We start from the raw sequence: 57,671 nt of genomic DNA, 5'->3' as shown, positions 1-57,671 counted from the left end.
TCGCTGTCTGTTACCGCAATTGCTGCCGCCTGCCAGCACCCAGAGCGCGTGATTGGCTTTCACTTTTTCAATCCCGTTCCGCTGATGAAAATCGTGGAAGTAATTCCGGGGTTACGTACCGCTAATGATATCACTCAGCGGGTTAATGCCCTGGGCACCACCATGGGCCACTTTACCGCCCAGGCCACCGATACCCCTGGCTTTCTGGTCAATCACGCCGGGCGCGCTTTTGGCACCGAAGCACTGCGCGTTCTGAGTGAGAGTGTGACCGACCCCGCCACCATTGACCGCATCATGGTGGATCAAGGTGGTTTTCGGATGGGGCCGTTTACCCTGCTGGACCTGACCGGCCTGGATGTTTCCCATGCGGTGATGGAGTCGGTGTACCACCAGTACTATGAAGAGCCGCGCTTTCGCCCTTCACCGCTCACCCGCCAGCGGCTCTCAGCAGGCTTGCTAGGGCGCAAAACCGGTGAGGGCTTTTATCGCTACGTGGATGGCCAGCAGCAGATGCCGGAAGAGCCCGCCATTGCGTCAGCCTCGCCTTGCCCCGTGTGGATCAGCCAAGACGACCCTGGCAGCGCCGCCCAGCTTGCCGAACTGGTCGCCACGGCGGGCTGGCCACTAGAAAGTGCGGATCAGCCCTCCTCAGAGGCGCTGTGCCTACTGACACCGCTGGGCGAAGACACCACGCAGTGCGCCCTGCGCCAAGGCTTGAATGCCGAGCAGTGCGTCGCGGTGGATATGCTGGCGGGGCTGGATAAGCGCCGCAGCCTGATGGCCTCCCCCATTACCCGACCCGACCTGATCAATGCCGCTGCCAGCCTGTTGAATGCTGACGGCACGCCGGTCAGCACCCTACAAGACAGCACCGGCTTTGTGCTGCAGCGCGTGGTGGCCTGCATCGTCAACGTTGGGGCAGATATCGCACAGCAAGGCGTCGCTGCACCCGCCACTATTGATCGTGCGGTGGAACTTGGCCTGGGCTACCCGTTTGGCCCGCTGCGCATGGGCGACCATTACGGCGCTTCGCGCATCCTAACCATTTTGAACAACCTATTAGCCGCTACCGGTGACCCCCGCTATCGCCCTAGCCCTTGGCTGCGCCGTCGCGCTGCGCTGGGTATGCCCCTCACTGACAGGCCAACGGGCTGAAACCCCTCAGTTTCAACTACGGCTCAAGTAAGGCTTACACAAACAAGGAAAATAACCATGCAAGACGCCTATATTTACGACGGATTACGCACCCCTTTTGGTCGCCATGGCGGCAGCCTAGCGGCCATTCGCCCAGATGAGCTGCTGGGCCTAACGCTCAAAGCACTGGTGGCGCGTAATCCGTTTGCCCCAGAAAGCTACGAAGAAGTGTTGGCGGGTTGTACTAACCAAGCGGGGGAAGATTCCCGCAACGTGGCCCGTCACGGTGCGCTGCTGGCGGGCCTGCCGATTGAGGTGGCAGGCCAAACCGTCAATCGCCTGTGCGGCAGTGGCTTAGCCGCCATGATGGATGCCGCCCGTGCCGCTCGCTTAGGCGAGGGTGAGCTATTTTTGGCTGGCGGCGTGGAGTCTATGTCCCGCGCGCCTTACGTGCTGGGCAAAGCCGACTCCCCCTACGCTCGCAATCAGCCGATGTTTGATACCGTGATTGGCTCGCGCTTTCCCAACCCGTGGATTGCCAAAGAGTACGGCAGCCACAGCATGCCGGAAACTGCCGATAACATTGCCCACGACCTGAACATTGGCCGCGAGGCCAGCGACGCCTTTGCCGCCCGCTCCCAAGCGCGCTATGCCAAGGCGCTGGCAAACGGCTTTTATGAAGGCGAAATGTTTGGGGTAGACGTGCCTCAAGGACGCAAACAGCCGCCGCTGTTGGTAGATAAAGACGAGCACCCCCGCGCTGAAAGCACCGAGGAAAAACTAGCCAAACTCGGCGCGCTGTTTGAAGGTGGTGTCGTGACCGCAGGCAACGCGTCTGGATTAAATGACGGGGCTGCCGCGCTGATTGTCGGCACGCGTGCAGCAGGCGAGCGAGCTGGGCTTGCTCCGCGAGCGCGTATCGTTGCCAGCGCCGTGGCGGGCGTTGCTCCCCGCGTCATGGGCTTGGGGCCGGTACCCGCCTCGCAAAAAGCGCTGGCCCGGGCTGGCCTCTCGCTTGAGCAGATGGACGTGATTGAAATCAACGAAGCTTTTGCGGTGCAGGTGTTGGGCTGCGTTCAGCAGTTGGGTCTTTCCGCCGACGACCCGCGCCTTAACGCCAACGGTGGCGCCATTGCCATTGGCCACCCGCTGGGTGCCTCGGGCGCACGTTTGGCACTCACTGCGCTGCGCCAGCTAGAAGCCACCGGCGGGCGCTATGCGCTGGTCACCATGTGTATTGGCGTTGGCCAGGGCATCGCGACCATCATTGAACGCCTGGACAGCTAACCGCCCTCCTGCGGCGCTAGCACAGTATCTAAGGCAGGCGCCGCAGGCCAAGCGTTGACTAAGCTCTCTTATCGCGCTTTGCAACGCCCCAGCGCAGGTATGCGATACTTGCCACTCAATGATTGATTAGCCGAGACGCTTGATGGAACCAACCGACGCCGCTGCTGATGAGCCGCAATCACCCGAAAAAGATCGCAACTTTGTCACCGCGCTTGCGCGGGGGTTAGAACTGCTCCGCGCTTTTGGAACAGGGGAAGAGTACCTGGGCAATGCAGAGCTCTCTAATCGCACCCACATCCCGCGCCCCACGGTGTCCCGGTTAACCTATACGCTGACCCAGTTAGGCTACCTGCAACACAACCGTCACCTGGAGAAGTACCGCCTCGGGCCAGGTGTGCTGGCGCTGGGTTACCGCTTTCTGGCCAATATGGGCATTCGCGAAATTGCTCGCCCCCATTTACAGCACTTTGCCGACGCCACCGACTGCAACGTGAGCCTGGGCGGTGCCGACCGCAGCGACATGGTGTATCTGGAAACCTGCCACGGCCACGGCCCGCTGATTATTCGCTTAGATGTTGGCTCTCGTCTACCGATTGCCACCTCGGCGATTGGTCGTGCCTGGCTGTGCGGATTATCTGACGAGCGCCGCCAACAGGTGATGCAAGAGCTAGCCGCGTTTCACGGCAGCGATTGGCCGCGCCTTCATGCCGGTATTGAACAGAGCCTGCGCGACTATGCCGAGTATGGCTTTTGCCTATCCGAACAGGATTGGCAGCGGGATATCAGCGCCGTGGCCATGCCGCTCATTTTAGAAGATGGTGCCGAAGTGATGGCGATTAACTGCGGTGGCTCTAGCCTGCGTTTAGATCATGATCGATTGGTCAACAACCTTGGCCCCAGACTCAAGGAAGTAGCAGCAAAAATTATGCAGGAGCTGGCCCCCAAGTATCGTGCGTCACGTTAAGAAACGACGGCTTACCTTTCACTAACGCTCGTTTTATTGCATCATAGGCCTTCACTGCATGTGAAGGCACTGAGGAGCAGGGATGCCAAACGAGTGGATCACTCAACAGGGCGAGCATGTCTCGCTGCACGGCGAATGGACACTACGCCACTACGCTGAGCTGAAGCGCGCCCTACAGCAGCAGGGTCGGCTAAGCTCGGCAGCGCTGTCGCTACCCGGCTTTGAGGGGCTGGATACCGCCGGCGCGGCGCTGATCGTTGAGCTAATTGGTGTTGAAAAAACCAAACAAATTGGCGACTGGGCAAGCGATCTTCCCCAGGTGCAGCAGGCCTTGCTAATACGCATTGCCGAGGCTATGGACGCTCCGCTTGAGAGCCCCACACCCCGCCCCAACCGGATTAGCGAAGCCTTAGCGACAGTGGGCCAGCAAATGGTGGCGCTGGGGTCTCAGCAGCGCCAGCTACTGGCTTTCATTGGCTTGGTGCTGGCCACATTTACCTCACTTCTGTTTCGACCCCGCCACTGGCGTATTACCGCCACCGTCGCGCATATTCAGCAAAGTGGCTTGAATGCGGTGCCTATCGTTGCGCTCTTAACCTTTATGGTGGGCGCAGTGGTGGCGTTTTTGGGGGCCACGGTGCTCCAAGACTTCGGTGCAACGGTTTACACCATTGATCTCGTAGCATTTTCATTTTTACGGGAATTTGGCGTGCTCTTGGCCGCGATACTTTTGGCAGGCCGCACTGCCAGCGCCTTTACCGCCCAGCTTGGCGCGATGAAATCCAACGAAGAGATTGATGCCCTTAAAACATTGGGACTCGACCCGATTGAGCTGCTAGTGCTTCCCCGGGTGATGGCGATGTTGATCAGCCTACCGCTGCTGGCGTTTGTGGGCATGCTGAGCGGCCTCGTCGGCGGCGCGGTGGTGGCCACCCTATCGCTGGATATTTCTGTGAGTCAGTTCATCACCACACTGCAAAAAGACGTGTCGGTCACTCATTTTCTGGTCGGCTTGAGCAAAGCGCCGGTATTTGCCTTTGTGATTGCCGTCATTGGCTGCCTAGAAGGGTTTAAAGTTAGCGGCAGTGCCCAATCGGTAGGCGCCCACACCACCTCAAGCGTGGTGCAGTCCATCTTTATGGTGATTCTGATAGATGCGTTAGCGGCGCTATTTTTCATGGAGATGGGCTGGTGACCGAGCGATATTCAGAGATGCCGCAACAGCCCGAGCGCGATGAAGCGGTTATCCGCGTGCAGGGGCTGGTGAATCGATTTGGCGACAACGTCGTTCACGAAGGGCTAGACTTGACCCTCTACCGAGGCGAAATTCTCGGCGTTGTCGGCGGCTCAGGTACCGGTAAATCAGTTCTACTGCGCAGTATTGTGGGCTTAAAGCGGCCAAATGACGGCACAGTAGAAGTGCTGAACCAGCGGTTAAATGAGTTAAGTGAGTCCCAACGCAGCCAGGTCGAGCGGCGCTTTGGGGTGCTCTTTCAACGTGGGGCGCTGTTTAGTTCGCTCAACCTGCAAGAAAACGTTGCGCTGCCGCTTATCGAGCACGCCAAACTCTCTAGGGAAGAGGCCGAGTATCTGGCGCGTATCAAGCTCTCGCTGGTAGGCCTGCCCCCTCATGCCGCCCGACAATTTCCAGAATCGCTCTCTGGGGGCATGGTGAAACGTGCCGCGCTTGCCAGGGCACTGGCCCTGGACCCGGATATTTTGTTTCTCGATGAGCCTACCGCAGGACTCGACCCCATTGGGGCCGCCGCGTTTGACCAACTGCTGGTCACGCTGCGCGATGCAATGGGCTTTAGCGTTTTTTTGGTCACCCACGACCTCGATACCCTCTATGCGGCCTGTGACCGGGTCGCGGTGCTGTCGCAAAAGCGCGTTCTGGTGGTGGATACCCTGGAAAACGTCGCAAAAACGGACGACGAGTGGGTACAGGATTACTTTAATGGACCGCGTGGACGCGCTGCACAGCGCTCTGCTGGCCCAACCTCTTCTCAGGAGTGACGCACATGGAAACCCGAGCGCACCATATTTTGATTGGCCTGTTTACCGTGCTGACGGCCGCTGCCGCCTTGCTGTTTGCGCTCTGGATGAGCTATGCGGCTGGCCAACGCGACTATCAACCCTACCGCATTTTGTTCGAGCGCAGCGTCAGCGGCCTCTCAGTGGGCAGCAAGGTGCAGTACAACGGCATTGAAGTGGGCGATGTTACCGAGCTTTCCCTCAATCCTGACGACCCACGCCAAGTGATCACACTTATTCGCGTGTATGAAGACACTCCGATTAAAGTGGATACCCGCGCAAAGCTAGCCTTTGCCAGCATTACCGGCAGTATGTCCGTGCAGCTCTATGGCGGCACCCCAGAAAGCCAACGCTTGCTAGCGCAGAGCAGCGACGATACGCCTTTCATTCAAGCCGACCCGTCGCCTATTGCTACGCTGTTTGACGAAGGCGAAGAGATGGTCGAAAACCTCAACGCGATTTTGCAGAGTGTGAACGAACTCTTCGATGACAATAATCGTGAGCAAGCAGGCAATATCCTGACCAATATTGCCCAAATCACCGAGATGATTGCCTCTCAGCAGTCTGCCCTGGATGAAAACATGGCGCTCTTTGGCGATGTGTCACGCCAAGCCTCCACCACGCTTGAAAGTATCGAATCGCTTAGCCTAGAGGCGAACCGCTTGCTGAGCCAGGAGGGTCAGCAGGTGATGCGCAGCGCAGAGAGCGCCAGCCGCAATGTTGCCAGCGCTGCCCAGCGGATAGAACAGTTGGTGAACGATAACGCGGGTGCTGTCGAAAGCACTCTACAAAGCACTCGCGACATTGCCCCGGCCCTAGCGGCGTTACGCTCGACACTCGCCACCCTCGACCGCATTACACGGGAGCTTGAGGAGAGCCCCACGGACTTTTTCCTAGGCCGCGACCAAGTAGAGGAGTTCCACCCATGAACATGCACGCTTTACGTAACGGCTTTTTTCTAAGTGCCTTACTTACCCTTTCGGGCTGCTCTATTTTACCGGAGAAAGCGCCATCGACGCTGTATCGCTTGCCTGCTACCACGATGCAGAGCGCCCCTGCCACCATCACGCAGCCAGAGCGACTGGGTATCGCTACACCAGAAGCGGGCCACCTGCTCAGCAGCAATCGTATCGTGGTGTTTCCCGAAGGCAATGTGGTCAATGTGTATGAGGGTGCTCGCTGGCATGAAGATACACCGGACATGCTGCAAGCCCAGCTGATTGCAGGGCTGCAGCAGCAAGAGCTGTTCGCCAACGTGAGCAGCGATCGGCTCCCTCACGACTTGCTGCTATTAAGCGAGCTGCGCCACTTTCAGAGCGAGTATGACACCTCTCCGCCAAGCGTTAACCTGCAGTTAGACGTTCAATTACTCGGCGCGGACCAACAGCCCGTGGCCTCCACCAGCTTTGCGATTCGGGAGCGCGCCACAAGCACTGGGATACCCGATGTGGTGAGCGCCTTTGGTAGCGCCACCGACCGTTTAACCGAACAGTTGGCGAGCTGGTTAATCACAAACGCGCCGAATTAACAGTGCCGCCTAACGCGGCGGCGCGGGCAAGGCACTTTTTCTTATATACTCTTTTGGGTCTTTGGGGTAGAAGTGCTCTGGTTGTCGTTCTAAGTGGGTAAAAAAGCGCGTGTCTTTGTAGGGCATCTTCATAAACCCCGACACGCCCAGCCCCTCGATTTGACTGACAGCAGCCAGCATTCGGCTCAGTAGGCTGCGAAACTCCTGCTCGCGTTGAGGGTCGAGCAGCCGATAGTAGCTATGGATTTTGAGATGTTTGGGCAGCGCTTCAAAGATGATCATGCCGGTATGGTGAATCTCATTGAGCCGCTGAAGCAGTTGCATAATGGTATCCGGCAGCACCAATAGCTCTTCTGGGTCAGGGCCATCTTCAAAGTAGCTGTGCTGCCGAGTGCGATTCTCCATTTCCGGCACGGCGCTTACTTCGTAATTAATCGCCATCTCTGGCTGGCAGTAAAACGCCTCCTCAGGGCTAGCACGCTCTAAGTGCAGCGTTTGGCGGGCATTGAACAGGCAGCTTTTAAATACTCCCTGGCGATGAATGGCCCGTGCTAAGTGCACCATGTTATTCACCGCCTCGATAAACGCGGGCTTTAGCGCTGGGTCATGCAGGTTGAGCGACGAATCGATATAAACACCCTCCCGCTCCCAGCGCACCGCTAAACCACCTACGACCGGGTATTTGCCCAACCGACTCACCGAAGCCAAAAAGGCTTTTTCGGTTTCTCCCATCCCCTGCATAAACTGTTTGTAATAGCGATCAAGCTGCACATCATTGACGTCGTTTAACGTCTCTTCAGCGCTTGCCTCGCGTAAAAACGCCTTTCGTGAGCTGTACACCACGGTATCGATCTCTTGGCTAGCCGGGCGACGCAGGCCTTTTCCCCATACGGGCACTAGCGGCGTTTGGGGAGCGATGGGCAGGTCAACCATAACAAGCTTCACCATGCGCGGCATTTCACGAATAAAGTAATCCCCCGCTTTACGCCGCACCTGTGGGTCGGGGTCGAGCATGCCATCCAGCGTGCGTGCAAACTCAATGGGCAATCCCAATGAGCTGGCCGGAATTGCTCGATGGCCAAAACGGCAGGACTGCGCCGAGGCCAGCGCATAGAGCGTACCGGCCGCCCCCTGCTCATCGAACCGTGGCGACGAGAGCGCTCCGTTCAACTGCTCTTCACCGATAAAATAGACATCCCCCAGCCGTGCATTGGTTTGCTGCAGATTGTCCGACATCAACTCCATTACGTTGGCACCCACGAACTGAAGCGATTCATCCAACTGTGCGAACACCGATGAGCCCCAGTCGATCAGCGCGATGGATTCACTGACCGTATCGAAAACGAGATTGGAAGGCTTGATATCGCCATGTACCACCGGCCGTACATGTGGGCCCGTTTCACGACGCAGCGCTTTGAGAATATCCGCCAGCTGCGCGGCAATGCGCACGATCAATCGTGGTGGGAGCTTTCCCTGCTTGAGCGACACTTGCTCCAGATTCCAGCCAGGGGCACGCTCCATGACCAAAATCGACTGGCCGCGTGCGCGCTGGTAGGTAATGAGCTTGGGAATTCGAGGGTGCGATACCTGATCGAGCATGAACGCCTCCTCTTCGAGGCGTTCTTGTAAATGAGTGGGCAGCGTAATGCGTGAAAACTTGAACACGTAGTGCGCCTTGACGCCTTGCTGCCAAGCGCTACCCGCAAACACAAACCCGTAAGCCCCCTTACCAATCAGCTCGATATTCGAATAGCCCAACTGGGCAAGCTGTGCTTGGCACAGCGCTACCCAGTCTTTTAGCTTTCGCGCATCGTGATGGCTTAGCAGGTAGACCGACTGCTCTTCGGGTATGTAAAACTGCTGCAGCGGTGCCTGGCTCATAGCAAGGTGCCTACACGGTTAGGCCAGATGAAGCAGCATGCTTTCCGGCGCCTCGAGAAAGCCTTTCCAGGCGTTGCAGAAGCGAGCAATGGTACCGCCATCAATAAAGCGATGATCGCCTGCCCAGGTGACCGTCAAAATAGCCCGGCGCTGCACAGCCCCGTGCTCATCAAAGCGCGGCAGCCACTGGGTTTTGCCAATGGCCACAATGGCGGCTTCCGGCGCATTAATAATCGGCGCCGCGTAGGTGCCCCCGAGGGCACCAATGTTGGAGATGCTGATGGTGCCGCCCTTTAGATCCGCCTGCTCCACGCGCCCTTCCCGCGCGGCATTGGTTAGCCTGCCGACCTCTTTGGCAATCTCAAACAGCGTTAAGCCCTCGACACCCTTCACGTTAGGGACCAAAAGCCCCGCTTTGCTATCCACCGCCATGCCGATATTGCACTGGTCGTAGTAGCTCAGCTCGTTGGCTTCGCTGTTTAACTGTGCATTGATGATCGGCGTCTCCGCCACGGCCAGCGCCATCGCTTTCATAAAGAACGGCATCAGCGTGAGCCGTTCGCCCTTCGCCTCTACCTGCGGCTTGAGCCGCTCGCGCAGCGCCAACAGCTCCGTGACATCAATCTCTTCACCGTAGTGAAAATGAGGAATGGAGCTAGCGGCCTCTACCATGCGCTTGGCCATCACCGCCCGCACGCCGCGCAGCGGCTCTACTTTTGAGGGTGCTAAGCCTGTGCTTGATGGCATCGAAACACTGGCCGTTTGGTGAGATACCGCTGGCGCGTTGAGGTGCGCTAGCACGTCTTCTTTCAGCACCCGGCCATCTTTACCACTGCCTGAGATCTCCGACAGGGCTAGGCTGTGCTCGCGTACTAAGCGGCGCACCGCAGGGCTAGCGGGCACTTTGCCTGCAGCCGCCGGGGTAACGGCTTGGCTTTTAGGCGGCGGGCTATTTTCATCAGCGGCCACCCCGTGGCTACTGGGCGGCGCTGAAGGTGCCTGCTCGGTAGCAGCAGTATCGCTGTTCATCTGACCGGCGGCTTGGTATGCATAAAGCGGCGCGTGAACCTTGGCAATCTTCCCCTGGGCCACATACAGATTGGTGACCGTCCCGGCTTCTGGCGCGGTGATTTCCACCAGCGCCTTGTCGGTCATCACTTCGACTATCGGCTGATCCTCTTCGATGGTGTCGCCTTCGGCCACGCGCCACTCCACCACTTCACACTCAACGATACCTTCACCGATATCTGGCAGTAAAAAATCACTCATGGCTGTTCTCCCTGGCGCTAAAAGTTCACGCTTTCGCGAATCGCTTCAAAAATTTTCAGGTGGTCGGGCAAGTACTCTTTCTCCAGCACCAGCGGGAAAGGCGTATCCAGCCCGGTAACCCGAGTAATCGGCGATTCCAGATAGAGAAAACAGCGCTCCTGTATCGTCGCGGCAATTTCACCGGCAAAGCCGCCGGTGAGCGGCGCTTCATGACTAACAATCATACGGCCGGTTTTGAATACCGACTCTGCCACGGTATCCACATCCCAGGGCAGCAGCGAGCGCAGGTCGATGACCTCGCAGGCAATGCCCTGCTCTTCGGCAAGCTCGGCGGCTTTGCTGATCACTTCCATCTGCGCGCCCCAGCCCACCAGGGTAATGTCGGTACCCTCTTTGATCACTTCTGCTTCACCAATTGGCAGTTGGTAATCCTCATCAGGCACTTCACCTACTGCGGCGCGGTAGAGCCGTTTTGGCTCTAAAAACAGCACGGGGTCGGGGTCACGAATCGCCGCTAGCAGCAGCCCTTTGGCTTGATAGGGGTTGCGCGGCACCACCACTTTTAAGCCCGGCGTGTGGGTAAAGTACGCCTCAGGAGATTGCGAGTGGTATAAGCCCCCGGAAATGCCGCCGCCATAGGGTGTGCGAATGGTGAGCCCGCCTACGTTGAAGAGATCCCCAGAGCGGTAGCGGAATTTGGCGGTCTCGTTAACGATTTGATCAAATGCGGGGAAGATGTAATCCGCAAACTGGATTTCAGCGACGGGAACAGAGCCTTGTGCGGCCAGTCCGTTAGCAAAGCCAATAATGCCTTGCTCCACCAGCGGCGTATTAAAGCAGCGCGCTTTGCCGTACTTCTCTTGTAAATGGCTGGTGGCTCGGAAAACACCGCCAAAAATACCCACGTCTTCACCAAAGCAGATGACTTTCTCATCTTCCGCCATGGCGATATCCAGCGCGTTATTAATCGCCTGGAGCATGTTCATCGTCGCCATATTACGCCTCTCCCTGAGTATCAGTGGCTGACGAAAGCGTCAGATCTAGCGATTTTGCGCCGCGCGGGTAGGCATCTGGGTAGCGGCGAATATGGCGCTTCAACTGATCCAGCTGGTGCTGTAGCGCAGGTGTCACATCGGCGTAAACATCGCTGATTAACGACTCCAGCGGCGGCGGCGGGCGTTTTTCGGCGCGCTTCATGGTTTCCAGCACTTCACGGCGCAGGCTCTCCTGCTGGGCAGCTTCCTCTTCATCGCTCCACCACCCTTTCTTCGCCAGCCAGCGCTGCATGCGTAGCAAGGGATCTTTGGCGCGCCACGCTTCCTCTTCGCTCTTAGCGCGATAGCCCGAGGGGTCATCCGAAGAGGAGTGGGCAGCCAACCGGTAGGACATGGCTTCAATCAGCACCGGCTGGTTCTGCTCAACGGCGATTTTTCGCGCTTGGCGGGTCGCTTCATATACCGCTAGGGCGTCGTTACCATCCACGCGAATCACGTGCATATGGTAGCCAAAGGCACGGGGAGCAATGCCGTCAGCGGCAAACTGTTCTGTGGAGGGAGTAGAAATAGCGTAGCCGTTGTTGCGGCAGAAAAAGATCACCGGCACCTGATGCACCGAGGCCATATTAAGCGCGGCGTGAAAGTCCCCTTCTGAGGCTGCGCCTTCGCCAAAAAAGGTCAGCGTACAGTGGCCTTCACCGGCCAGCTTTTGGCCATAGGCATACCCGGTGGCTTGAGGAATCTGCGTCGCCAGCGGCGATGAGATGGTCATGTAGTGCAGCTTGCGAGAGCCGTAATGAATCGGCATTTGGCGGCCTTTGCCGTAATCAAGCTCGTTGCCAAATAGCTGATTCATAAACTCGTCGATGGAGAATCCGCGATACATAAGTGCGCCCTGTTCGCGGTACTGCGCCATGATCATGTCGGCATCGTCCAGGGCTGCGGTGGCTCCCACCACCGCGGCCTCCTCACCGGTACACTGCATGTAGAAGCTGAGCCTGCCCTGGCGCTGCGCGGCCATCATGCGCTCATCGAGAATACGCGTGGCCAGCATGGCCTGGTAGAGCCTACGGGCGTGATCGCGGCTCAAGGCGGGCTCGTCGGCACCTTCATAAAGCTCGCCCTCGGGGCTGAGCACGCTGAAGGTGTCTATGGAGAATTCGTCGCCGGTCATGAAGACCGGCTGATGTACGAACTGAGTCATCATTATTGTCCTTGTTTTTACCCCTTTTGAGGGTAGTGTTGTTGGTGATGACCGTTTGTGCCAGTGGATTTATCTGACACATGTCAACGCAACACTTGGACAGTAACGCAGTCTCCCGCCGTTAGGGATTCAACTTAAGACGCAGATCGGCGTACAAGGCGTTGTTGGAGAGCATTGAAGGCGCTATCGACAGTGAGCGCCAGCAGGGCAATCGACAGCGCCCCCTGGGCGATATACGCCATGTTGTCATTGATGATCCCCGCGATGATCGGGTCACCCAGATTACTGGCCCCCACGGTTGCGCCCAGCGCCGCCGTGGCAATGTTGATGGTGACCGAAGTGCGAACGCCCGCCAGAATGACTGGCAAGGCCAGCGGCAGCTCGACATGACGCAGCAGTTGCCAGGGCGTCATGCCCATGGCGATGGCCGCCTGCTTGACCACAGGATCAACCTCGTTGATCCCCGTCAAGGTGTTACGCACGATGGGCAGCAGCCCATACAGCATCAGCGCCACGATGATCGGCAGTGTGCCAAATCCCAGTACCGGCACGGCCAGCGCCAGCACCGCCACTGGCGGGAACGTCTGCCCCAGCGACGACAGCTGAGCGACCAGCGGCAGGAAATCCCGCCCCTTGGCCCGGGTGACGGCAATGCCTGCAGAAACGCCCACCAGAAGCGTGACCAGCGCGGCCACGCTCACCACCAGCAGATGCCGGGCCAGCAAATCGACAAAATCGGCACGCCCGTAGATCACCTGCCGCGCATTGGGCTCTACCCAGCGAAACAGCGGTTCCAGAGTGGGTATGGCCAACACCATCACCAGCAGCAAGGCCGCCCAGGCCAGTGGCCAGCCCCACGCGGCATAGCGCGAAGCGGTGGAACTCGCGGAGACAGCGCTGGAAGTGGCTGAGGTCGAAGACGCAGAGCGAGATGGATCCGGCCTCACGTTGGGGTGCCCCTGTCCAACTGGGCTTCCTTGACGATTCTACGCAGCGACAGCTCGCCTATGGGCACATCGTTTTGGTCCACCACGGTCAAGCGGTCACAGTGGTCACGCAGCATCATGGAAAGCCCCTGCCGCAGCGAAAAGTCAGCGGGAATACGCGACTGGGCTGGCAGCGTGGGGCCCAGAGACGCCATGTGATCCTTGACGCGCGTCAGCCCTGCCTGTTTGAGCCCCCGCTCCAGGCCTCCCAGCAGCGAATCCACGAAAGGGTCGGCGGGATGCTGCAGCAGGGCCAAAGGCGTGCCCTGCTGGACAATACGTCCCTCGCGCATGACGACCAGGTGGTCGGCCAGTTTCAGGGCTTCATCCATGTTATGAGTCACCAGCACCACGGTCTTGTGCAGACTAGCCTGCAGGCGGGCCAGCTCATCCTGCAGCTTGTCCCGGGTGATCGGGTCCAGGGCACCAAACGGCTCGTCCATCAGCAAAATATCCGGGTCTGCGGCCAGCGCGCGGGCGACGCCCACGCGCTGCGCCTGCCCGCCGGAAAGCTGATGCGGGTATTTGTACGCAAACTCGCCCACCGGCAGCCCCAGCAAGCCCATCAGCTCTTCGACACGGCGGTTGACCTCGGCAGGTGCCCACTTCAACAGCCGCGGTACCAGGCCAATATTGCGCGCGACGGTCCAGTGCGGGAACAGGCCGGTGCTCTGGATGACGTAGCCGATACGTCGGCGAAGTTTGACCGGGTCGTAGTGCTCTATCGCCTGGCCATCCAGAATGATGTCGCCACGTGTATGTTCGATCAGCCGATTGATCATGCGCAGCGTGGTGGACTTACCGCATCCGGAGGTACCCACCAGGGCACAGAACTTGCCCTTGGCCACCCGCAGTGAAATATCATCCACCGCCGTTTCGTCACCAAACTGCTTGGAGACATGGGAAAGCTCGATCATTGCTGTCCTCCGGGGCGTAGCGCTTCCGCCAGCGCCCCTAATCCTGCATCCACGATCAGCGCCAGCACCAGGATTGGCAGCGCACCCAGCAGCACCATGTCCATGGCCGCCTGCCCCAACCCTTGAAAAATGAAGGTGCCAAGTCCTCCGGCACCAATCAGCGCCGCCACCGCCGTAAGCCCGATGGCCTGTACGGCGGTGACTCTTACCCCTTCCAGCAACACCGGCAGCGCCAGCGGCAGCCGAACCTGCCAGAACCGCTGCGGGCTCCGCATTCCCATGGCCTTGGCCGCTTCCAGGGTCTCTGCACTGACCTCCTCCAGGGCAACGTAAGTATTACGCACCATGGGCAACAGGCTGTAGGCAATCAAGGCGATCAGCGCCGGGGCATTGCCAATTCCACTGACGCCCATGGCTGCCAAGGCAGGCACATTGGCCGCCAGCCAGGCCAAGGGGGCTAGCAGCAAACCGAACAGCGCCAGGCTGGGAATCGTCTGCAGAAAATTGAGTAGCCCAAAGGCGACGATTTGCAGGCGCCGGTAGCGGCGCATCAGCATGGCCAGCAGCATGCCCATCACGACGCTGACGCTCACGGCACTGCTGACCAGCACGATATGTTGACTCAACGCACGATAGAACTGCCGCTCCCGGGCCTGAAACTCCTGCACCAGGGCCAGCGACTGCAATCCGAAGGCAGCGCACAGCCACCACAAGATGCCGATGCCGAGCAGCAGCAGCGCTGTCCACCATCGAGATAGCCCAAGCCGCAGGCGTACTTCCACCAGACACAGCAACAGCACGAACAGCACCGTCCAGTAGGCAGTCCCGATGCCTAGCCTGGCCTGGGGCGTATCCACGGGTATCAGCCAGTGCCCGGCGACCATCAGGCCAAACGGCATCAGCAACAGGGTCAGGGTAATCACCCCCAGCAGCGCCCGATAATGGCGCGTGCTGGGCACCCAGGCCAGGGCGGCCATGGCGATGAACAGAAGCGATACCAGTACGCCACCGGGCCAGCCAATGGCCGCCACCATTCCAAACCCCGTTCCCGTGACGATCCTATTCGGCGCCACGGTCACCAGATGGAAAGACCAGGCTGCCGCCAGCATGGCGGCGCTCAGACACAACAGTACAACATTAGGTTGCCAGCGGCGCCGAATGGTCGCTGGCGATGGCAGTGCGTCGATCAACGGCATTCATCACTCATCCAGGCTATCGAGATATTCGCGAGCCACCTGGTCGGCAGAGCGACCGTTGACGGCCACATCCGCGTTGAGCGTTTGCAGGGTCACCAGATCCAGCGTCGCAAACACGTCATTGAGCAGGCCTTCGATGTCGGGATACTGGGCCAGCACGTCTTCTCGTATCACTGGCGCAGGCTGGTAGACCGGCTGCACGCCCAGCGTATCCTCCAGCACCCGCAGTCCCAGTGCGGTGAGCCCGCCATCGGTACCGTAGGTCATGGCTCCGTTGACGCCGCTGGTTTGCTGGGCGGCTGCGCGCATGGTGGCGGCGGTATTGCCCCCGGAGAGCACCAGCAACTGGTCATCGCTCAACTCGAAGCCGTAGGCGTCCTGAAACGCCGGCAGGGCCTGCTCGGATTCGACGAATTCCGCACTGGCCGCAAACTTGAACTCGCCCCCCTCGGCCAGATAGCTGGCCAGGTCTTCCAGGGTGTCGAGCCCATGGGTCTCGGCCACATCCTGACGAATGCTCATGGCCCAGGTGTTGTTGGCACTGGCCGGCTGCAGCCAGATCAAGCCTTGCTCCGCATCCCGTTCACGAACGGTCTGATAGGCATCATCAGCACTGTTCCACACCGGGCTGTCGGTCATATCGAAAAAGAACGCACCGTTACCGGTATACTCTGGATAGACGTCGATTTCAGCGGCCAGCAGGGCATTCCTCACCACGCTGGTCGCTCCCAGTTGCAGGCGGCCCTGGGTGGCAATCCCATGGCGCTCCAGGGTCTGGATGATCAGTTCTCCCAACACAGAACCTTCCGTGTCGATTTTGGAAGAGACCACCACCGGCTCGCTGGCCTGGGCCGTCGTGAGTACCGTCGAGGTAAGGACCACCGTGGACAAGCAGGCGGTCAGCAGGGGGTTCAGCAGTCGGCGCATAGGGGTCATCCTTTGAGTAAGCATCCTGAGAGTGTCGCTTCAGTATACGAGGCAACTGCGTTGACGTCAGACGCCGCCTCAACGGCATCCGACTTCCTTCGTCATCAAGGCGCTTCGATGACCCAGGTCGTGCCTTCTCGTGAGTCTTTCAACACGATGCCAAGCGCTGCCAGCTCGTCACGAATGGCATCGGCGCGGGCGAAGTCCTTGTTGGCTTTGGCCGCCTGACGCTCGGCAATTCTGGCTTCGATCTCGTCTTCACTCAACGCCATCGAATGCTGCGCCCCTTTCAGGAAGGCCTGCGGCGTCTGCTGCAATAGCCCCAGCACTCCCGCCAGGCGCTGCAGCTCTGCGGCCAGGCGGGGCGCAGCTTCCGGCTGATCGCTCTTGGCACGATTGAGATCTCTTGCCAGGTCGAACAGTACGGCCAGCGCTTCCGGGGTATTGAAATCATCATCCATGGAAGCAGTGAAACGCTCGGCGTAAGCCCCCTGCTCACCCTCAGATGCCACCTCGACACCATCAAGGGCGGTATACAGGCGCGTCAACGACTTGCGCGCCTCGACCAGCGAGTCCACGGAGTAGTTGATCGGGCTGCGATAGTGGCTGGCCACCAACAGGTAGCGCACCACTTCTGGATCGTGCTCGGCTAGCACGTCGCGGATGGTGAAGAAGTTGCCCAGCGACTTGGACATCTTCTCTTGGTTGACGCGAACGGCTCCAGCATGCATCCAGGTGTTGACGTAGGTTTTACCTGTCGCCGCTTCCGATTGAGCAATCTCGTTTTCATGATGGGGAAAGGTCAAATCCGGCCCGCCGCCATGTATATCGAAGGTATCGCCCAAGCAGCAGGTGGACATCGCGGAGCATTCAATGTGCCAACCCGGTCGCCCGTCTCCCCAGGGGGAGTGCCAGTGAGCCTCACCGGGCTTGGCCGCTTTCCAGAGCACGAAATCCAGCGGGTCTTCTTTGTGCACATCCACGTCGACCCGTGCACCAGAGCGCATGTCATCCAACTGACGGTTATTCAATTTGCCGTAGTCGGTGAACTTGCGCACTCGGTAGTAGACATCACCATTGGCCGCGGCATAGGCAAAACCTTTGTCGATGAGCGTTTCGATCATCGCGATAATATCGTCGATGTGCCTCGTTGCCCTGGGCTCCTGACTGGGTGGCAGCACGTTCAGGCGAGCTTCGTCCTCATGCATCGCGACAATCATGCGCTCGGTGAGCGCGTCGATGGGCTCGCCGTTCTCCTCGGCCCGCTTGAGGATTTTATCGTCGATATCGGTGATGTTGCGCACGTAGGTCACGTCATAGCCGCGATGGCGCAGGTAGCGGGTAATCACGTCAAAGGCCACCATCACCCGGGCGTGGCCAAGGTGACAGTAGTCATACACCGTCATACCGCAAACGTACATGCTGACCTTGCCATCGACAAGGGGCTTAAAAGGCTCTTTGCGGCGAGTCAGCGTATTGTAAATATGCATATGACGTTTCCTTATCCCTTCTGTTTGATTTTCGCCCAGCTATCTTTCAAGCCCACGGTGCGGTTGAACACCAGGTGGTCGGCAGTGGAGGCGTGACGATCGGCGCAGAAGTAACCGACTCGCTCGAATTGGAAACGATCTTCCGGCGCGGCGCTGGCCAGGCTTGGCTCGCCAATGGCATGGCACACCACCAGCGACTCGGGATTCAAATGCTCGAGGAAGTCTACGTCCTTATCACGATCGGGCTGCTCGACCATGAACAGGTTGTCGTACAGGCGCACTTCCATCGGCACGCCGTGGGCCGCGCTGACCCAGTGAATTACGCCTTTCACCTTGCGGCCTTCCGGGTTTTTACCCAGGGTGTCGAAATCGACGGAGCAGTGCAGCTCAATAATCTCACCTGCATCGTCTTTAATCACGTCATCACAGCGAATTACGTAGCTGTTGCGCAGGCGCACTTCTTTGCCCGGTGCTAGGCGGAAGAATTTCTTCGGCGCGTCTTCCATAAAATCGTCTTGCTCGATGTAGAGCTCACGACCAAAAGGAACTTTACGCATCGGCATGTCTTCACGCGCCGGGTGGCCTGGCACCTCGTACACTTCCTCGTGATCTTCCGGCACGTTGGTCAGCACCACTTTTAGCGGCTTGAGCACGCACATCGCCCGGGGTGCGTTATCTTCCAGGTCCGAACGAATGGCGTGGGTCAGCATGGCGATATCCACCAAACCACCGTCGGAACGGGTCACGCCGATCATTTCACAGAATTTACGAATCGAAGCGGGCGTATAGCCCCGGCGACGCATACCGGAAATGGTCGGCATTCGCGGGTCATCCCAACCATCGACGATCTGCTCATCCACCAACAGCTTCAGCTTACGTTTGGAGGTCAGCGTGTAGTCGAGGTTCAGTCTGGCAAATTCAATCTGGCGCGGCTTGGCGGGCACCGGCAGATTGTTCAAGAACCACTCGTATAGCGGGCGGTGGTCTTCGAACTCCAGCGTACAGATGGAGTGAGTAATACCCTCGATGGCATCCGACTGACCGTGGGTAAAATCGTACGAGGGGTAGATTTTCCACTTGTCACCTGTTTGGTGGTGATGCGCATGACGAATGCGGTACAAGATCGGATCGCGCAAATTGATGTTGGGCGACGCCATATCGATTTTGGCGCGCAGCACTTTTTCCCCTTCACCAAACTCACCGTTACGCATCCGTTCTAGAAGGTCCAAGCTCTCTTCGGCGCTGCGCTCGCGGTAGGGGCTAGGCTTGCCGGGCTCGGTCAGCGTACCCCGATACTCGCGGATTTCATCCGGAGACAGGTCATCCACATAGGCTTTGCCTTCACGAATCAGATGCTGCGCCCAGGCGTAGAGCTGGTCGAAGTAGTCGGAGGCAAAACGTACCGGGCCTGCCCACTCAAAACCCAACCAGCTAACGTCTTCTTTGATGGCGTCAATGTACGCCTGCTCTTCTTTTGCTGGGTTGGTGTCGTCAAAGCGCAGATGACACTCACCACCAAACTGCTCTGCCAACCCGAAGTTCAGACAAATCGACTTGGCGTGGCCGATGTGCAAAAAGCCGTTGGGCTCCGGAGGAAAGCGCGTCACAATTTTGGTGACCTGGCCGCCCGCTATCTCGTCGCGTACTTGGTTGCGAATGAAGTTCGGCGCTGGGGTGGTCTCGTTGGTCATGGTGGTGTTGATAACCTCATGGTGGATGGCGTGCTGGGCAAACGATGCAAAGGCAATCAGGGTTAGCGCTTCGCGGTGCCGAGCAAAACCGCTATTATAACGTGACGCCGATGCACAGCGCCAAGGCGAACGCTTTTATTGAACAGGAATTTATCCATGATCGTATTACAGACGAACTACGGTGACATCACCATCGCGCTCAATCATGAAAAAGCCCCGGTTACGGCAGCCAATTTCGAGCAGTACGTGCGCGACGGTTTTTACGACGGCACGCTGTTCCACCGGGTCATCGATGGTTTCATGATTCAAGGGGGCGGCTTCGACCAGGAGTTCAACCAGAAGCCGACACGCGACCCCATCGAAAACGAAGCCGACAACGGTCTGCAGAACACCATCGGCACGCTGGCCATGGCCCGTACCCAGGACCCCCACTCTGCCACCGCACAGTTTTTCATCAACGTCGGTAACAACAGCTTCCTGAACCACAGCGGCAAAAGCCTGCAAGGCTGGGGTTACGCGGTATTTGGTGAAGTAGTGGACGGCATGGACGTGGTCAACGCCATCAAGGCCGTGAGCACCACGCGCCGTGGCATGCACGCAGACGTGCCCGCCGAAGACGTGGTCATCGAGCGCGCCTACCTGAAGGATGCGGAATAACCGTCGGGAGTCTTATGCGTACGCTGCTGATCGCTGACATGCATTTGAGTAACGACACCCCTGAGCTCAATCAGGGGTTTTATCGTTACCTGGAGCATACCGCCAAAGGGGCCGAGGATCTTTACATTCTAGGCGACCTGTTCGACGCCTGGATCGGAGACGACTTGCTGGATACGCCTCACCCCCTCAGCGGGGTGGCCCATGAGGTGATCAAGCGCCTGCGGGCACTGAGCGATGCGGGCACGTCCATCTTTTTCATCCACGGCAACCGGGACTTTCTGATCGGCGAACGCTTCATCAACGCCTGTCAGGCCACCCTGCTGCCCGACAGTGAGCAAGTGGAATTGCAGGGCGTAGCCGCCGTCATTCTGCACGGTGACAGCCTGTGCACCAAAGATGAGGCCTACATGGCGTTTCGCGCCCAGTCTCGCCACCCAGAGTGGCAGGCGCAGATCCTGGCCATGCCGCTGGAGCAGCGGCTAGAGTTGGCCAAGAGCCTGCGTATGCAGTCTGGGGATGCCAACGCCAACAAGGCCGAAGCCATCATGGATGTGACCCACGCAGAAGTCGTGACCACGATGCAGCGCCATGGGGTGAACATCATGATCCATGGCCACACCCATCGCCCCAAGGTCCATGACCTCACCGTCGAAGACGTGCCTGCCAAACGCTTTGTGTTAGGCGATTGGGATAGCGAACACGGCTGGGATATTGTCGTGGAGCACTCGAGCGAGCGCCACCCAGAGCCCGTACTGCGCCAGTTCTCGCTGATCCAGCCGCCTGGTAGCGACAGCGAATCGCATTGAGCACAGGCCCCGTCATGAAAAAGCCGATCACATGGATCGGCTTTTTAGTTTTAGCGCTCTATCCTGGCATCACTGCGCAGGTCATCGATCAATCCTTGAATGATCGCCTGAGCCCGCAGTTGTTCGGCCATTTGTGACACGAAAGCATTCATCTGCTCGTCGGCCTGCCCTTCGTTGACACTGTCCAATGCAACGACAGCAACGCCCTGAGGCAAGGTCACGGCACGGTAAACGCTGTCGCCCTCTTCAGGGTGTGGCATGCGGAACACTTCACGGATCAGCACCTGAGGCAGCGTACTGTCAGACTGGCGAGAGACGTTATTGGCTTCCAGCCACTCCAGCTCAACGGCATCGCCCGCACGGAGCAAGGCGATCAATTCTGCTGCCTGCTCCTGAAGTGCTTCTTGGCGCTGCTGAGCAGCAACAGCCTGCTCTACTTCATCGCGCACTTCATCTAGGGGCAGAACAGTCGCATCACGATGCTCGGCGACACGAAGCACTAAGCGGCGGTCGTTGTCGAGCTCAATCACTTCGCTGTTGTAGCCCTCTTCCAGCACGTCAGCGCTGAACGCCTCATCCAGCACGCCCGGCTCGGAAAGCGCTCCTTCACCTTCCCCACGCGCCAACCAGTCGCTCTCGTTGAGCGTCAGGCCGAGGTCATCCGCAACGGACTGCAGATCGTCTGCCGCGAAGCTCTCATCGATCAGACGCTGCACCTGACGATTGAAGTCATCATTGACCTCACGCAACGCCACTTCCTGGGCCAAACGGTCACGCTGCTCTTCGAAAGAAGGCGCATCCAGCTCGGTAACCTGCAGGATATGGAAAGCACCGTCCATTTCGATGACCTGGGACGTCTCACCGACCCCAAGGGCAAACGCTGCGTCATCGAAGGCATCACCAAAGAAGCCGCGACTGATCACGCCCAGATCACCACCCTGCTCGGCACTGGCGGTGTCGTCCGAAAAACGCACGGCGGTGTCGGCGAAACTCTCACCACGGTTCAGGTCAGCCAGTGCCTCATTGGCCAGCTGCTGGGCCTCTTCACGGCCACGTTCGGAACCAAAGGTCACCATGATATGGGAAACACGACGGTTGGCATCGCGATTCTGCTCACTCCAGGCAGCGCGGAGCTCGCTCTCGTCCACAGCAATATCTTCAGCCATGGCCTGGCGGTCAATCACCACGTACTCGACGCGCACCTGTTCCGGGCGCTCGAAGCGTTCCTGGTTGGCGTCATAGTAGGCCTGCATCTGCTCCTCGGTGACCTCTACTTCATAAGCAGCATCATTGGCATCCAGCATCACGTAGCGGAAATCTCGCTGCTGGCCTTGCAGGTCTGCCAGACGCTGCTCTTCATTGGCCAAGCTGAAGTCACTGAAGGCCAAGCCCTGCTGCAGTTGCTGACGCTTGATATCCATCCGCAGCTCTTCACGGAATGACAGCGGCGTGTAACCCGCTCCTGCCAGACGATTCCGGAAAATTTCTGCAGAAAAGCGCCCATCCTGATCATGAAACTCAGGCAGTGTCACGATCATCTGGTCAAGCTGAGCGTCGGAGACGTAAAAACCGCCGTCCTCAGCATACTGACGCAGTAAAGACTGAGTGATGAGCTGGTCGAGCATATCATTGCGCAGTGCCCGCTCCTGCTCAGGAGGCACTTGCCCAGAACGCAGCGCGCGCTGCACTTCTAGCTCAACTTGCTGACGCATAATGGGTTCGCCATTAACGCTCGCCACTTCATTGGGGTCGCTACCAAAGACACTGAACAGCGACTCCACACCAAAAAGCGCCATGGCCGCGACCATGACACCAATGATTATCTTGGCACCCCAGCTTCTGGAGCCATCTCGTATACTTTGCAGCATGCTAGCCTCAGATCATCAAAGCCATCTATTGCCCAAACCATCGGGCCAGAAAAGAACATGGGCGCATCGCGGATGCGATGCGCCCATTAGGTTACAGCAAACGCGAGCCAATTAGTTGACGGCGTCTTTCAGCGCTTTACCGGCTTTAAAGCTGGGCACTTTTGCTGCGCTGATTTCGATTGGCTGACCCGTTTGGGGGTTACGACCAGTACGCGCAGCACGCTCTTTAATAGCGAAGGTACCAAAACCTACCAGAGAAACACTCTCGCCTTTTTTGAGGCTATCGGTGACAGACTCCACCATGGCATCCAATGCGCGGCTTGCCGCTGCTTTAGGAATATCTGCAGATGCGGCAATAGCTTCAATCAGCTCGGACTTATTCACACTTCACCCCTTAACTGTTTCAAAAAATGGCTCTAAACGGCACGGCCACCAAGTGCATCAACCTCAAAGCATAGCTGCGTTTTATAGCAATGCCTTGAAACACCTGTCAAGCGACCGGACCGTGAAATGCCCGCTGCTCAAGGCATTGGGCAAAATTATTAAGTAAAATTAAAGCAAAACTGCTTTAACGCTTAATGGGTACTTGCAACAGCATTTGCATTGAAAGACTTATCTGCGCCCTTTAATGAAGCGCCTTCGGCAACATTCTCTGCCAGCGCCACGGCCAGCACGTCATCTATCCAGCGTACGGGGCGAATATCAAGCGCTCCTTTGATATTCTCCGGTACTTCCTTGAGATCTCGACGATTTTCCTCAGGGATTAAGACGGTCTTTATACCACCCCGCCTAGCCGCCAGCAATTTCTCCTTTAGACCCCCAATCGGTAACACTTCACCACGCAGGTTTACCTCCCCTGTCATGGCCACATCGCACCTTACTGGCCGCTGAGTATAGGCGGAGACAATCGCCGTTACCATGGCAATACCAGCACTGGGCCCGTCTTTAGGTGTGGCACCTTCGGGCACATGGATGTGCAGGTCTTCGTTTTCGAAGCGCTGGGGGTCAATTCCATAGGCCTGAGCACGCGCCTTCACGACGGTTTGTGCTGCACTTACCGACTCTTTCATGACATCACCAAGCGAACCGGTCTTGTTAATACGACCTTTACCTGGCGTCACTACCGACTCAATGTTGAGCAGCTCCCCACCTACGGACGTCCAAGCCAAGCCGGTTACACGACCGACTTGGTCCTCCTGCTCCGCCAAGCCATAGCTATAGCGGCGCACACCGGCATAAGTCTCAATCTGATCAGCGGAGAGCACTTGCTGCGCCTGCAGCTTGTTGCCTGCCTTATCTTTCGAGGTGCGCTCAGCTTCTAAGCGCTCACGCAGCACTTTACGACACACTTTAGCGATCTGACGCTCAAGCTCGCGCACACCCGCCTCACGAGTGTAGTAGCGCACCAACTCAAGCAACGCGTCGTCATTCAGCGCTAGCTCTTCCTCCTTAAGCCCATTAGCTTCTAGCTGCTTGGGTAGCAGGTAGCGCCTAGCGATGGCGAGCTTCTCGTCTTCGGTGTAGCCCGGTAGACGAATAATCTCCATACGGTCCAGCAGCGGGCCTGGGATATTCATTGAGTTCGCGGTACAAATAAACAGCGTCTCAGAGAGGTCGTAATCCAGCTCAAGGTAGTGATCACTAAAGCTGTTGTTCTGCTCGGGGTCCAATACCTCTAGAAGCGCTGACGCCGGATCACCACGGTGGTCCATGCCTAGTTTATCCACCTCATCCAACAGGAAAAGTGGATTTTTCACCCCGGCACGGCTCATACGCTGCATCAGCTTGCCTGGCAGCGAGCCAATATAGGTGCGGCGATGGCCACGGATTTCCGACTCATCGCGCACACCACCCAGCGCCAGGCGGACGTACTTACGATTTGTCGCGCGGGCGATGGATTGACCAAGAGACGTTTTACCTACCCCAGGCGGTCCTACCAAGCAGAGCACCGGCCCTTTCATTTTCCGTACGCGCTTTTGTACGGCTAGGTACTCAAGAATGCGCGCCTTCACTTCTTCCAGGCCGTAATGATCTTCATCCAGCACCTGCTGGGCTTTTACCAGATCGTGCTTAACGCGCGTGCGCTTTTTCCATGGAACGGCAATTAGCCAGTCCAGATATGAGCGCACTACGGTCGCCTCAGCAGAATTGGCAGCCATCATTTTGAGCTTATTAAGCTCTTGAGTCGCTTTATCAGACGCCTCTTTGGGCATCCCAGACTCTTTGATCGCCTGTTCGTACTTTTCGGCTTCGTTGGGTACATTATCCAGCTCACCCATCTCTTTCTGGATGGCCTTCATCTGCTCATTGAGATAGTACTCGCGCTGCGTTTTTTCCATCTGCTCTTTAACACGCGAGCGGATGCGCTTCTCGACCTGGAGCAGATCAATCTCAGACTCAATCAGCGCCATCAGGTGTTCAATACGGTCGCGTACGCGATCCATTTCGAGCAGCTCTTGCTTGTCACCAATCTTCAGTGACAGGTGGGCGCAGATGGTGTCGACCAAACGGCTAGGGTCTTCGATGCCCGACAGCGAGTTAAGCACTTCGTTGGGCACTTTCTTAGACAGCTTGACGTACTGCTCGAACTGATTGAGCAGGACACGCACTAGCGCTTCTTGCTCACGACTGGTAAGCGGCTCGCTTTCACGTGGGGTTAAGTGCGCCTGAGTGTAGCCCGCTTCATTTTCTTCGATATCGATAACATCAGCGCGGAAGCTGCCTTCAATCAACACCTTTACAGTGCCATCAGGCAGCTTAAGCAGCTGCATGATGTCAGCAACGGTCCCCATCGCGTAGAGGTCCGCATTATCAGGATCATCCTGTGAGGCCTCGCGCTGAGCCACCAGCAGTACACGCTTGTCGGCTTCCATCGCTGCCTCTAAGGCTTGAATGGACTTCTCACGGCCAACAAAAAGCGGAATAACCATTTGCGGATACACAACCACATCCCGCAAAGGCAACAGGGGTAGACATTGTGTCTGATCGGCGTTCTGCTGCATCGCAGACGTTCCTCAAATTCGGATGAGTACTTGAAGGGTACTTAGCCAAGTACCTCACAGTATGAAAGGGCATGACACGACACATCACCGTGTGCTGGCCAGCCGTTTCAACAATAACGTAGAACAACAAGGGGCCGCCTAGGCGACCCCTTGGTTTGGCACAAGCGGTGAAAGCTAGGCCGTGGCACGTACCGAAGGGTTAACCGTCAGTACCGTCGACCCGCGCTTCTTCCTGCTGCGAGTAGATCAACAGTGGCTCGCTTTCGCCAGCAATGACGGAACCATCGATGACGACCTTGCTCACCCCTTCCAAGGAAGGAATTTCATACATGGTATCCAGCAGCACAGACTCTAGGATAGAACGCAGCCCACGAGCACCGGTTTTACGTTCCATGGCTTTCACAGCCACAGCCCGTAAGGCGTCGTCTCTAAACTCAAGCGTGACGTCTTCCATCTCGAAGAGCTTGGCATACTGCTTGATCAGCGAGTTTTTCGGCTCAGTCAAAATCTGAATCAGTGCGTCTTCTGTCAGCTCAGTCAGCGTTGCAATCACTGGCAGGCGACCCACAAACTCAGGAATCAAGCCAAACTTGACCAGATCCTCTGGCTCGACATCCGCGAGTAGCTCGCCAACGCCTCGCGAAGACTCTTTGCTTTTCACGCTGGCATTGAAACCAATACCGCCTTTCTCAGCACGGTCGCGAATGACTTTATCCAAGCCAGCAAAAGCACCACCCACAATAAACAGGATATTGGCCGTATTGACCTGAACAAACTCCTGCTGGGGATGCTTACGCCCACCTTGGGGAGGAACGGACGCCGTTGTGCCTTCAATTAGCTTCAGCAGCGCCTGCTGTACGCCTTCGCCAGAAACATCACGGGTAATCGACGGGTTATCCGATTTACGCGAGATTTTGTCGATTTCATCGATATAGACGATGCCGCGCTCGGCTTTCTCAACGTCGTAGTCGCACTTTTGCAGCAGCTTTTGGATGATATTTTCAACATCTTCACCCACATAGCCTGCTTCGGTCAGCGTCGTTGCATCAGCAATAGTAAAAGGTACATTCAATAGCCGCGCCATGGTCTCGGCGAGGAGCGTTTTACCGCTACCCGTCGGGCCAATTAGCAGGATGTTGGACTTACCTAGCTCCACATCGCCTTCACGTACTTCTGACTTCAGACGCTTGTAGTGGTTATAAACCGCTACAGACAGCACCATCTTGGCGCGGTCTTGTCCGATGACGTAGTCGTCCAATGTATGACGTATTTCGCGGGGCGTAGGTAAACGCTCCTCATCGCTCTCGGCATCGGCTTCGAGAACTTCTTCGCGAATGATGTCATTACATAAGTCGACACACTCATCGCAGATATACACGGACGGGCCGGCAATCAGCTTACGAACTTCGTTTTGGTTTTTACCACAAAACGAGCAGTAAAGCAGTTTGCCACCTTCGTCCTTGCCTTTGCCGTCGGCCATTCGCGTACCTCTGTCACTGCGGCGGCTGACGCCGCCTGAAAAGCTCGTTAGAAAAGCAGAATCCTATCACGCTATCAGGATGTAGGTCGCTTATCCAGCACTGCGTCAATCAAGCCATACTCTTTTGCTTTATTGGCGCTCATAAAATTGTCGCGGTCAGTATCCTGAGCCACTTTCTCAACATCCTGGCCAGTGTGGTGAGCCAGAATTTGATTCAGTTTCTCACGAATACCGAGAATTTCACGGGTGTGAATCTCAATATCCGACGCTTGACCTTGGTAGCCACCTAGCGGCTGGTGAATCATCACGCGGGAGTTAGGTAAGCAGTAACGCTTGCCCGCAGCGCCTGCTGTTAGCAGGAGCGCGCCCATGCTGGCAGCCTGACCAATACATACGGTGGAAACATCCGGCTTAATAAACTGCATGGTGTCATAAATTGACATACCCGCCGTTACCGAACCACCGGGTGAATTGATGTAAAGATGAATATCCTTATCGGGGTTTTCAGACTCAAGAAACAACAGTTGCGCCACGACAAGGTTAGCCATGTAATCTTCTACCGGCCCTACCAGGAAAATCACGCGCTCTTTTAAAAGGCGCGAGTAGATGTCGTAGGCTCTTTCCCCTTTGGCGCTCTGCTCAACCACCATGGGCACTAAACCGCCGGCGTTTTGAATATCAAACTCACTCATTCGGGTGATTCCTTGCGTCCGGTAAGGGAAAAGCGCACCCAGATAGGGTGCGCCACGCGATGAGATCAGGCGCCTGCCTGTTCGCCCTCTTCGGCCTTCTCATCTTGCTCAGCCTGCTGCTGAGCAGCAGCCAGCGCTTGCTGGTAAGACATTTCAACGTCTTTGACGTTCGCTTGCTCAAGCAGCTTCTCAACGGCCTTCTCTTCGAGAATGGCAGATTTTACCTGGGTTTTCAGCTGCTCATTACCCATGTAGTACTCAACCACTTCGGATGGATCTTGATACTGCTCAGCCAGCTCTTCTACTTTGGCTTTGATGGCCGCGTCGTCTGCGTCCAGTTCATTGGCTTTGATCACTTCAGCTAGCAATAGACCGACCTGAACACGGCTCTTCGCCTGCTCTTCAAATAGCTCATTCGGCAGCTGGCTAACGTCAAAATCCTCACCCAGGCCAAACTGCTGAGCGGCTTGACGCTTCATGCCGTCCGTTTCTTGCTGAACCAGCGCGGTAGGCACGGGAATGTCGTTCGCTTTTTTCAGCGCATCCAGCACCTGCTGCTTAACACGGTTGTCAACAGCCTGAGCCGCTTCGCGGGTCATGTTCTTTTTAATTTCAGCACGGAATTTGGCTTCATCGCCGTCTTCCACACCGAAACGCTCGATGAACTCAGCATCAACTTCCGGCAGTTTCTGGCTGCTTACTTTGTGAACGGTCACCTTGAAGGTGGCGTCTTGACCGGCCAGATGCTCGGCTTGGTAATCCGCAGGGAAAGTGACGGAGATGGTTTTTTCTTCGCCTGCTTTAGCACCGATCAGTTGCTCTTCAAAACCTGGAATGAAGCTGTTAGAACCGATGACCAACGCGTGGCCTTCTGCACTGCCACCTTCAAACGGCTCGTCGCCCAGGAAGCCTTGGAAATCGATAGTGACTTGGTCACCGTCAGCAGCGGCAGCGTCAACTTCTTCCCATGCGGCGTTTTGCTTACGCAAGGTATCGATCATTTCATCGACATCTGCTTCGCTGACAGACACAACTGGGCGCTCAACGTCTGTACCTTCGATAGAGGTCAGCTCAACCTGCGGGTAAACTTCCATTACCGCAACGAACTCAAGGTCTTTACCCTCTTCATTAACTTTTGGCTCAATCTGCGGGAAACCGGCAGGGTTGAGTTCTTTTTCTGTGATCGCGCGAACGTAGCGTTCACGCATCACTTCGCCTACCACTTCACTGCGCACGCTGTCGCCATAGCGCTGACGCACGACGGCCATTGGCACCCGGCCTTGGCGGAAACCGTTCAAGCGAACGTTTTTCGCGGTGTCTTTCAAGCGAGCGCTGACGGCCTCGTCGATTTCTGCTGCCGGCACTTGAATCGTGATACGGCGTTCGATCTGGGAGGTCGTCTCGACGGAAACTTGCATGAATTGTCCTCTAGCGGCTGGGCGTTGTGTTGATTGCGTAAAATATGTTCAAGGGGGCAATTTTAAGAACCCTGACGCATGGTGGCAAGCGCCATGCTCGCAAGATGGGGGCGCAAGCACCAATTACAAGGGTTTAAAGGTACAAAAATCGTTACTCCCGTGCAGACCACCACAGGGAAACCGCATGCAGCAGCAGACCACACGTCGCCGCGTGAGAGATAAAGACCTGCCAGCTAATCCAATCAGTAAACATGGCGTGCCAAGCCCCCATCACCAGCGCTCCGAGCACTAGCATGATCGCTAGACGCTTTATTAGTGCTGGTAGCGCCTGACGGGCCTCTTGAGACAGCATCCTCCACTGGAACGCGGCTGCGCCAGCCACTAGCACCAAGGCCATCAGCAGAAGGGTTTGACGCGTCTCATGTCCTCCCACCATATAGCGCGGGAGCGCAGCGAGCATCACGATGCATAAGCCAACCGCTACGCTCACTCGCTTGGGAGAGTAAACCGTTTGCTGCATGGCTATGCTACCTTTAGCTTCTGAGCATCAATCCACTCCTCTACCCACGGCACCGCTGCATCATCCGCCATGAAGGTTTCCATCGCGTCGATTTCAAGGCGCTCACCTAAACGGTGGGCGCCTTGATCCTGCAGCAACTCATCTAAGGCTCTCCCCGCGCCACAGAACGTATCACCGTAGGAACTATCGCCAAGCGCGATCAACCCATAACGCAGTCCCGCCAATGAGGGACTTTGATCTTTTAGACTGCGAACAAAGGGCACAAAGTTACCGGGAAAATCACCGCTCCCCGTGGTAGACACACAGAAAAGCGTTAGATCACTGGCTTGGGAAACATCGTCTACAGAGGGCTGCTCTGAAATATCAACGTCATAGCCCGCCTGCTCAAACAGCGGCTTTACCTGCTCTGCAACGTCTAACGCACCACCATACATGGTGCCGACCAGAATGGTTAACTTAGGCATTGGCCTACTCCTCGGCAAAGTTGTCATACTGCGCTTTGTTAAGTCCGCAAAGTTCAGTCGACAAATACCTGATGAATTTGCTCAAATATTAACACGACTGACAAAAATGACGCACGCCCCACCATGGGCTACCGACAATCGTCCAACAGGAGCGCTTATGCAGCAGACCTTTGAGACATGGATCACGCCCATTATGATTGGCGGCCTGATCATTTTTATGTGTTTTATTATTTGGGATCTCGCAAAAAAATCGAACGCAGGTAAATTTGGCACGATTATGTTGTTTGTGGTATTAGGTGCCGGAATGTTGGGCTACGTCATTAAAGTGGTGATCACTTGGCTGATTGAGGGTGGAGGTATTTAGCCAGATAGCGCCCTATTTGTAGCCTATAAAAAAGGAGTGCCATTAGGCACTCCTTTTCGTTGGGCAGCTTGATGTGCTCGCTACTGACCACTTGAGTAGCGTTCTACCTGCTGCTTTAGCTTTTGCCCGGGGCGAAAAGTCACCACACGCCGGGCAGAGATAGGGATTTCTTCGCCAGTTTTAGGGTTTCGCCCAGGCCGCTCGCGCTTATCACGCAGATCAAAGTTACCAAACCCCGACAGTTTCACCTGCTCGTTTTCACGCAAACAGGCGCGGATTTCTTCAAAGAACGCCTCCACCATCGCTTTTGCTTCTCGCTTTGACAGCGCCAGCTCAGTATGCAAATGCTCAGCTAGCTCTGCTTTGGTCAACGCACCCATAGGGCTCCTCCATGTAGCATACGCATTGCCAAGAACGTGATAAGCGTCGTGTCATGGCATAGCTTAGTTAGCCGCGAAGTTCGGCATCTAATTCGGCTCGCACGTTAGTGATGATCGAGTCGACCAACTGGTTGATTTCTTCATCATTTAGCGTGCGCGAAGCGTGCTGCCAGGTCAAGCCCAATGCAATGCTCTTATAGCCCTCGGCTACGCCTTTACCAGCATAGACATCAAATAGCTTAATGTCTTTCAAGTAATCGCCTGCCTGAGCTTTTGCACAATCAAGTAGCGCTTGCACAGGCGTTGCCTCTTTGAGCATAAACGCCAAATCGCGTCGCACTTCTGGGTAGCGTGAAAGCGGCTCAAAGGCGGGAATTTCCCCCTGACTCAATACATCTAGGCGAACTTCAAACAGCACCGCATCAACCTTAAGCCCCAGCTTGGCACGCACTTGCGGGTGCAGTGTGCCAATCCAGCCGGCGGATTCGCCATTGTAAAAGAGCTGGGCGGTTTGCCCAGGATGCAGAGAGGGGTGCTCGCCCGGCTCAAAGCGCCAAGCTTCCCGGGCCCCACCCATTGCCAAAAGACTCTCTAGATCTCCTTTCAGGTCATAAAAATCTACCTGAGCCTTAGTGCTGTTCCACCCCTCCCCTTCACGGCCACCGCACACTAAGGCGCCCATCATCGGCTCTTGGGTTAAGTTATCGAGGTGGCCGTTAAATACCAGCCCTGTCTCGAAAATGCGCACACGGGTTTGCTGGCGATTGAGATTATACTCTAGGGCACGCACTAAGCCTGGGAAAAGGCTGGCGCGCATCACCGAGAGGTCCGACGAAATCGGATTCGCAAGCACGGGGGACACAGCATCTGGCAGCATTGCTGCCTGCAGGTCCGGCGCTACGAAGCTGTATGTCACCGCTTCCTGGAAACCGCGAGCAACCATCTGGTTGCGCAACTGAGCCTGAGTGAGGAGTGCCTCGTTAGCTGGGCGAAGTGCTAGTCGAGCGGCTGGGCGACGAACCGGAAGGTTATTGTAGCCATGGATACGCGCCACTTCCTCGATGAGGTCTTCCTCAATGGCAACGTCAAAACGCCAGCTAGGGGCGACCACTGACCAACCTTCCGCCTGTTTATCAACCTCAAGCCCTAAACGCTGAAGGATATCGGTGACATCATCCGGCTGCAGCCGCTTGGAGAGCGCACTCTCAAGGCGAGCCTCGCGAAGCATAATGATGCGCGGTGCCGGCAAATGTTCATCGCTTACCGCCTCAACCACGGGCCCTGCCTGCCCCCCACAAATCTCCATCAGGAGCTTTGTAGCACGCTCAACCGCCATGGCAGGAAGCTCTGGATCGACGCCACGCTCATAACGATGCGATGCGTCAGTATGCAGACCGTAGGAACGCGCCTGCCCAGCAATGCCAAGCGGAGCAAAAAAGGCCGACTCAAGAAAAATCGTGTGCGTTTTTTCGTTTACCCCTGAATTTTCTCCCCCCATGATGCCAGCCATTGCCAGGGGGCCACGCTCATCGGCAATTACCAGTGTTTCAGGGCGAAGTGCTACCTCTTGGCCATCCAGCAGTTTTAAACGCTCCGCCTCTCGTGCCAAACGGACAGTAATGCCACCCTGCAGGTTGTCCCGATCAAACGCATGCAGCGGTTGACCAAGCTCTAGCATGACGTAGTTGGTGACATCCACCACAGGGTCAATCGAGCGTACGCCGCTGCGACGTAGCCGCTCAACCATCCACAGCGGCGTTTCAGCCTCTACATTCACGCCCTTAATAACGCGCCCTAAGTAGCGAGGGCACTGCTCAGCCGCCTCAATAGTGACGGGGAAAGTATCGTCGATACTCGCTTCAACGACTGTGATCTCAGGGCCACTTACCGGCAGACGGTTAAGCACACCTACCTCTCTCGCAAGGCCTTTTATGCTCAGGCAGTCGCCGCGGTTAGGGGTAAGGTCCACCTCGATGGTCATATCGTCGAGCTGCATATACTCGCGAAAGCTAGTGCCCACGGGGGCCGACGCCGGTAACACCAGGATACCAGGAGAGATTTCTTCCTCTAATCCCAGCTCTGATGCCGAGCAGATCATGCCGCGCGACTCAACGCCACGCAGTTTTGCCTTTTTGATTTTAAAATCGCCCGGCAGCACGCCACCCACTTGGGCGAAGGGAATTTTCTGACCCACATCAACGTTGGGCGCACCGCATACTACTTGCACCGGCTCACCAGTACCGTCGTTCACCGTGCATACGTTGAGCTTATCGGCATCAGGATGCTTCTCTTTGGACAGCACTTCAGCCACGACCACACCGCTAAAGGTAGCGGCGACCGCTTCAACGGCATCCACTTCAAGGCCCGCCATGGTGATCTGATCGGCAATGGCCTGAGTATCAAGCTGCGGGGATACCCATTCACGCAGCCACTGTTCTGAAAATTTCATATTGATTCCCGTCGCTGGCAGCGGTCTTAGGTGAATTGACGAAGAAAGCGCAGGTCGTTCTCAAAGAACAAGCGCAGGTCATTAACGCCGTAGCGCAGCATCGCCAAACGCTCTGCGCCCATACCAAAGGCAAAGCCGGTGTATCGTTCGGTATCAATGCCGGAGTGCCGGAAAACTTCAGGGTGCACCATCCCGCAGCCCATCACTTCCAGCCAGCCGCTATGTGAGCAAACACGACAACCGTTACCACTACACATCACGCACTGAATATCGACCTCAGCAGAGGGTTCAGTGAATGGGAAGTAAGAGGGGCGGAAGCGGACCGATAGATCATCACGCTCAAAAAACGCCTGAAGGAAGTCTTCAATGGTGCCTTTTAGATCAGCAAAGCTCACGCCCTCATCGACCAACAGACCTTCTACCTGATGAAACATCGGCGTATGTGTCAGGTCCGAGTCGCTGCGATAGACGCGCCCCGGGCAGACGATACGGATGGGCGGTTCACTACTCTTCATGGTGCGTACTTGCACAGGAGATGTATGAGTGCGCAGCAAGCGTGTCGCGTCGAAATAAAACGTATCTGCCATCCCCCGCGCCGGGTGATGCGCGGGAATATTGAGCGCCTCGAAGTTATGGTAGTCATCCTCAATCTCAGGACCTACCGCCACATCATAACCAACGCGGGTAAACAAACCCTCTATGCGCTCAAGCGTGCGTGTCACAGGGTGCAAGCCACCACTCTCCTGCCCACGCCCCGGCAATGTTACATCGATCCGCTCAGCTGCCAAGCGGGCATTCAGCGCTTCACTCTCAAGCTGCTGGCGTTTGGCGTCTATCTCGGCTGATAGCGTTTGCTTGGCTTGGTTAATTTGCTCACCAGCCGCAGGACGCTCTTCTGCCGATAGCTTGCCCAGCCCTTTCAATAAGGCCGTCACTTCGCCTTTTTTACCCAAGTAACGTACGCGCAACTCATCTAGCGCTGAGACACTCTGCGCAGCTTGAATAGCATCGCGGGCCTCTAACACCAGAGTAGGAAGGTGGTCCATCCGATTTACTCCGAATTAAGCGGTTCCATCTTTCAAGATGGCTGGCATGTTGAAGGTGACAAAAAAACAGGGGAAGAGCGGCTGCTCTTCCCCTGCATGGGTCACACTGAAATGACCTCGACATTTCACACTGAATTTAGCTCAGTGCAAATTGCCTTATTGGGCAGCCTTGGCTTTTTCCACGATAGCAGCAAATGCCGCTTTTTCGTGTACTGCCAGGTCGGCCAATACTTTACGGTCAATTTCAATACCGGCTTTCTTCAGACCGCCAACAAAGCGGCTGTAAGACATGCCGTTGATACGCGCACCAGCATTGATACGCTGAATCCACAGCGCACGGAATTGGCGCTTGCGGTTGCGGCGGTCACGGTACGCATACTGGCCGGCTTTGATGACAGCCTGTTTGGCTACGCGGAAAACACGCGAACGGGCACCGTAGTAACCTTTGGCCTGCTTCAGTACTTTTTTATGGCGACGACGGGCAACTACGCCACGCTTAACACGGGTCATAACACACTCCTGACTTTATGACTGAGGCTAAATGCACTCAGATAAGAAAATTCGACCTTACAGGTTCGGCAGCATGCGCTGGATCAGCGCTTTGTCGGAAGCATGAATCTGCTTCATGCCACGCAGCTGACGCTTACGCTTGGTCGACTTCTTGGTCAAGATGTGGCTACGGAAAGACTGCTTGTGCTTGAAGCCGTTAGCGGTCTTTTTGAAGCGCTTAGCAGCGCCGCTGTTGCTTTTGATTTTCGGCATGAGAGAACTCCGCTCGATATTTTTTAGAAAACCCAGGGCCGACCAGCGCCTTCGCGCTGGCCCGTTAACTTCGCCGTTGGATCACTTCTTTTTCGGGGCAAGAATCATGATCATTTGGCGGCCTTCCATTTTCGGGAAAGACTCCACCACTCCGATCTCTTCCAGGTCTGCCGCGATCCGTTCCATTAGCTTACGGCCAATGTCCTGGTGCGCCATTTCACGACCACGGAAGCGCAATGTGACCTTACCCTTGTCACCACCTTCCAAGAAGCGGATCAGGTTTTTTAGCTTCACCTGATAATCGCCTTCGTCGGTGCCAGGACGGAATTTAACTTCCTTAACCTGGATTTGCTTCTGCTTTTTCTTTTGAGCCGCTTTCTGCTTTTTGGTCTCAAAAACGAATTTGCCATAATCCATGATTTTACAAACAATCGGATCGGCATTCGAAATTTGCACGAGATCTAAACCGGCAGCTTCCGCACGCTCAAGAGCCTCAGTGGTGGGCACAACACCCAACTGCTCACCTTCGGCATCAATTAGACGTACTTCTTCTTCGGTAATACGCTCGTTCATTGGAGGGCGTTTGTCTTGTGGACGCCCGCGCTGATTGCTTCGCTTGATCGCTCCGTCTCCTTAGGCAATTGACGATGTCGCCAGGGCTGCTCGCTCTGCATTAAAACGTTCGATGAATTCATCGACAGTCATGGTGCCGAGGTTTTCGCCGCTACGAGTTCGCACGGCCACTGAGTCAGCTTCGACTTCCTTATCTCCCACCACAAGGAGATAGGGAACTTTCTGTAACGTATGCTCACGGATTTTAAAGCCGATCTTCTCGTTCCTCAAGTCCGCCTTAACCCGTAAGCCATTTTTTTGCAGCCGCTGCTCCAAATCAAGCGCGTAATCACGCTGCGCGTCGGTAATGGTCATAAGCACAGCTTGCTGCGGGGCCAACCATAGTGGCATAGCACCAGCGTAATGCTCAATTAGTATACCCAGGAATCGTTCAAATGAGCCCAGGATAGCACGATGGAGCATTACAGGGGTTTTACGCGTGCCGTCTTCATCGACGTATTGCGCCCCTAAACGCCCTGGCAAATTAAAATCTAGCTGAAGAGTACCACACTGCCAAACACGATTCAGACAATCTCTTAACGCAAACTCAATTTTCGGCCCATAAAACGCACCTTCACCCGGCTGCAGATCCCAAGCCAAGCCAGTAGCGTTCAGCGCGGCCTCAAGGCCCTGCTCTGCCCGATCCCACATTTCGACTTCACCCAGAAAGTCTTCGGGACGGGTGGAGAGCTTGAGCTCAACGTCTTCAAAACCGAGCGTTTTATAGACTTGCAGCGTTAGAGCAATAAACGCCTCAGCCTCAGCCTGAATCTGACTTTCGGTACAGAAAATATGGGCATCATCTTGCGTAAACCCACGAACCCGCATCAGACCATGCAGCGAGCCTGAAGGCTCATTTCGATGACAGCTACCAAATTCAGCCAAACGTAGCGGAAGGTCACGGTAGCTCTTAAGGCCTTGATTAAAGACCTGCACGTGACATGGGCAGTTCATCGGCTTCACCGCATACTCACGCTTTTCCGACTCTGTGGTGAACATCAATTCACTGTAATGTCCCCAGTGGCCTGATTTCTTCCACAGTGATAAATCCACTACTTGCGGCGTTTTGATTTCCTGGTAGCCATGCTCACGTTGAATTTTACGCATGTACTCTTCTAACGCCTGATACATCGTCCAACCGTTAGGGTGCCAAAAAACCATCCCAGGCGCTTCTTCTTGAAGGTGGAACAAGTCCATCTTCCGCGCTAGCTTACGGTGGTCTCGCTTCTCAGCTTCTTCCAGCCGCTTCAAGTAAGCTTTTAACTGCTTTTTATCGCCCCATGCCGTGCCATAAATGCGCGTCAGCATCGGATTGGAAGAGTCACCACGCCAGTAAGCACCTGCCAGCTTCGTCAGCTTAAATGCCTTTAAGTGTCTTGTGTTAGGCACATGGGGCCCACGGCACATGTCCGTGTACTCTTCGTGGTGGTAAAGGCGGATAGTCGCACCTTCCGGGATATCACGGATGATCTCTTGCTTATACGGCTCATTACGCTTTTCAAACGTTGCCATCGCTTGGTCGCGGCTGACGTATTCACGAATAACATCGTACTCATGATCGATGAGCGACTGCATGCGCTTTTCAATGGCCTCCATATCGTCTGGCGTGACTGATTTGCCAAAGTCAATGTCGTAATAAAAGCCATCATCAATGACCGGACCGATGGCCATTTTGGCATCGGGATATAGCTGTTTCACCGCATGACCAATCAAGTGAGCACACGAGTGACGAATAATTTCCAAACCTTCTTCATCGCGGGCAGTAATAATAGAGACGTCCGCATCCTGCTCAATCATATCGGCAGCATCAACCAGCACCCCGTTAATTTTGCCTGCCACACAGGCCTTGGCCAAACCAGGGCCAATGGACTCTGCCAGCTGCATAATAGAGAGTGGTGCTTCAAACGTTCTTTGGCTGCCATCGGGCAGTGTCACAATAGGCATTCAGGTATTCCTTGAGCGCAGTGGTGATCCATACCAAGGATCACATTTCGCTATCAATGGTCGGGGTATTGGGCACATCTTGAAGGCTGCTCAGCCTACCAGAATTTATGACTGCGTAAAATAAAACGGGAGGCATAAGCCTCCCGTTCTTTGTCAAAGGGTTTAACGAACCAGCATGCTGGCTCTACCCATTGATTAATCAGCTAAGTGGATTACTTCCACTCATCCAGTTCTACACGACGGTTCTGGAAACGACCCTCTTCGGTATCGTTGGTTGCCACGGGACGCTCTTCACCGTAGCCCACAGCACGCATACGGTTAGCTTCGACGCCGCGCTGGTTCAGATAGGTTGCAACGGACTCAGCACGACGCTGAGACAGATCCTTGTTGTACTGGTCAGAACCACGAGAATCGGTGTGACCTTCAATGCTCACACGTACATCTGGGTTGTTAACCAGACGCTCAGCAACGCCGTTAAGAACATTTTGTGCATTCGGTGTTAGCTGGGCGGAATCGAACTCAAAGTTCACATCCTGAAGAACAACGCTTTCCGGGCAACCCAGTGCGTTTACGTCAACGCCTGCCGGGGTATTCGGGCACTGGTCACGGTAATCCGGCACGCCGTCGTTATCGGAGTCCAGCGGGCAACCGTTGGCGTTAACTTCTACACCAGCCGGCGTGCCCGGGCACTGGTCACGGTAGTCCGGCACGCCATCACCGTCGGAGTCCAGCGGGCAGCCTTCGGCATCAACAGCAACGCCAGCTGGCACTTCGCCGTAGCTCGGGCACTGCGGTGCTACCGGCTCAGGTGTACGATCTGCACACAGCAGACCACCGATAGCTGCGCCAGCCGCTGCGCCGGTTGCGGCACCCGCTTCTTCATCTGAGCTGCTGCTGGTGGCATAACCAATGCTACCGCCGATGATACTGCCCGCCAAACCACAAACCGCGGGGTGCTGGTACCAGCTTTGGCCGCTGTTGGCGCCTGCTTGGCCAGAAGACTGAGAGGCTGAGCTAGCGCAACCTGACAGGCCGACGACTAGAGCAGAACCGATTAGCAAGCCAGTCGTTGATTTTTTCATGCAAGACTCCTTCTTGATCCAATGCTGACATGGTCTAGAGACCAAATCTATCCAATGCTTCTTATGGCGAGAGCATCCATTTTTCGCTGTTCTGATCCAGGACGGGGTTCCCCTGCCCCTGAAACTGAACGTGGTGCCTATCATTAACGTTTCAGCGTTAGAAGGCAACAATGCCGAGATATCAACTTCTTGCCAATACCGACCTTACCAGCATAGCAAAGCTCACATCGATGGCATTAAAAATTTTTAATGAAGAGCGGAAGGGCCTTTAGCGCGCCATTTAATTACCTCTGCGGCGGCTGCGAGCACCGCAGGGCGCATCTCATCTTCCACAGCTAGCCTTTCCTTGTCCTCTTGCATTCTTTCCCGTGGGGTCAACTGTTTGCGCGCAGAGTGCGTCTTGAGATGACGCGTACGGCTATAAACCTCGGCGAACGCCTGAAACTCAGGTCGTTCAGAAAGACTTGGATCGACGATTTCAAGCAGCACTTTACAGCGCCAGGAACCCTCGGTGATGTCGACTTGCTCTTGGACGAGAGCGCTCACCACGTAGTCCAGATTTTCTAGGCTGTTTTGCTGAGCGCGCCGCTCTTCGTCAAGTCGAAATTCCTCGCGTCGCTTTACCTCTTTACGCAAGAAGAAAGCATAGCCGCCGAGTGCAGCGATGACCGTAACAGCCAGCGCAAGCAGTATAAGTGCAACCGTAGAACTCATAGAGCTCCTTATACCCAGTAAGTAAATAGCTTAACGAGAATTGTACACCTAATTGCCTCAAGTAGACCAACCTGATTCATGCGCCTTCAGGTTGCTTGCATTTGATGGGCAAAGAACAGTAGCCTGCCCCGCCTTTTGGTACCGCCAGCACCACCACGCCCATCCCATGCTCAGCGCTAGCAATACAGCCCCTGCCGTATGCAACAAGGCTAACCAAAGCGGCAGCCAGAGCAGAACGTTAGCGACCCCAAGCGCCACCTGTAAGCAATAAGCTCCTAATGCGAGACTCAAGGCGGTGCTGACTACTTTGATGCCCCGATAGCGCCACCATAACGCTAGTAAAGCGGCACCCAACAACAGTGCTCCCATACGATGGACCATATGAATAGCGGTGCGAGCATCTGCGTGTAGTTGACCATGGAGATAATTAGGGCCAACGCTTTGGGTTAGGTGGAAGCCTTCGCTTAGGTCCATGCTTGGCCACCATTGTGAATTACAGGTAGGAAATCCCTGGCAAGCAATACCGGCATAGTTGCTTGTGACCCAGCCACCCAGTGCAAGCTGCAACAATAAAACCCCACCTGCCAAGTACCACAGTACGCCACCCTTTTTAGCTTGCCCTATTTGCCCACGCCATGAACGGCGTATGCGAAGATGTAGCCAAAAAAACAGCATTAAAACGCTCAATCCTCCGAGCAAATGCAGCGTGACAACCTGTGGCCACAACTTAAGAGTAACGGTAAACGCACCAAACGCGCCCTGAACGAGAATAACGATCAGTAACGCCAAGCTAAGTCGCCATGGATATTCTGGACGTTTGCGCAGTGACCAGCCCATTGCCACGATGGTGAGCACAATCAAGCCCAATAAACTGGCTACATAGCGGTGAGCCATCTCTACCCAGGCTTTGAAGGGCTCTAAAGGAGCATCAGGATGTCGAAGCGCCGCATGATCACTATCGGGAACAATGAGTTTGCCATAACAGCCAGGCCAATCAGGGCAGCCTAGGCCAGCATCCACTAACCGAGTCCATGCGCCTACCAATATGACGAACGCAGTCAACAGGGTTCCCGCCAGCGTAACCCTCATGAGCCAACGAAGACGGCACTCTCGGTAGGTCTTCATTAAGTTTCCTTACGGCTATTGCTAGCCGAACATAAGCTAAATAGAATTTACTTTGAATAGATGCCGGATGTCATCAAGAATCTCGGCGGTTGCCGCTTCTTGAGTAAACGCGAGTGCTGGCCTTCCCATAGGGTCGAATAACCAAACGCTGTGCGCAATGCTCCAAGAGGGTACGCTTTGCCAAACTGTCACCGCCTCCCCAGGCAGCGTGGCATCGTCACCACCAACTCTTAATCGCTTTAATCGAGTGGCTTCACGCCCTAATGCACGGTGTAACCGCCACAGTTCATCCTGTTGCTGCACACAGTTTGCGCCGCAGTCTAATACCAGCGTCCATTGTTCAGAGGCAGTGATGGAAGCCATCAACGGCCAATCCTCAAGCGGCGGCACATCTATGGTTACTTTTCCGTGGGCAGTATGGCCCTGAGGAATTCCCACATTCCAAGTCACCATTCCCCAGGCCGTCACAATAGGAGCGGCAAAAATGGCAAACAAGAGAACCACCTTAAGCCTTGCGTAACGCACTGGACGACGGTGGTGCATGTTAACGCCCTCCTTCGTAGCTTTCTCGAAAGTCGCTCACTAGACGGTATCCACCCAATAGCATGATCACCAACGCTGCCAGCGCCAGTCCCCACCACTGAAAAGCGTAGCCAAGATGCCGGCTTGGCGGCATCACATTTGCCTCCCACCAAGGGGTAAAAACACCCGCACCCTGCTGGGCATGAAGCCAGCCATTATGGCTGAAGACGCCCAACGCCTCTTCCCAAGGAGCCAAGCTCAGCTGTTGCAGCCTGACGCCTTCTTGGTTGGCTCCATAAAGCGGCCCTTGCGATTGCTCCGCCTGCCACTCGCCAGACACCTCAACCGTGCCATGAGGGGTGAATACCGAAGGAGACGCCCGGCTTGTACCTGTTTCAATAAAACCACGTTGTACTAACCAGAGCTGCCCATGAGAGTCTTTCATCGGTGTCAACACCGCGACGCCTAGGCGACCATTAACGATACGGTTATCTAAGTAAAGCGTGTGCTGCTCAAGATAGTCGCCACGTAGATGCACCTGCGCCCCTCCTTCCGGTGTTTGGATTGGCTCAACCACTGTTGGCGCTGCATCACGAATGGCTAGCAGTTCACGCTTGTCAGCGGCCCTTTCCCACTGCCATAGTCCTAGGAGCAACCCTAAAACCACTACAACACTCCAAAACACACACCATCCGTATAGTCGCGCTGGAAAATAAGAGGGCTTCATCATGTGGTTAAAACTGCTCATTGCATTAGTGTTTATAGGAATAGTGGTCAGCTTAGCCGCAGGTGCAGGCTTTTTACTACATGACGAAAGCACCTCCAGGCGGTTACTCACATCACTTAAATGGCGCATTGCGTTAGCCTGCGTATTGATGGCCCTGCTTCTCTTTGGTTTCTTATCTGGCGAGCTTTGATAACTCACTAAAATACATAAACAAAGATAAAAAGCCCTACCCACACTACATCAACGAAATGCCAATACCAGCAGGATGCCTCAAAACCAAAGTGATGATCGTTAGTAAAGTGACCTTTGATAATTCTTACCAGCATGCTCGCCAAAATGAGCGTACCAATAATGACGTGGAGACCATGAAAGCCTGTCAATATAAAAAAAGTAGCCCCAAAAATACCGGCCTCTAGGGTAATGCCGTAATGATGATAGGCTTCATAATATTCGACGCCTTGGATAAGGATAAAGCAAATGCCCAGCAGTACTGTGCCTGCTAACCAGTTACGACAGGTCTGACGATAGCCAAGCTTCAGAGCTTCATGGGCAACCGTTAGTGTGATACTTGATGTCACCAAAATCAGCGTGTTCACTAAGGGTAATTGCCAGGGGCTAAGTACGCTGGAGGGCCCTGCCACAGAGGCATCAGGGGGATTGAGTAGCGGCCATTGAGGAACAAATTCGGGCCATAGCAAAGCAGATACGCCTTTTGCCCCCTCCCCTCCTAGCCATGGAATTGTGAAGGTCCTTACATAAAACAGTGCGCCAAAAAAAGCGGCAAAAAACATGACTTCTGAAAAAATAAACCAGCCCATTCCCCATCGAAACGAGCGATCCATTTGTGCGTCGTATAAACCGCCCATCGACTCGTGAATGACGTCTCGAAACCAAAACCCCATGACACAAATAACGCTTAGTAAGCCAATAACTAACAATGGCGCCCCGGTGTTGTAAACCAGCTTGATACCAATACCGGCCATCATGGCACCTAGCGCAAGCGACCCTAAAATAGGCCACCGGCTATTCGCAGGAACGTAATAGCTGCCGCCGCTCATATTTTATCCCCCGCCGCGTTATTGTTATTGAGTGGATTAAGCGCAATGCGCTGTACCGGGTATAGGGTATACACCAAGGTAATGGTGCTGATTTCTTCAGGTAAGTCTTTAGCTAACTGAAACACCAGCGGAATGGTTAGTCGCTCATCGCCTTGTAGCTGCTGTTCTTGGAAGCAAAAACAGCTGACTTTACGTAAATGCGTTGTTGCACTAGAGGGTGAGACGCTAGGCACAGCGCGTCCCCAGCTTTCTTGGTGGCTGTTATTCGTAAAGGTAAAATCCACTTCTGCGGTTTGGCCTGGATGTACCCGCATTTGCCGCGTTTCAACACTCATTTGCCATGGCAGCCCCGCACTACCACGGGTAATAAATTGAACCGTAATGAAGCGCGACTGATCCACCTCTTCATGAATGATAGCTTTTGCCGTGGTATCGACCTTTCCGTTTAAACCCGTTACCTGACAAAACACGTCGTAAAGAGGAACTAAGGCAAACGCAAAGGCAAACATGCCAATAAGGGCTGCGACGCTGCGAATGACGGTCCGCCTAACGCCAGCTTGTTGAGAACCATCTGCTGCCATTTTTCATCCCTCCGCCTTCTCCAACGCTTTTATGCATTAATCGTGCGATTGAGCACGGTGAAATACCGGCGGCGTTTCAAAGGTGTGTAACGGCGCAGGGCTAGGCACACTCCACTCTAAATCAACAGCACCCTCCCAAGCTTTTGCAGGCGCTTTTTGGCCACCTCGTACACACAGCACTACCACCAGCACAAAAAGTAGTTGCGAGGCACCAAAGAAGAAGGCACCAATACTTGAGAGCAGATTAAAATCAGCAAATTGCAGCGCATAATCAGGGATGCGCCTAGGCATGCCTGCCAAACCGGCAAAATGCATGGGGAAAAAGGTTAGATTGACCCCAATGATTGAGCACCAGAAGTGGCACTGCGCCAGACGTTCGTTAGGGTAATGGCCTGTCCATTTAGGCAACCAGTAGTAAACGCCCGCCATGATGGCGAAGATCGCGCCAGGCACCAATACATAGTGGAAGTGCGCCACCACAAAGTAGGTATCGTGGTACTGAAAATCGGCGGGTGCGATGGCTAACATCAGGCCTGAAAAGCCGCCAATGGTAAATAGCACTACAAACGCCAACGCAAAAAGCATAGGGGGCTCAAAACTAATCGACCCGCGGAATAGCGTTGTCACCCAGTTAAATACCTTCACCCCTGTTGGCACAGCAATCAACATGGTGGAGTACATAAAGAACAGTTCTGCCGTCAAAGGCAGGCCCACGATAAACATATGGTGCGCCCACACCAGAAATGACAGCAGCGCAATGGCTCCAGTGGCATAAACCATCGAGGCGTAGCCAAATAAGGGCTTACGAGCAAACGTAGGGATAATCGCCGACACGATGCCAAATGCTGGCAGGATCATGATGTAGACTTCTGGGTGGCCAAAAAACCAGAACAGATGCTGGAATAAGACAGGATCTCCTCCGCCCGCTGCATCAAAGAAGCTAGTCCCAAAGTTAATGTCCATTAACATCATGGTAATGACGCCCGCTAACACCGGCATAACGGCGATAAGTAGAAATGCCGTAATCAGCCATGTCCAAACGAATAGCGGCATATCCATCATGCGCATGCCAGGCGCACGCATATTCAGGATGGTCGCGATGATATTAATCGCCCCCAAAATAGAGCTAATGCCTGCCATATGCAGTGCTAAAATAAAAAAAGTCGTTGAAGCTGGCGCATACGTTGTTGATAACGGAGCGTAAAATGTCCAGCCAAAGTTGGGGCCGCCCCCAGGCATAAAAAGAGTAGACAGCAGCAGGGTAAAAGCGACCGGAAGTAGCCAAAAACTGAAGTTATTTAGCCGCGGCAAGGCCATGTCAGGGGCTCCAATTTGCAGCGGAATCATCCAGTTAGCTAGGCCTGTAAACGCTGGCATAACGGCTGCGAACACCATAATTAGGCCATGCATGGTGGTCATCTGGTTAAAGAACTCGGGCTCTACCAACTGCAAACCAGGCTGAAATAGCTCAGCCCTAACCACGAGCGCAAAAATGCCGCCGACAAAAAACATCGTGAGCGAGAAAATCAGATATAGCGAGCCAATCTCTTTATGATTGGTGGTCAGCAGCCAACGCATCAAGCCTTTGGGTTGGGCTGCATGAGGGTAATGCGACTGGCCCTCCTGAGACTGGCCACCAGCCACGGCAGACGAACTATGCTGCAGTGAGTGTTGTGGAGGTAGTTTGGGCGCCATATGTCTCTCCGCATGCTTGTCGTTTTAGTAGAAGAAGTTGGTCAACACCTACTGGGCAATACGCTCGGCCACCGTAGCTGGCTGAACGGTATCACCAGTCTCATTCCCCCAAGCGTTGCGCGTATAGGTCACAACAGCCGCTATCTCTACCGGATTCAGCGTATTGCGGAAAGCAGGCATGGCGGCTCCAGAAACACCGTTAATCACGCGATCCAAATGCCAGTCGAGTTCATTAATAAGCTGTTCATTTCCGGCGAGCGCTGGAAAGGCTGGCGGTGCGCCCTGCCCTTCGCCTTGATGACAGGAAGAGCAAATAGATTGATACACCTCTTCACCGCGAGCCATTAGCTCCTCTATAGCCCATTCGCGATCAACACCCATTGCCTCTTGCTCAGCAGCCTCTTTGCGCTCTTCAAGCCATGTTTCAAACTCCGCTTCTTCCATGGCATGCACCACAATGGGCATAAAGCCATGATTCACACCACACAGCTCGGCACACTGGCCACGATAGATACCAGGCTCGTTAATTTGCACCCAATTTTCATTAATAAAGCCAGGAATGGTGTCTTGTTTAACAGCAAGCTCTGGAACCCACCAGGAGTGAATCACGTCGTCTGATGTCATCAGAAAGCGTACTTTGCGATTAATAGGCAGCACGAGAGGCTCGTCAACATCAAGCAAATAGTGCTCGTCTCGATCGGATTCGCCTCGAATCTGTTCGCGTGTGGTGCTTAAGTTCGAGGTATAGGCAATGTCCTCTCCTAGGTATTCGTAACGCCAGCGCCACTGCTGCCCCGTGATCATAATGTCTAGATCCGCTTCAGAGGCGTCATACATATTTTTAAGCGTGGCCGTCGCAGGTACCGCCATACCTACCAAGATCAAAATGGGAATGGCCGTCCACAGCACTTCAACGGAGGTATGTTCATGGAAGCGGGCAGCTTTGGCTCCTTTAGAGTGGCGATAGCGAAACAAGGAGTAAAACATGACACCAAAGACGATCACCCCAATCACTACACACACCCAAAATATGGTCATGTGTAGGCCAAAAATATTGCGGCTGGTATCAGTGACCCCCACCGGCATATTCCAACTGCTAGCGTGGGCTTGAGAGAGACTTGCGACACTGGTAATGGTGAGAAGCCATTGCCACGGTAAGCGCATAGAAACCTCCTTTATTCTTATTGTTCTCGCCAACCCTTTTATTAGGTCAGGGTTAAGTGATATCGATCAGTATAGAAAACATGTGGCATTCGTCACGAACTACTATCGTGATGCCTCTCAACGCTTCATCCCGCTGCATAAATCGCAATACCCGCTAAGAGCAGCACAAACATCATCGTCACTACCACCGCCGTGATAATGAAGGCGACTGGCTTGCCGTTTGAAAAATCCTGCTGACGCTGGCGGTCATTCTGAACACCTAGTAGTGCTGCTAATACTGACTTAACCACTGACCACATAGAGCCTCCCTCAAGGTTGAGGTATTGCATACTCAATTTGGCAACTGCCCTGAAGCACTCAGCTATAGTTGAGGATAGGCAATTTTATGAATCGTGCTGCCTGAAAAGCAGCTTGATCAAAAAAAGAGTTTGCTAACGAGCACTATCAGGCATTGGCAAAAACGCTAGCCGATGCCCATGCTGACCGCATAGCTGGCATGACGCAGCTATCGAACGACTTTCGACGCTGCCTTTGGGAGGAAATTTAGCGACTCGTAAATAAGCTTGCGGCTTGTAGTCTGGCAATTCACACTATGCATCACCAAGTTAAAACCAAAATGGCCTGTCAAGGGAGCCGTGTATGCCCAAGCATCGTGGAGTCGTTCTTCGCCACCTGTGTTTCGCCTTATTGCCGCTTTTGCCACTCGCGGGCTGCACCACTTATACGTGGCCAGATGGTTCCCAAGAGACCGTACTGGGCGTAGTACCTGAAGATGAAAACCGCCGCTATGAAGAGCCCCAAGCCGACGGTGTACGCTACCGCAAGCCCGGTGAAATTCCAGAAGAAACCCCGCGTGAAGACACTCCGAGCAACTAAGAAAGGCAAGCCTTTCAACGCTGGCGGCGCTTTGTATATGCTGTGGCTTGAGCGGTAAGAGGATCTTCTGGCCAAGGGTGCTTTGGGTATCTCCCGCGCATTTCTTTGCGTACTTCTGAGTAGCCGTTCAACCAAAAGCTTCGCAAATCTTGAGTCACCTGCAGTGGCCGCCGTGCAGGGGAAAGCAAGTGAAGTGTCACTGGTACACGCCCATCCGCTACGGTGGGCGTTGCCTGCCAGCCAAAGGCTTCCTGAAGCTTCAACGCCAGCACCGGTGGCCTGCCTTCCCGGCAGGGTGTGTAATCCACTTTAACGGCATTGCCACTAGGCGCTTCTATCAAACTGGGCACTAAACGCTCTAGCTGAGTCTGCTGCTTCCAATCAAGCGTGTTCATTAAGTACGTTTGAAACGGCAGTTTTTGCAACTGCGTTAAGCGCGTCAGACCCGCCATATAGGGGGCCAGCCATGTCTCGAGACTGCCTAACAACGCAGAGTCGGACCAATCGTTCCACTGTTCAGGATAAGCGCCAAAGAGCAGCGCCATTCTCCCCTGCAGTTGAACCACTTGTGCGTTAAACAGCATGTTGGGACGCTGTTTTAACGCTGCCATTAGCGCTTTTTCTACCGCGTCGGCAGGCAACCGACGCAGTGGGCGTGTTGCTAACACAAGCTCACTGTGCCGCTGAACGGCTTCACCAACCAGCTTACCCTGCTCTTCTGACCAGACAATGCGCTCTTCCCACTGCTGGGTCTCGGGGTAAAAGTTAGTCAGCGTGGCTAACGTGATAGGCTCTGCTAAATAGATGCCTGCCTCGCTGTTAGCGCTCTCTACACTCACTGCCACTAAAAAAGGCTCTTGAGCCAGTGGATGGTGAGCAGGTAGCGTAGCGGTTTTACCGTTAGCCAGTTTAAAACGACCCGGTGTCATCAGCTGAGCGATGCGATCCGGGTATGCTAGGCAAAGCAGCGCACCAAGCTGCTCCAAGGAGCTGTGCCGCGCCACAGGCGAACGCATCAGGCTCGACAATCGCTTTACTTCATGTCGCCACTGAGGATAAGCCGCAGGCTGGTTAACCCTTTGAGCTAAGGCGTCGCGCAGCGTGCCATTGATGCGCTCCCTGCCTTCCATTAAAGCCGCTAAGGCACAGGCAAGTGGCACCGCTTCAAATGATGCCGCTTGAATGAGCATGGTAGCTAAACGCGGTTCGAGGGGCAGTTGAGCGCTCTGTTTACCCAGCGGGGTCAACATACCGGCACTATCTACTAAGCGAAGCTGCTGCAACAGCGCTTGGGCACTTTTCCATGCTCCTTCAGGTGGCTGCGTCACCCATGAAAGCTCACTCGGCGAGTGCACACCCCATAGCGCTAGCTCTAGCGCTAATTTAGATAAATCAGCCTGCAACATCTCAGGCTCACCATAAGCGACCAGCGGCTGCTCAGCTGACCATAAACGGTAACAAACGCCTGGCTGCTGCCTACCCGCTCGGCCACGTCGCTGGTCAGCACTCGCTCTATTCACCCGCCGGGTCATGAGACGCGTAAGCCCAGTGCGAGGGTTAAATAGCGGCACTCGTTCTAAGCCAGCATCAATCACGCTATTGACGCCATCGACGGTAACGCTGGATTCCGCAATGGCGGTTGAAACGATGACACGTTGCCGTGTTGTAAGAGGCCGCAATGCCGCTTGCTGGGCGTCGAGCGGCATGCTTCCATGAAGCGCACGAATCTCAACATCCATACTGCTACTTTCTAGAGCCTGCACAAGCTGGGAAATTTCTGCGATACCGGGCAGTATTACCAGCACATCTCGGCTACCCTCTCGCTTCAGTGCCTCCTTGGTGACTCGCAAGGCAGCCCTATCTAATGATTCATGAGCCTCCACAGGACAGTAGCGCGTTTCCACTGAAAATTCGCGGCCACTACTCTCAATAACGGGGGTGTCACTACCTAACACACCTTTTAAAGCAGCGACATCCAATGTGGCAGACATCACCATTAGCCGAAGATCATCACGGATGCTCTCTTGTACATCCAGTGCTAACGCAAGTCCTAGGTCTGCTTCAATGCTTCGCTCATGAAACTCATCGAAAATAATGCCCGCCACCCCTTCCAATAAAGGATCGTCTTGCAGTATGCGGGTAAGCACGCCTTGGGTGACCACTTCCAGCCGGGTATTGGGGCCTACATTGCTATCGCCCCGCATCCGGTAACCCACCGTTTCACCTATCTGTTCGTTGAGCTGTGACGCCATAAAGGTGGCTGCCAAGCGAGCGGCGACACGACGCGGCTCTACCAGTAAGAGACGCTGACCTTGCGCCCAGGCGCTGGAGAGTAACATTAGCGGGACACGGGTTGTTTTACCGGCACCTGGTTGAGCCACCAGAATAAGCCGAGTGTGTTCGGCTAGCATGGTTTGAATGGAGCTTAGATGTTGTTCAATGGGAAGCGATATGGTCATGAATCAGTGCGAGGTTGCATTTGAGGAAGTAATACCGCATCCCTTCAGGATAACGTGCTCAAGGAACTGACAAATGGAAGCCAAGTCAGCCTCACTCAGCGCTTCTTCCCCAAGAATGCCGGTCACTTGAGCGCTATATTCCGTGTAGTGCTGAGTGGCCGACCAAATTAGAAAGATCAGCCAACGTGGATCAACATCGTCCATTTTACCCTGCTGGGCCCACTGACGAATAATCACTGCGCGGGAGGCTACCCACTCCTTTAGTTCGCCGGCGAGATACTCTTTTAAGAAAGGTGCCCCCGCCAATATCTCTGCGGCAAACAGTTTGGACCCCTCAGGGTAACGCTGCCCAAGCATCATTTTGGTGCGAATAAAATCACTGAGTACCTGCCCTGGGTCGCTATCCTCAGTAATATCCTCTAGTACCGCATTCCAGCGATTCATCATCCGATTTAGCAGTCGCACATACAGCGCCTGCTTGCTCCCCATATAATAAAGAATATTGGCTTTTGGCAGCTTAGCTTGGTCTGCAATCGCCTGCAGGCTAGCACCACGATAACCATGTTGTGAAAACACCTGCTCTGCAGCGCTTAATATGGTTTGTTCAATACGGTCCCTGCTGGCATTTTCTTGGTTCGCGGTATCAGCCGTCATTCAGTAAGCTCCTTTAATAAACCTTGCAGTGTAATCGCGAGAAATGTCTACCAAGCGTGCGTGTCGCATCACTGTGCATTTTGCAGTGCGATGCTCACTAATAGTGCATGTCACATCTCATATAACAAAGTCTTGCAAGATTTGCATTTTTGTCCCAAGCTCAACATTGTTGACCGATCGGTCAAAACAATCATAACGGAGTTTGGCATGGCAACAATTGAGTTTTTGCTCAATGGCACCCCGACCCGGTGTCATGTGCCCTCTGACACAAGCATTCTAACGCTGCTACGCGACTATTTGGGGATGACCGGCACGAAAGAGGGCTGTGCATCGGGTGACTGCGGCGCATGTACCGTCGCCATTAAAAGCGATACAGCGCCTCATTTTGTAAGCCTGAATGCGTGTATTACACCCGCTCACCAGTTACATGGCCAGCACTTGCTAACCGTAGAGGGCTTGGCCACTGACGAAGAACTTCACCCGGCACAGCGTGCCATGGTGGAGTGCCATGGCAGCCAGTGCGGCTTCTGCACGCCCGGCATCGTAATGTCGCTATTTACGCTACATTCACAACAGCAACAGCGGCCAGCACCCCTTACGCCAGAGCGGCTTGAAGCAGCACTGGGCGGCAACTTGTGCCGTTGTACCGGATATCGGCCTATTCGTGACGCAGCGCTAAGCATGCAGGAGTCTTCTTGGAAAGCACCGCAATGGATTGATGCCAGCCAACCCGCTCATACTCCACTTACCGCTCCTCAATCTGCGGAAGCCAACACGGACCTTTTTGCTCAGCCCACGACACTGAGTCAACTAACTGAACTACGCCGACACTATCCATCTGCACGCCTTGTTGCCGGTGCCACCGATCTGTGGCTGGAAAATACGCAGCGCCTGGCGTTGCTTAATCAACTTATTGATGTCACACGGGTTGATGAGCTACGCCATATTGAAGAAGCCATCTTTGATGAGCAGCCAGGCTGGTGGGTAGGCGCAGGCGTCACCTATTCACAGCTCGAACCACTGCTAGAAACCCACTATCCCGCCTTTGCACATCTACTTCATCGGCTCGGCTCACAGCAGGTGCGTAACCGCGGCACACTGGGTGGCAATATTGCCAACGCATCGCCCATTGGCGACACCCCGCCCGTACTGCTGGCGCTCAATGCCTGGGTAGAACTGGCTAACCAGGATGGCAGTCGCGCGCTGCCGCTGAGCGACTTCTTCCTGGATTATAAAAAAACGGCGCTGGCAGCGGCTGAAGTCGTGAGTCGAATATTTATTCCACAATTAGCGGACGACGCCGTCCTGAAAGTATGGAAACTCTCCAAACGGCGTGAAGACGACATTTCTGCCGTACTAGGAGCCTTCCATTATCGTATCGACGATGGCGTTATGCAGGATGTTCGTATCGCCTTTGGCGGCATGGCGGCCATCCCTAAGCGAGCGCTACAAACAGAGGCAGCGTTAACAGGGCAGCCTATCGCGAAAGAGAGCTTTCAAGCGGCACAGCGGGCGCTATCGGAAGAGTTTCAACCCATGAGCGATGTGCGCGGTACTCAACACTATCGTCATCAGGTGGCAACCAACCTGCTCGAACGCCTTTATCTATCGCTCTCAGTACCTAATCAAGAGGTGATGCTCCATGCGTACGCTCACTAAGCTTGATGGCGACAGCAGCCGCGCTCGCCGCGAGCTGCATGACCATATCCAAGGTTCTGGTCCACTGGCTCGCCATACGGTGGATAGCCACGGGCAACGGCAAGCCGGTGCTTCCAGCTTCCATGAAAGCGCAGAGAAACATGTCACCGGTAAAGCAACCTATATTGATGACATTAAAACACCCCAAGATGCCCTGTACGTGGCGCTCGGCCTTTCACCTGTCGCTCACGGCACGCTAACGAAACTGGAACTTGATGCTGTAAGACAGGCGCCTGGCGTTGTCGACGTGATCACTCTCCATGATGTACCAGGACACACAGATATTGGGCCGGTATTCCCCGGCGACCCTATTTTTGTCGACCAGGAGATCAGTTACGCGGGACAATGCCTATTTGCGGTGGCTGCCACCTCTTTACAGGCAGCTCGCCAAGCCGTGAAGCTGGCCACACTGCATATCGACGAACAGCCGGCTAGCCTAGATCCTGTGGCCGCTGCTGGACGTCAAGAGGTTGTGCGCCCAACCCACGTGCAGGAGCGGGGCGACTGGCAAACTACCTTACAGCAAGCCGAACAAACTATAGAAGGCGAGCTATTTATCGGTGGGCAGGAGCACTTCTATCTCGAGGGCCAAGCGTGCATTGTGGTGCCTACGGAGGATGAAGGGGTGATGGTTCATACCTCTAACCAGCACCCCAGTGAGACCCAAAAATTGGTGTCGGAAGTGCTCGGTATACCTTTTCATGCGGTCACTGTAGAAGTGCGCCGTATGGGCGGCGGCTTTGGCGGTAAAGAGACACAAGCATCGCCCTGGGCCTGCATTGCCGCCATTATTGCTCGGCGTACCGGTAAAGCCACGCGACTTCGCCTGCCACGCAGTGAAGATATGCGTGCCACTGGAAAACGCCACCCTTTCCATAACCGCTATCAATTAGCGATTGATGCCCAAGGCGTTATCAAAGGCGGCGATATTACCGTTATTGGTGACTGCGGCTATTCACCAGATCTCTCTGATGCCATCGTTGACCGCGCGATGTTCCACGCGGATAACGCTTACTCATTGGGAGATGCCCGCGTCACCGGCCACCGCGCTAAAACCCATACGGCGTCAAATACCGCCTTTCGTGGTTTTGGTGGCCCCCAGGGCATGATGATCATTGAAGCGGCGATGGATGATATTGCCCGCCGCGTTGGTGAAGATCCTTTAACGATTCGTAAGCGCAACTTTTACCGGGAGGGGCGAGATACCACCCACTATGGTCAGCAGGTTGACCAAAAGCAGCTTCTGCACACGCTGGTTGACACCCTGGAAACGAGCAGCGACTACTGGGCACGCCGACAACACATTCGGGACTACAACGCGGCAAGCCCTGTTATTAAAAAAGGGCTCGCACTGACTCCTGTCAAGTTCGGTATCTCTTTCACCGCCCAGCATCTTAATCAAGCAGGGGCACTGCTGCATGTCTATACCGATGGCAGCATCATGATTAACCACGGCGGCACAGAAATGGGCCAGGGGCTGCACACAAAAATCTGCCAAGTGGTTGCCCGAGAGCTTGGACTAGACCTGGATAGCGTGCGGATCAGCGCTACCCGCACAGATAAGGTGCCTAATACCTCACCCACCGCCGCATCCAGCGGTGCTGACCTAAACGGTATGGCAGCACGAGACGCCGCAAGCAAGCTTCGGGAGCGGTTGTTTGAGTTTGCAGCGGGGCATTTTGAGGGCGGGTTAGATAGAGAAGGCATGAGGCTAGAGCATGGCATGCTCATCGCTGGCATTGGCGAAAGTGAGCGTCGAATTCCTTGGGGCGAACTCGTTCAAACCGCCTATTTGAACCGTGTCTCTCTTTCTGAGAAAGGCTTTTATGCCACGCCGTTAATCCATTACAACCGGGCTACAGGCCAAGGCCGCCCTTTTTATTATTACGCTTTCGGCGCGGCAGTGGCTGAAGTGAGTGTAGATACACTCAGCGGGGAGTATTTGGTTGACCGTGTTGACGTACTACACGATGTAGGCAACTCACTGAACCCTGCTATTGATATTGGCCAAGTAGAGGGTGGGTTTATTCAAGGCATGGGCTGGCTGACCAGCGAAGAGCTGAAGTGGAACGCCAAGGGAGTGCTCGTCAGCGATGGGCCAGCCACTTATAAAATCCCTACCTATGGCGACTTACCGAAAGTATTCAATGTCGATCTGCTGGAGGGGCACCCAAACTCTATGGCAAGTCTTTACCGTTCCAAAGCGGTGGGAGAACCGCCCTTTATGTTAGGTATGTGCGTGTGGTCTGCACTTCGGGATGCACTAGCAAGCCTAGCGGATTATCGCGTCTCCCCTCACCTGGACACGCCAGCTACACCTGAAAGAGTCATGCTGACAGCCAATGCCATTAGGAATAAAGCGTTATGACGCAAGCGCCCGAAGCATGGCACGCTGCGCTGAACCGCCTGCAGCTCAGCGGTACTCCTCACGTGCTGGCAACTCAGGTGACCAGCGCGGGCTCGACTCCTCGTGAGCCGGGCGCGCGAATGGTGATCACCGCTGATACTATTTTCGATACGCTGGGAGGAGGAACATTTGAGTGGCAAACCATCAGCGCCGCCCGAGACTTCTTGCAACAAGGCAGCGCTGGCTTTCATTTAGAGACTTTCTCGCTGGGTGGGCGCAGCGGCCAGTGCTGCGGCGGCTTTGTTAACGTACTACTGGAAGTATTTCCCGGTGTTTCCAGTCACATTGCGCTCTTTGGGGCCGGTCACGTGGGTTGCAAGATCGTTAAACTCAGCGCTCCTTTGCCCTGGCACCTTGATTGGTACGATAGCCGTACCGATATATTTGACGAACAAGATGACCAGCAGCCTCGCCTTAGCTGTCACACACTAACAAGCCCCCAAGAGAGCGTTTTGGCACTTCCACCACATTGCCATGTCCTGGTACTCACTCATAACCATGACGAGGACTACGCACTGATAGCGGCGCTACTTAGACGCGCTGACATAGCCTCTATCGGGCTGATTGGTTCTGATAGCAAATGGACTAGCTTTCAAAGTCGTTTGAAACGCGATGGTTATAAGCCAGAAGAAATACAGCGTGTGCGCTGCCCTATTGGCGCTGTTCATGGCACCAAACTCAGTAATAAAACGCCCTACGCGATTGCTATGACAGTGGTCACTGAGCTTTTATGGCTTACTGATAAACCCACTGCCCACCAAACCCGAGGGCTTGAGCCTGACGCACTGCGCTCTCTATTTCACGATACTGCGACAAACCCGAGTTAATATGACTTCTACTGATACGCTTATCCGTGCGGAGCTAGTTAGCTTTGCCCGCGACCCAGGCGACGGCAACTTGCCTCAACCGGGCAGTCTTGAGCACTACGGCGACGGTCTTTTATGGCTTAAAGAGGGCCATATCCAAGCGATTGGGCACTATGCCGACCTCATTGACCAGCTACCACCAAATAGCCAAGTGCTCGATTATCGCGGCAGACTGATTATGCCTGGGTTTATTGATACCCATGTGCACTACGTTCAGCTTAATATCATGGCCTCCTACGGGCGTCAACTGCTGGACTGGTTGAATGACTATACCTTTCCTGAGGAGTGTCAGTTTGCCAGCCACGCCCATGCAGAGGCACTTTCTAACGCCTTTCTAGACGAAATGCTCCGTGCAGGCACAACGACAGCCCAAGTGTTCGGCTCGAGCCACCCAGGCTCGGTAGATGCCTTCTTCACGGCTTGCCAAAAACGCCAGCTGCGTATGCTGGTAGGAAAAGTCTTGATGGATCGCAACGCGCCTGATGCGCTGATAGATGGCACTACGGGAATCTCCGATACAGAGCGTTTGATTGAAGACTGGCACGGCAAGCAGCGTCTTGGTTACAGCGTCACGCCACGGTTTGCGCCGACATCTACCAAGACACAGATGGATGCTGCTGGTGCCCTGCTTCGCAATGACCCTACTCTGTGGTTACAAACTCACTTGGCTGAAAACAGCGGAGAGTTAGACTGGGTCGCCGAACTCTTCCCAGGCAGCAGGGACTACCTCTCTGTTTATGAAGAAGCTGGCCTAGTAGGACCACGCAGTACTTTTGCCCATGGCATCCACCTTGATAACGGAATGCGCAAGCGTTTGGCCGAGCGGGGCGCTAATATTGCCTTTTGCCCTAGCTCCAACCTTTTTCTTGGCAGCGGACTCTTTGATCGAGAAGCGGCGAAAGAGACTGGGATGGCATTTACCTATGCCAGTGACATTGGCGCAGGTACGGACCTATCAGGCTTTGGCACCTTGAAAAGTGCCTATCAGGTTGGCCAACTACGTGGGCAGCCGCTTACCGCTTGGCAAGGCTTCTACGGATTAACCCACGGTAATGCAAAGGCACTCTCGCTGAACAGTCAGGTTGGCCAGCTTGCCCCCTCCTATGAAGCAGATTTTGTGGTTATTGATCCTCATGCTACATCGCTCCTTGAGCGCCGCATCCAACACTGCAACACGCTTGGCGAGCGTTTATTTGCACTGATGATGCTTGCTGACGACCGTGCCATTTATGAAACCTGGGCGGGTGGCATTTGCCAACACCGCAGGGATTAACCTCAGCCATTGCTACACAGCCATAAAAGCCGCTCATAAAGAGCGGCTTTTATGGATTATTCCGCGTCTTAGCATGCCCACATCGAGTAGGAAGGGGAGTCGCCTCCCCTGTCCTCTCACACCACCGGGCATACGGTTCCGTACCACGGCGGTTCATGAACAACGTTTGAGCCATCTTACCGTATCGAGTATCGAGATCAGGCCCAGATCGTAAAACCACTTTCTCGGCAGGGCCTCATTCATGTGCGAGGCTCCGGCGTTCCACCAGGGCCCTCGCCCATTGCCCGCCGATTTCCAGGCACGATTCGCGTCCAGACCTAGGCCTCGGAGTTTCCGACGCCGGGTCGTCGGGCGCTTCCATTGCCGCCAGATCAGACCGCGCAAGCGCCGTCGTATCCATTGATCCAGCGCTTCCAAGGGGCGTTTCACATCAACAAGGCTGAAGTAATGGGCCCATCCTCGCAGGACTGGACTCAACCCTTCGATTACCCGTTGGATGTTACGCCCCTTACCACGCTTCAGTATCTCACGGACACGCTGCATCATGCGCGTCAGGCTACTCTTGGCTAGCGTCAGCTTCGACTGCTTGTGCCGCGTAAGACTGTAGCCTAGATAGCCGCGTTTCCATGGCCGATCCACTGCACTTTTGCGGCGGTTGACCGTCAGCCGAAGTGAGTTCTCGAGATACTCACTCAAGCTGTCCATAACACGCTCGCCTGCCCGCCAGCTTTTGACATACACCTGCACGTCATCGGCGTAGCGGCAGAAGCGGTGGCCTCGACGTTCCAGCTCCTTGTCCATGT

At 55.1% G+C, this 57,671-nt stretch carries 54 protein-coding genes (1 of these 54 running past the window's edge); 16 read left to right on the top strand and 38 right to left on the bottom strand.

Annotation, left to right across the window (positions count from 1 at the left end):
* From NH344_RS12825 to NH344_RS12795, 7 genes are all read left to right on the top strand, one after another.
* Positions 1 to 1,155, top strand: the 3' portion of a protein-coding gene (locus NH344_RS12825; RefSeq protein WP_253027993.1) for a 3-hydroxyacyl-CoA dehydrogenase. 378 nt of this gene lie to the left of the window's left edge; the window shows 1,155 of its 1,533 coding nt (coding positions 379–1,533); the start codon falls outside the window, past its left edge; it ends in the stop codon at positions 1,153 to 1,155.
* Positions 1,156 to 1,212: 57 nt separating this feature from the next.
* Entirely contained in the window at positions 1,213 to 2,421 is a 1,209-nt protein-coding gene (locus tag NH344_RS12820) for a 3-oxoadipyl-CoA thiolase (RefSeq protein ID WP_044629404.1), read from the top strand.
* A 142-nt stretch (positions 2,422 to 2,563) separates the two neighbouring features.
* Positions 2,564 to 3,385, top strand: coding sequence for an IclR family transcriptional regulator (locus NH344_RS12815; protein WP_044629405.1), 822 nt, complete (start codon positions 2,564 to 2,566; stop codon positions 3,383 to 3,385).
* 82 nt (positions 3,386 to 3,467) lie between these two features.
* Positions 3,468 to 4,580, top strand: a complete 1,113-nt coding sequence (locus tag NH344_RS12810) for an ABC transporter permease (protein ID WP_253027992.1) — start codon at positions 3,468 to 3,470, stop codon at positions 4,578 to 4,580.
* A 17-nt stretch (positions 4,581 to 4,597) separates the two neighbouring features.
* The gene (locus NH344_RS12805) at positions 4,598 to 5,401 is read left to right on the top strand and encodes an ATP-binding cassette domain-containing protein (protein WP_058576360.1); all 804 of its coding nucleotides are present in this window, start codon (positions 4,598 to 4,600) and stop codon (positions 5,399 to 5,401) included.
* 5 nt (positions 5,402 to 5,406) lie between these two features.
* Positions 5,407 to 6,348 (top strand): MlaD family protein, encoded by a 942-nt coding sequence (locus NH344_RS12800; RefSeq protein WP_213261968.1) that lies wholly within the window; start codon positions 5,407 to 5,409, stop codon positions 6,346 to 6,348.
* Entirely contained in the window at positions 6,345 to 6,947 is a 603-nt protein-coding gene (locus NH344_RS12795) for an ABC-type transport auxiliary lipoprotein family protein (protein WP_213261967.1), read from the top strand. Before NH344_RS12800 ends, NH344_RS12795 begins: the two co-directional genes overlap by 4 nt.
* Before the next feature lie 9 nt (positions 6,948 to 6,956).
* On the opposite strand, the gene NH344_RS12790 is transcribed toward NH344_RS12795, so the two are convergent.
* The 10 genes from NH344_RS12790 to NH344_RS12745 form a co-directional block, all read right to left on the bottom strand.
* The gene (locus NH344_RS12790) at positions 6,957 to 8,828 is read right to left on the bottom strand and encodes a protein kinase (protein ID WP_253027991.1); all 1,872 of its coding nucleotides are present in this window, start codon (positions 8,826 to 8,828) and stop codon (positions 6,957 to 6,959) included.
* Between the two features lie 18 nt (positions 8,829 to 8,846).
* A complete protein-coding gene (locus NH344_RS12785; RefSeq protein ID WP_074210542.1) occupies positions 8,847 to 10,097 on the bottom strand; it encodes a 2-oxo acid dehydrogenase subunit E2 in 1,251 nt (416 codons plus the stop codon).
* 17 nt (positions 10,098 to 10,114) lie between these two features.
* Positions 10,115 to 11,092: a transketolase C-terminal domain-containing protein gene (locus NH344_RS12780; protein ID WP_058576352.1), complete on the bottom strand. Its 978-nt coding sequence runs from the start codon at positions 11,090 to 11,092 to the stop codon at positions 10,115 to 10,117.
* Position 11,093: 1 nt separating this feature from the next.
* The gene (locus NH344_RS12775) at positions 11,094 to 12,296 is read right to left on the bottom strand and encodes a thiamine pyrophosphate-dependent dehydrogenase E1 component subunit alpha (RefSeq protein ID WP_058576351.1); all 1,203 of its coding nucleotides are present in this window, start codon (positions 12,294 to 12,296) and stop codon (positions 11,094 to 11,096) included.
* A gap of 134 nt (positions 12,297 to 12,430) precedes the next feature.
* Positions 12,431 to 13,141, bottom strand: coding sequence for an ABC transporter permease (locus NH344_RS12770; RefSeq protein ID WP_290444037.1), 711 nt, complete (start codon positions 13,139 to 13,141; stop codon positions 12,431 to 12,433).
* Between the two features lie 98 nt (positions 13,142 to 13,239).
* Positions 13,240 to 14,199, bottom strand: coding sequence for an ABC transporter ATP-binding protein (locus tag NH344_RS12765; RefSeq protein WP_058576349.1), 960 nt, complete (start codon positions 14,197 to 14,199; stop codon positions 13,240 to 13,242).
* Positions 14,196 to 15,395 (bottom strand): ABC transporter permease, encoded by a 1,200-nt coding sequence (locus tag NH344_RS12760; protein ID WP_058576348.1) that lies wholly within the window; start codon positions 15,393 to 15,395, stop codon positions 14,196 to 14,198. The genes NH344_RS12765 and NH344_RS12760 overlap by 4 nt, the downstream gene beginning before the upstream one ends.
* Positions 15,396 to 15,398: 3 nt before the next feature.
* On the bottom strand, positions 15,399 to 16,322 hold the full coding sequence (locus tag NH344_RS12755; RefSeq protein WP_058576347.1) for an ABC transporter substrate-binding protein: 924 nt from the start codon (positions 16,320 to 16,322) through the stop codon (positions 15,399 to 15,401).
* Positions 16,323 to 16,426: 104 nt separating this feature from the next.
* Positions 16,427 to 17,812 (bottom strand): cysteine--tRNA ligase, encoded by a 1,386-nt coding sequence (cysS, locus tag NH344_RS12750; protein WP_058576346.1) that lies wholly within the window; start codon positions 17,810 to 17,812, stop codon positions 16,427 to 16,429.
* Positions 17,813 to 17,823: 11 nt separating this feature from the next.
* The gene (locus NH344_RS12745) at positions 17,824 to 19,503 is read right to left on the bottom strand and encodes a glutamine--tRNA ligase/YqeY domain fusion protein (RefSeq protein ID WP_228168467.1); all 1,680 of its coding nucleotides are present in this window, start codon (positions 19,501 to 19,503) and stop codon (positions 17,824 to 17,826) included.
* Between the two features lie 156 nt (positions 19,504 to 19,659).
* On the opposite strand from NH344_RS12745, the gene NH344_RS12740 reads away from it, so the two are divergent.
* A complete protein-coding gene (locus NH344_RS12740; protein WP_044629418.1) occupies positions 19,660 to 20,160 on the top strand; it encodes a peptidylprolyl isomerase in 501 nt (166 codons plus the stop codon).
* Between the two features lie 14 nt (positions 20,161 to 20,174).
* Positions 20,175 to 20,966 carry a UDP-2,3-diacylglucosamine diphosphatase gene (locus NH344_RS12735; RefSeq protein ID WP_054645075.1) on the top strand — a complete coding sequence of 264 codons (792 nt, stop codon included), beginning with the start codon at positions 20,175 to 20,177 and terminating at the stop codon, positions 20,964 to 20,966.
* 50 nt (positions 20,967 to 21,016) lie between these two features.
* Here NH344_RS12735 and NH344_RS12730 read toward each other — a convergent pair whose 3' ends face one another.
* From NH344_RS12730 to NH344_RS12695, 8 genes are all read right to left on the bottom strand, one after another.
* Positions 21,017 to 22,834 (bottom strand): SurA N-terminal domain-containing protein, encoded by a 1,818-nt coding sequence (locus tag NH344_RS12730; RefSeq protein ID WP_058576344.1) that lies wholly within the window; start codon positions 22,832 to 22,834, stop codon positions 21,017 to 21,019.
* 111 nt (positions 22,835 to 22,945) lie between these two features.
* Entirely contained in the window at positions 22,946 to 23,218 is a 273-nt protein-coding gene (locus tag NH344_RS12725; RefSeq protein WP_044629421.1) for an HU family DNA-binding protein, read from the bottom strand.
* Between the two features lie 191 nt (positions 23,219 to 23,409).
* Positions 23,410 to 25,836, bottom strand: a complete 2,427-nt coding sequence (lon, locus tag NH344_RS12720; protein ID WP_058576343.1) for an endopeptidase La — start codon at positions 25,834 to 25,836, stop codon at positions 23,410 to 23,412.
* Between the two features lie 199 nt (positions 25,837 to 26,035).
* On the bottom strand, positions 26,036 to 27,316 hold the full coding sequence (gene clpX / locus NH344_RS12715; protein ID WP_044629423.1) for an ATP-dependent Clp protease ATP-binding subunit ClpX: 1,281 nt from the start codon (positions 27,314 to 27,316) through the stop codon (positions 26,036 to 26,038).
* Between the two features lie 74 nt (positions 27,317 to 27,390).
* Entirely contained in the window at positions 27,391 to 28,008 is a 618-nt protein-coding gene (gene clpP / locus NH344_RS12710) for an ATP-dependent Clp endopeptidase proteolytic subunit ClpP (protein WP_044629424.1), read from the bottom strand.
* 65 nt (positions 28,009 to 28,073) lie between these two features.
* Positions 28,074 to 29,426: a trigger factor gene (gene tig / locus NH344_RS12705; RefSeq protein ID WP_058576342.1), complete on the bottom strand. Its 1,353-nt coding sequence runs from the start codon at positions 29,424 to 29,426 to the stop codon at positions 28,074 to 28,076.
* Between the two features lie 151 nt (positions 29,427 to 29,577).
* Positions 29,578 to 29,946, bottom strand: coding sequence for a hypothetical protein (locus tag NH344_RS12700; RefSeq protein WP_044629426.1), 369 nt, complete (start codon positions 29,944 to 29,946; stop codon positions 29,578 to 29,580).
* A gap of 2 nt (positions 29,947 to 29,948) precedes the next feature.
* Entirely contained in the window at positions 29,949 to 30,410 is a 462-nt protein-coding gene (locus NH344_RS12695) for a flavodoxin (protein WP_058576341.1), read from the bottom strand.
* Positions 30,411 to 30,567: 157 nt separating this feature from the next.
* On the opposite strand from NH344_RS12695, the gene NH344_RS12690 reads away from it, so the two are divergent.
* Positions 30,568 to 30,774, top strand: coding sequence for a DUF2788 domain-containing protein (locus tag NH344_RS12690; RefSeq protein WP_058576340.1), 207 nt, complete (start codon positions 30,568 to 30,570; stop codon positions 30,772 to 30,774).
* Between the two features lie 80 nt (positions 30,775 to 30,854).
* Here NH344_RS12690 and NH344_RS12685 read toward each other — a convergent pair whose 3' ends face one another.
* The 12 genes from NH344_RS12685 to NH344_RS12630 form a co-directional block, all read right to left on the bottom strand.
* Positions 30,855 to 31,154, bottom strand: coding sequence for an integration host factor subunit alpha (locus NH344_RS12685; protein WP_044629429.1), 300 nt, complete (start codon positions 31,152 to 31,154; stop codon positions 30,855 to 30,857).
* 67 nt (positions 31,155 to 31,221) lie between these two features.
* The gene (gene pheT, locus NH344_RS12680; protein WP_044629430.1) at positions 31,222 to 33,603 is read right to left on the bottom strand and encodes a phenylalanine--tRNA ligase subunit beta; all 2,382 of its coding nucleotides are present in this window, start codon (positions 33,601 to 33,603) and stop codon (positions 31,222 to 31,224) included.
* A gap of 26 nt (positions 33,604 to 33,629) precedes the next feature.
* On the bottom strand, positions 33,630 to 34,649 hold the full coding sequence (gene pheS, locus NH344_RS12675) for a phenylalanine--tRNA ligase subunit alpha (RefSeq protein ID WP_044629431.1): 1,020 nt from the start codon (positions 34,647 to 34,649) through the stop codon (positions 33,630 to 33,632).
* 156 nt (positions 34,650 to 34,805) lie between these two features.
* Positions 34,806 to 35,159, bottom strand: a complete 354-nt coding sequence (rplT, locus tag NH344_RS12670; protein WP_009097607.1) for a 50S ribosomal protein L20 — start codon at positions 35,157 to 35,159, stop codon at positions 34,806 to 34,808.
* A 57-nt stretch (positions 35,160 to 35,216) separates the two neighbouring features.
* Positions 35,217 to 35,411 (bottom strand): 50S ribosomal protein L35, encoded by a 195-nt coding sequence (gene rpmI / locus NH344_RS12665; protein WP_009724291.1) that lies wholly within the window; start codon positions 35,409 to 35,411, stop codon positions 35,217 to 35,219.
* Positions 35,412 to 35,492: 81 nt separating this feature from the next.
* Positions 35,493 to 36,032 (bottom strand): translation initiation factor IF-3, encoded by a 540-nt coding sequence (gene infC / locus NH344_RS12660; protein WP_074210535.1) that lies wholly within the window; start codon positions 36,030 to 36,032, stop codon positions 35,493 to 35,495.
* 12 nt (positions 36,033 to 36,044) lie between these two features.
* A complete protein-coding gene (gene thrS, locus NH344_RS12655; protein WP_044629433.1) occupies positions 36,045 to 37,967 on the bottom strand; it encodes a threonine--tRNA ligase in 1,923 nt (640 codons plus the stop codon).
* 212 nt (positions 37,968 to 38,179) lie between these two features.
* A complete protein-coding gene (locus NH344_RS12650; RefSeq protein ID WP_044629434.1) occupies positions 38,180 to 39,049 on the bottom strand; it encodes an OmpA family protein in 870 nt (289 codons plus the stop codon).
* A gap of 246 nt (positions 39,050 to 39,295) precedes the next feature.
* Positions 39,296 to 39,763, bottom strand: coding sequence for a DUF2489 domain-containing protein (locus NH344_RS12645; protein WP_044629435.1), 468 nt, complete (start codon positions 39,761 to 39,763; stop codon positions 39,296 to 39,298).
* Between the two features lie 57 nt (positions 39,764 to 39,820).
* Positions 39,821 to 40,888 carry a COX15/CtaA family protein gene (locus NH344_RS12640; RefSeq protein WP_253027990.1) on the bottom strand — a complete coding sequence of 356 codons (1,068 nt, stop codon included), beginning with the start codon at positions 40,886 to 40,888 and terminating at the stop codon, positions 39,821 to 39,823.
* 36 nt (positions 40,889 to 40,924) lie between these two features.
* Positions 40,925 to 41,431, bottom strand: coding sequence for a hypothetical protein (locus tag NH344_RS12635; protein WP_089675208.1), 507 nt, complete (start codon positions 41,429 to 41,431; stop codon positions 40,925 to 40,927).
* A 1-nt stretch (position 41,432) separates the two neighbouring features.
* Positions 41,433 to 42,077 carry an SURF1 family protein gene (locus NH344_RS12630; RefSeq protein ID WP_323133901.1) on the bottom strand — a complete coding sequence of 215 codons (645 nt, stop codon included), beginning with the start codon at positions 42,075 to 42,077 and terminating at the stop codon, positions 41,433 to 41,435.
* 61 nt (positions 42,078 to 42,138) lie between these two features.
* On the opposite strand from NH344_RS12630, the gene NH344_RS12625 reads away from it, so the two are divergent.
* Entirely contained in the window at positions 42,139 to 42,327 is a 189-nt protein-coding gene (locus NH344_RS12625; RefSeq protein WP_044629439.1) for a DUF2909 domain-containing protein, read from the top strand.
* Positions 42,328 to 42,334: 7 nt separating this feature from the next.
* Here the strand turns inward: NH344_RS12625 and NH344_RS12620 are convergent, their stop codons facing one another.
* The 5 genes from NH344_RS12620 to NH344_RS12600 all read right to left on the bottom strand — a co-directional run bounded on the left by NH344_RS12620 (position 42,335) and on the right by NH344_RS12600 (position 46,934).
* Positions 42,335 to 43,195 carry a cytochrome c oxidase subunit 3 gene (locus NH344_RS12620; RefSeq protein ID WP_058576337.1) on the bottom strand — a complete coding sequence of 287 codons (861 nt, stop codon included), beginning with the start codon at positions 43,193 to 43,195 and terminating at the stop codon, positions 42,335 to 42,337.
* Positions 43,192 to 43,776, bottom strand: coding sequence for a cytochrome c oxidase assembly protein (locus NH344_RS12615; protein ID WP_058576336.1), 585 nt, complete (start codon positions 43,774 to 43,776; stop codon positions 43,192 to 43,194). Before NH344_RS12615 ends, NH344_RS12620 begins: the two co-directional genes overlap by 4 nt.
* Positions 43,777 to 43,812: 36 nt before the next feature.
* Positions 43,813 to 45,471, bottom strand: coding sequence for a cytochrome c oxidase subunit I (gene ctaD / locus NH344_RS12610; RefSeq protein WP_044629442.1), 1,659 nt, complete (start codon positions 45,469 to 45,471; stop codon positions 43,813 to 43,815).
* Between the two features lie 48 nt (positions 45,472 to 45,519).
* Positions 45,520 to 46,635: a cytochrome c oxidase subunit II gene (gene coxB / locus NH344_RS12605; RefSeq protein ID WP_044629443.1), complete on the bottom strand. Its 1,116-nt coding sequence runs from the start codon at positions 46,633 to 46,635 to the stop codon at positions 45,520 to 45,522.
* Between the two features lie 125 nt (positions 46,636 to 46,760).
* Positions 46,761 to 46,934 (bottom strand): DUF2970 domain-containing protein, encoded by a 174-nt coding sequence (locus NH344_RS12600; protein WP_082051444.1) that lies wholly within the window; start codon positions 46,932 to 46,934, stop codon positions 46,761 to 46,763.
* A 340-nt stretch (positions 46,935 to 47,274) separates the two neighbouring features.
* Between NH344_RS12600 and NH344_RS12595 the strand changes: the two genes are divergently transcribed.
* Positions 47,275 to 47,511, top strand: coding sequence for a hypothetical protein (locus NH344_RS12595; RefSeq protein WP_054641114.1), 237 nt, complete (start codon positions 47,275 to 47,277; stop codon positions 47,509 to 47,511).
* Between the two features lie 14 nt (positions 47,512 to 47,525).
* Here the strand turns inward: NH344_RS12595 and hrpB are convergent, their stop codons facing one another.
* Together hrpB and NH344_RS12585 are read right to left on the bottom strand one after the other, a co-directional pair.
* Positions 47,526 to 49,970 (bottom strand): ATP-dependent helicase HrpB, encoded by a 2,445-nt coding sequence (hrpB, locus tag NH344_RS12590; protein ID WP_253027989.1) that lies wholly within the window; start codon positions 49,968 to 49,970, stop codon positions 47,526 to 47,528.
* Between the two features lie 3 nt (positions 49,971 to 49,973).
* Entirely contained in the window at positions 49,974 to 50,624 is a 651-nt protein-coding gene (locus tag NH344_RS12585) for a TetR family transcriptional regulator C-terminal domain-containing protein (protein ID WP_062373908.1), read from the bottom strand.
* A gap of 207 nt (positions 50,625 to 50,831) precedes the next feature.
* Between NH344_RS12585 and xdhA the strand changes: the two genes are divergently transcribed.
* From xdhA to guaD, 4 genes are read left to right on the top strand one after another with little or no spacing between them, the layout of a single operon-like run.
* Positions 50,832 to 52,283 (top strand): xanthine dehydrogenase small subunit, encoded by a 1,452-nt coding sequence (gene xdhA, locus NH344_RS12580; protein WP_253027988.1) that lies wholly within the window; start codon positions 50,832 to 50,834, stop codon positions 52,281 to 52,283.
* Positions 52,267 to 54,690, top strand: coding sequence for a xanthine dehydrogenase molybdopterin binding subunit (xdhB, locus tag NH344_RS12575; RefSeq protein WP_074210527.1), 2,424 nt, complete (start codon positions 52,267 to 52,269; stop codon positions 54,688 to 54,690). Before xdhA ends, xdhB begins: the two co-directional genes overlap by 17 nt.
* The gene (xdhC, locus tag NH344_RS12570; protein WP_044629449.1) at positions 54,687 to 55,556 is read left to right on the top strand and encodes a xanthine dehydrogenase accessory protein XdhC; all 870 of its coding nucleotides are present in this window, start codon (positions 54,687 to 54,689) and stop codon (positions 55,554 to 55,556) included. Before xdhB ends, xdhC begins: the two co-directional genes overlap by 4 nt.
* Position 55,557: 1 nt before the next feature.
* Positions 55,558 to 56,868: a guanine deaminase gene (gene guaD, locus NH344_RS12565; protein WP_044629450.1), complete on the top strand. Its 1,311-nt coding sequence runs from the start codon at positions 55,558 to 55,560 to the stop codon at positions 56,866 to 56,868.
* A 153-nt stretch (positions 56,869 to 57,021) separates the two neighbouring features.
* Here guaD and NH344_RS12560 read toward each other — a convergent pair.
* The coding region (locus tag NH344_RS12560; protein ID WP_290444036.1) for a group II intron maturase-specific domain-containing protein at positions 57,022 to 57,671 on the bottom strand (650 nt) is incomplete at its 5' end.

Source organism: Halomonas sp. Ps84H-12 (assembly GCF_024124725.1).
GTDB lineage: Bacteria > Pseudomonadota > Gammaproteobacteria > Pseudomonadales > Halomonadaceae > Vreelandella > Vreelandella aquamarina.
Note: the sequence above shows the minus strand (reverse complement) of the source record. Positions and strands in the feature narration are given on the sequence as shown.

Excerpts from the sequence above, each read along its gene's own strand:
- NH344_RS12820 (WP_044629404.1), top strand. The coding sequence starts at position 1,213 with ATGCAAGACGCCTATATTTACGACGGATTACGCACCCCTTTTGGTCGC.
- NH344_RS12815 (WP_044629405.1), top strand. The coding sequence starts at position 2,564 with ATGGAACCAACCGACGCCGCTGCTGATGAGCCGCAATCACCCGAAAAA.
- NH344_RS12810 (WP_253027992.1), top strand. The coding sequence starts at position 3,468 with ATGCCAAACGAGTGGATCACTCAACAGGGCGAGCATGTCTCGCTGCAC.
- NH344_RS12805 (WP_058576360.1), top strand. The coding sequence starts at position 4,598 with ATGCCGCAACAGCCCGAGCGCGATGAAGCGGTTATCCGCGTGCAGGGG.
- NH344_RS12800 (WP_213261968.1), top strand. The coding sequence starts at position 5,407 with ATGGAAACCCGAGCGCACCATATTTTGATTGGCCTGTTTACCGTGCTG.
- NH344_RS12795 (WP_213261967.1), top strand. The coding sequence starts at position 6,345 with ATGAACATGCACGCTTTACGTAACGGCTTTTTTCTAAGTGCCTTACTT.
- NH344_RS12790 (WP_253027991.1), bottom strand. The coding sequence starts at position 8,828 with ATGAGCCAGGCACCGCTGCAGCAGTTTTACATACCCGAAGAGCAGTCG.
- NH344_RS12785 (WP_074210542.1), bottom strand. The coding sequence starts at position 10,097 with ATGAGTGATTTTTTACTGCCAGATATCGGTGAAGGTATCGTTGAGTGT.
- NH344_RS12780 (WP_058576352.1), bottom strand. The coding sequence starts at position 11,092 with ATGGCGACGATGAACATGCTCCAGGCGATTAATAACGCGCTGGATATC.
- NH344_RS12775 (WP_058576351.1), bottom strand. The coding sequence starts at position 12,296 with ATGACTCAGTTCGTACATCAGCCGGTCTTCATGACCGGCGACGAATTC.
- NH344_RS12765 (WP_058576349.1), bottom strand. The coding sequence starts at position 14,199 with ATGATCGAGCTTTCCCATGTCTCCAAGCAGTTTGGTGACGAAACGGCG.
- NH344_RS12760 (WP_058576348.1), bottom strand. The coding sequence starts at position 15,395 with ATGCCGTTGATCGACGCACTGCCATCGCCAGCGACCATTCGGCGCCGC.
- NH344_RS12755 (WP_058576347.1), bottom strand. The coding sequence starts at position 16,322 with ATGCGCCGACTGCTGAACCCCCTGCTGACCGCCTGCTTGTCCACGGTG.
- cysS (WP_058576346.1), bottom strand. The coding sequence starts at position 17,812 with ATGCATATTTACAATACGCTGACTCGCCGCAAAGAGCCTTTTAAGCCC.
- NH344_RS12745 (WP_228168467.1), bottom strand. The coding sequence starts at position 19,503 with ATGACCAACGAGACCACCCCAGCGCCGAACTTCATTCGCAACCAAGTA.
- NH344_RS12740 (WP_044629418.1), top strand. The coding sequence starts at position 19,660 with ATGATCGTATTACAGACGAACTACGGTGACATCACCATCGCGCTCAAT.
- NH344_RS12735 (WP_054645075.1), top strand. The coding sequence starts at position 20,175 with ATGCGTACGCTGCTGATCGCTGACATGCATTTGAGTAACGACACCCCT.
- NH344_RS12730 (WP_058576344.1), bottom strand. The coding sequence starts at position 22,834 with ATGCTGCAAAGTATACGAGATGGCTCCAGAAGCTGGGGTGCCAAGATA.
- lon (WP_058576343.1), bottom strand. The coding sequence starts at position 25,836 with ATGCAGCAGAACGCCGATCAGACACAATGTCTACCCCTGTTGCCTTTG.
- clpX (WP_044629423.1), bottom strand. The coding sequence starts at position 27,316 with ATGGCCGACGGCAAAGGCAAGGACGAAGGTGGCAAACTGCTTTACTGC.
- clpP (WP_044629424.1), bottom strand. The coding sequence starts at position 28,008 with ATGAGTGAGTTTGATATTCAAAACGCCGGCGGTTTAGTGCCCATGGTG.
- tig (WP_058576342.1), bottom strand. The coding sequence starts at position 29,426 with ATGCAAGTTTCCGTCGAGACGACCTCCCAGATCGAACGCCGTATCACG.
- NH344_RS12700 (WP_044629426.1), bottom strand. The coding sequence starts at position 29,946 with ATGCAGCAAACGGTTTACTCTCCCAAGCGAGTGAGCGTAGCGGTTGGC.
- NH344_RS12695 (WP_058576341.1), bottom strand. The coding sequence starts at position 30,410 with ATGCCTAAGTTAACCATTCTGGTCGGCACCATGTATGGTGGTGCGTTA.
- NH344_RS12690 (WP_058576340.1), top strand. The coding sequence starts at position 30,568 with ATGCAGCAGACCTTTGAGACATGGATCACGCCCATTATGATTGGCGGC.
- NH344_RS12685 (WP_044629429.1), bottom strand. The coding sequence starts at position 31,154 with ATGGGTGCGTTGACCAAAGCAGAGCTAGCTGAGCATTTGCATACTGAG.
- pheT (WP_044629430.1), bottom strand. The coding sequence starts at position 33,603 with ATGAAATTTTCAGAACAGTGGCTGCGTGAATGGGTATCCCCGCAGCTT.
- pheS (WP_044629431.1), bottom strand. The coding sequence starts at position 34,649 with ATGGACCACCTTCCTACTCTGGTGTTAGAGGCCCGCGATGCTATTCAA.
- rplT (WP_009097607.1), bottom strand. The coding sequence starts at position 35,159 with ATGACCCGTGTTAAGCGTGGCGTAGTTGCCCGTCGTCGCCATAAAAAA.
- rpmI (WP_009724291.1), bottom strand. The coding sequence starts at position 35,411 with ATGCCGAAAATCAAAAGCAACAGCGGCGCTGCTAAGCGCTTCAAAAAG.
- thrS (WP_044629433.1), bottom strand. The coding sequence starts at position 37,967 with ATGCCTATTGTGACACTGCCCGATGGCAGCCAAAGAACGTTTGAAGCA.
- NH344_RS12650 (WP_044629434.1), bottom strand. The coding sequence starts at position 39,049 with ATGAAAAAATCAACGACTGGCTTGCTAATCGGTTCTGCTCTAGTCGTC.
- NH344_RS12645 (WP_044629435.1), bottom strand. The coding sequence starts at position 39,763 with ATGAGTTCTACGGTTGCACTTATACTGCTTGCGCTGGCTGTTACGGTC.
- NH344_RS12640 (WP_253027990.1), bottom strand. The coding sequence starts at position 40,888 with ATGAAGACCTACCGAGAGTGCCGTCTTCGTTGGCTCATGAGGGTTACG.
- NH344_RS12635 (WP_089675208.1), bottom strand. The coding sequence starts at position 41,431 with ATGCACCACCGTCGTCCAGTGCGTTACGCAAGGCTTAAGGTGGTTCTC.
- NH344_RS12625 (WP_044629439.1), top strand. The coding sequence starts at position 42,139 with ATGTGGTTAAAACTGCTCATTGCATTAGTGTTTATAGGAATAGTGGTC.
- NH344_RS12620 (WP_058576337.1), bottom strand. The coding sequence starts at position 43,195 with ATGAGCGGCGGCAGCTATTACGTTCCTGCGAATAGCCGGTGGCCTATT.
- NH344_RS12615 (WP_058576336.1), bottom strand. The coding sequence starts at position 43,776 with ATGGCAGCAGATGGTTCTCAACAAGCTGGCGTTAGGCGGACCGTCATT.
- ctaD (WP_044629442.1), bottom strand. The coding sequence starts at position 45,471 with ATGGCGCCCAAACTACCTCCACAACACTCACTGCAGCATAGTTCGTCT.
- coxB (WP_044629443.1), bottom strand. The coding sequence starts at position 46,635 with ATGCGCTTACCGTGGCAATGGCTTCTCACCATTACCAGTGTCGCAAGT.
- NH344_RS12600 (WP_082051444.1), bottom strand. The coding sequence starts at position 46,934 with ATGTGGTCAGTGGTTAAGTCAGTATTAGCAGCACTACTAGGTGTTCAG.
- NH344_RS12595 (WP_054641114.1), top strand. The coding sequence starts at position 47,275 with ATGCCCAAGCATCGTGGAGTCGTTCTTCGCCACCTGTGTTTCGCCTTA.
- hrpB (WP_253027989.1), bottom strand. The coding sequence starts at position 49,970 with ATGACCATATCGCTTCCCATTGAACAACATCTAAGCTCCATTCAAACC.
- NH344_RS12585 (WP_062373908.1), bottom strand. The coding sequence starts at position 50,624 with ATGACGGCTGATACCGCGAACCAAGAAAATGCCAGCAGGGACCGTATT.
- xdhA (WP_253027988.1), top strand. The coding sequence starts at position 50,832 with ATGGCAACAATTGAGTTTTTGCTCAATGGCACCCCGACCCGGTGTCAT.
- xdhB (WP_074210527.1), top strand. The coding sequence starts at position 52,267 with ATGCGTACGCTCACTAAGCTTGATGGCGACAGCAGCCGCGCTCGCCGC.
- xdhC (WP_044629449.1), top strand. The coding sequence starts at position 54,687 with ATGACGCAAGCGCCCGAAGCATGGCACGCTGCGCTGAACCGCCTGCAG.
- guaD (WP_044629450.1), top strand. The coding sequence starts at position 55,558 with ATGACTTCTACTGATACGCTTATCCGTGCGGAGCTAGTTAGCTTTGCC.